The 40,885-nt window shown below is 33.7% G+C and carries 37 protein-coding genes, 2 pseudogenes and 1 riboswitch; of the genes and pseudogenes, 26 read left to right on the top strand and 13 right to left on the bottom strand.

Features of this window, described 5'->3' with window-relative positions; all coding sequences use genetic code 11:
- Positions 1 to 51 precede the first annotated feature (51 nt).
- The 4 genes from HMPREF2597_RS10785 to graF all read right to left on the bottom strand — a co-directional run bounded on the left by HMPREF2597_RS10785 (position 52) and on the right by graF (position 3,412).
- Positions 52 to 861: an energy-coupling factor transporter transmembrane component T family protein gene (locus HMPREF2597_RS10785; RefSeq protein WP_002459443.1), complete on the bottom strand. Its 810-nt coding sequence runs from the start codon at positions 859 to 861 to the stop codon at positions 52 to 54.
- Entirely contained in the window at positions 854 to 2,257 is a 1,404-nt protein-coding gene (locus tag HMPREF2597_RS10780; protein ID WP_002459442.1) for an ABC transporter ATP-binding protein, read from the bottom strand. Before HMPREF2597_RS10780 ends, HMPREF2597_RS10785 begins: the two co-directional genes overlap by 8 nt.
- Positions 2,258 to 2,269: 12 nt before the next feature.
- Positions 2,270 to 2,845, bottom strand: a complete 576-nt coding sequence (locus HMPREF2597_RS10775; RefSeq protein ID WP_002459441.1) for an ECF transporter S component — start codon at positions 2,843 to 2,845, stop codon at positions 2,270 to 2,272.
- A gap of 80 nt (positions 2,846 to 2,925) precedes the next feature.
- A riboswitch (TPP riboswitch) is annotated at positions 2,926 to 3,025 on the bottom strand.
- Positions 3,026 to 3,277: 252 nt separating this feature from the next.
- Positions 3,278 to 3,412, bottom strand: a complete 135-nt coding sequence (gene graF, locus HMPREF2597_RS12815) for a glycopeptide resistance-associated protein GraF (RefSeq protein ID WP_002459440.1) — start codon at positions 3,410 to 3,412, stop codon at positions 3,278 to 3,280.
- Positions 3,413 to 3,557: 145 nt separating this feature from the next.
- On the opposite strand from graF, the gene auxA reads away from it, so the two are divergent.
- From auxA to ptsP, 5 genes are all read left to right on the top strand, one after another.
- Positions 3,558 to 4,850, top strand: a complete 1,293-nt coding sequence (auxA, locus tag HMPREF2597_RS10770; RefSeq protein ID WP_002459439.1) for a lipoteichoic acid stability factor AuxA — start codon at positions 3,558 to 3,560, stop codon at positions 4,848 to 4,850.
- Positions 4,851 to 5,543: 693 nt separating this feature from the next.
- On the top strand, positions 5,544 to 6,716 hold the full coding sequence (locus HMPREF2597_RS10765) for a class I SAM-dependent rRNA methyltransferase (protein ID WP_002478374.1): 1,173 nt from the start codon (positions 5,544 to 5,546) through the stop codon (positions 6,714 to 6,716).
- A gap of 54 nt (positions 6,717 to 6,770) precedes the next feature.
- On the top strand, positions 6,771 to 7,313 hold the full coding sequence (locus HMPREF2597_RS10760; protein ID WP_002478373.1) for a hypothetical protein: 543 nt from the start codon (positions 6,771 to 6,773) through the stop codon (positions 7,311 to 7,313).
- A gap of 151 nt (positions 7,314 to 7,464) precedes the next feature.
- On the top strand, positions 7,465 to 7,731 hold the full coding sequence (locus tag HMPREF2597_RS10755) for a phosphocarrier protein HPr (protein WP_002459436.1): 267 nt from the start codon (positions 7,465 to 7,467) through the stop codon (positions 7,729 to 7,731).
- A gap of 2 nt (positions 7,732 to 7,733) precedes the next feature.
- Complete coding sequence (gene ptsP, locus HMPREF2597_RS10750) at positions 7,734 to 9,449, top strand: phosphoenolpyruvate--protein phosphotransferase (RefSeq protein ID WP_002478372.1); 1,716 nt, start codon at positions 7,734 to 7,736, stop codon at positions 9,447 to 9,449.
- A gap of 95 nt (positions 9,450 to 9,544) precedes the next feature.
- On the opposite strand, the gene HMPREF2597_RS10745 is transcribed toward ptsP, so the two are convergent.
- The gene (locus HMPREF2597_RS10745; RefSeq protein WP_002459433.1) at positions 9,545 to 9,778 is read right to left on the bottom strand and encodes a glutaredoxin family protein; all 234 of its coding nucleotides are present in this window, start codon (positions 9,776 to 9,778) and stop codon (positions 9,545 to 9,547) included.
- A gap of 310 nt (positions 9,779 to 10,088) precedes the next feature.
- On the opposite strand from HMPREF2597_RS10745, the gene HMPREF2597_RS10740 reads away from it, so the two are divergent.
- From HMPREF2597_RS10740 to HMPREF2597_RS10725, 3 genes and pseudogenes are all read left to right on the top strand, one after another.
- Positions 10,089 to 11,105 carry a cytochrome d ubiquinol oxidase subunit II gene (locus HMPREF2597_RS10740; protein WP_002478370.1) on the top strand — a complete coding sequence of 339 codons (1,017 nt, stop codon included), beginning with the start codon at positions 10,089 to 10,091 and terminating at the stop codon, positions 11,103 to 11,105.
- A 69-nt stretch (positions 11,106 to 11,174) separates the two neighbouring features.
- Positions 11,175 to 11,834 carry a potassium channel family protein gene (locus tag HMPREF2597_RS10735; RefSeq protein ID WP_002459431.1) on the top strand — a complete coding sequence of 220 codons (660 nt, stop codon included), beginning with the start codon at positions 11,175 to 11,177 and terminating at the stop codon, positions 11,832 to 11,834.
- Between the two features lie 296 nt (positions 11,835 to 12,130).
- Positions 12,131 to 12,319, top strand: a pseudogene (locus tag HMPREF2597_RS10725) (IS5/IS1182 family transposase); the annotation flags it as partial.
- A gap of 109 nt (positions 12,320 to 12,428) precedes the next feature.
- Here the strand turns inward: HMPREF2597_RS10725 and rnjA are convergent.
- The 3 genes from rnjA to def all read right to left on the bottom strand — a co-directional run bounded on the left by rnjA (position 12,429) and on the right by def (position 15,312).
- Positions 12,429 to 14,108, bottom strand: coding sequence for a ribonuclease J1 (gene rnjA / locus HMPREF2597_RS10720; protein ID WP_002478368.1), 1,680 nt, complete (start codon positions 14,106 to 14,108; stop codon positions 12,429 to 12,431).
- The gene (locus tag HMPREF2597_RS10715; protein WP_002459428.1) at positions 14,108 to 14,326 is read right to left on the bottom strand and encodes a DNA-dependent RNA polymerase subunit epsilon; all 219 of its coding nucleotides are present in this window, start codon (positions 14,324 to 14,326) and stop codon (positions 14,108 to 14,110) included. Before HMPREF2597_RS10715 ends, rnjA begins: the two co-directional genes overlap by 1 nt.
- Before the next feature lie 434 nt (positions 14,327 to 14,760).
- The gene (def, locus tag HMPREF2597_RS10710) at positions 14,761 to 15,312 is read right to left on the bottom strand and encodes a peptide deformylase (RefSeq protein ID WP_002478367.1); all 552 of its coding nucleotides are present in this window, start codon (positions 15,310 to 15,312) and stop codon (positions 14,761 to 14,763) included.
- Between the two features lie 137 nt (positions 15,313 to 15,449).
- Here def and HMPREF2597_RS10705 point away from each other — a divergent pair, with 137 nt between their 5' ends.
- The 13 genes from HMPREF2597_RS10705 (at position 15,450) to HMPREF2597_RS10645 (ending at position 28,175) form a co-directional block, all read left to right on the top strand.
- The gene (locus tag HMPREF2597_RS10705; protein ID WP_002459426.1) at positions 15,450 to 16,079 is read left to right on the top strand and encodes a YkyA family protein; all 630 of its coding nucleotides are present in this window, start codon (positions 15,450 to 15,452) and stop codon (positions 16,077 to 16,079) included.
- Positions 16,080 to 16,245: 166 nt separating this feature from the next.
- On the top strand, positions 16,246 to 17,358 hold the full coding sequence (pdhA, locus tag HMPREF2597_RS10700; protein ID WP_002459425.1) for a pyruvate dehydrogenase (acetyl-transferring) E1 component subunit alpha: 1,113 nt from the start codon (positions 16,246 to 16,248) through the stop codon (positions 17,356 to 17,358).
- Positions 17,359 to 17,361: 3 nt separating this feature from the next.
- Positions 17,362 to 18,339, top strand: coding sequence for an alpha-ketoacid dehydrogenase subunit beta (locus tag HMPREF2597_RS10695; protein WP_002459424.1), 978 nt, complete (start codon positions 17,362 to 17,364; stop codon positions 18,337 to 18,339).
- 212 nt (positions 18,340 to 18,551) lie between these two features.
- Complete coding sequence (locus HMPREF2597_RS10690; RefSeq protein ID WP_002459423.1) at positions 18,552 to 19,856, top strand: dihydrolipoamide acetyltransferase family protein; 1,305 nt, start codon at positions 18,552 to 18,554, stop codon at positions 19,854 to 19,856.
- Between the two features lie 3 nt (positions 19,857 to 19,859).
- Positions 19,860 to 21,266: a dihydrolipoyl dehydrogenase gene (gene lpdA / locus HMPREF2597_RS10685; protein ID WP_002459422.1), complete on the top strand. Its 1,407-nt coding sequence runs from the start codon at positions 19,860 to 19,862 to the stop codon at positions 21,264 to 21,266.
- A gap of 203 nt (positions 21,267 to 21,469) precedes the next feature.
- Positions 21,470 to 21,757, top strand: a complete 288-nt coding sequence (locus HMPREF2597_RS10680; RefSeq protein ID WP_002459421.1) for a UPF0223 family protein — start codon at positions 21,470 to 21,472, stop codon at positions 21,755 to 21,757.
- 385 nt (positions 21,758 to 22,142) lie between these two features.
- Positions 22,143 to 22,682 carry a helix-turn-helix domain-containing protein gene (locus HMPREF2597_RS10675; RefSeq protein WP_002478365.1) on the top strand — a complete coding sequence of 180 codons (540 nt, stop codon included), beginning with the start codon at positions 22,143 to 22,145 and terminating at the stop codon, positions 22,680 to 22,682.
- A 14-nt stretch (positions 22,683 to 22,696) separates the two neighbouring features.
- Entirely contained in the window at positions 22,697 to 23,791 is a 1,095-nt protein-coding gene (locus HMPREF2597_RS10670) for an ABC transporter ATP-binding protein (protein WP_002478364.1), read from the top strand.
- Positions 23,784 to 24,581 (top strand): ABC transporter permease, encoded by a 798-nt coding sequence (locus tag HMPREF2597_RS10665; RefSeq protein WP_002493062.1) that lies wholly within the window; start codon positions 23,784 to 23,786, stop codon positions 24,579 to 24,581. The genes HMPREF2597_RS10670 and HMPREF2597_RS10665 overlap by 8 nt, the downstream gene beginning before the upstream one ends.
- 5 nt (positions 24,582 to 24,586) lie before the next feature.
- The gene (locus tag HMPREF2597_RS10660) at positions 24,587 to 25,399 is read left to right on the top strand and encodes an ABC transporter permease (RefSeq protein WP_002459417.1); all 813 of its coding nucleotides are present in this window, start codon (positions 24,587 to 24,589) and stop codon (positions 25,397 to 25,399) included.
- Positions 25,396 to 26,469: an ABC transporter substrate-binding protein gene (locus tag HMPREF2597_RS10655; protein WP_002478363.1), complete on the top strand. Its 1,074-nt coding sequence runs from the start codon at positions 25,396 to 25,398 to the stop codon at positions 26,467 to 26,469. Before HMPREF2597_RS10660 ends, HMPREF2597_RS10655 begins: the two co-directional genes overlap by 4 nt.
- A gap of 72 nt (positions 26,470 to 26,541) precedes the next feature.
- Complete coding sequence (auxB, locus tag HMPREF2597_RS10650; protein ID WP_002478362.1) at positions 26,542 to 27,588, top strand: lipoteichoic acid stability factor AuxB; 1,047 nt, start codon at positions 26,542 to 26,544, stop codon at positions 27,586 to 27,588.
- Positions 27,589 to 27,719: 131 nt separating this feature from the next.
- Positions 27,720 to 28,175 (top strand): DUF4064 domain-containing protein, encoded by a 456-nt coding sequence (locus HMPREF2597_RS10645; protein ID WP_002478361.1) that lies wholly within the window; start codon positions 27,720 to 27,722, stop codon positions 28,173 to 28,175.
- A gap of 262 nt (positions 28,176 to 28,437) precedes the next feature.
- Here the strand turns inward: HMPREF2597_RS10645 and HMPREF2597_RS10640 are convergent, their stop codons facing one another.
- Together HMPREF2597_RS10640 and HMPREF2597_RS10635 are read right to left on the bottom strand one after the other, a co-directional pair.
- Positions 28,438 to 29,790 carry an Nramp family divalent metal transporter gene (locus HMPREF2597_RS10640; RefSeq protein ID WP_002459413.1) on the bottom strand — a complete coding sequence of 451 codons (1,353 nt, stop codon included), beginning with the start codon at positions 29,788 to 29,790 and terminating at the stop codon, positions 28,438 to 28,440.
- A 261-nt stretch (positions 29,791 to 30,051) separates the two neighbouring features.
- Positions 30,052 to 30,663, bottom strand: a complete 612-nt coding sequence (locus tag HMPREF2597_RS10635; RefSeq protein WP_002478360.1) for a YktB family protein — start codon at positions 30,661 to 30,663, stop codon at positions 30,052 to 30,054.
- A 182-nt stretch (positions 30,664 to 30,845) separates the two neighbouring features.
- Between HMPREF2597_RS10635 and HMPREF2597_RS10630 the strand changes: the two genes are divergently transcribed.
- Positions 30,846 to 31,661: an inositol monophosphatase family protein gene (locus HMPREF2597_RS10630; protein ID WP_002459411.1), complete on the top strand. Its 816-nt coding sequence runs from the start codon at positions 30,846 to 30,848 to the stop codon at positions 31,659 to 31,661.
- Between the two features lie 173 nt (positions 31,662 to 31,834).
- Here HMPREF2597_RS10630 and HMPREF2597_RS10625 read toward each other — a convergent pair whose 3' ends face one another.
- Entirely contained in the window at positions 31,835 to 32,032 is a 198-nt protein-coding gene (locus tag HMPREF2597_RS10625) for a DUF5325 family protein (protein ID WP_002478359.1), read from the bottom strand.
- Between the two features lie 98 nt (positions 32,033 to 32,130).
- Between HMPREF2597_RS10625 and typA the strand changes: the two genes are divergently transcribed.
- Positions 32,131 to 33,978 carry a translational GTPase TypA gene (gene typA, locus HMPREF2597_RS10620; protein ID WP_002459409.1) on the top strand — a complete coding sequence of 616 codons (1,848 nt, stop codon included), beginning with the start codon at positions 32,131 to 32,133 and terminating at the stop codon, positions 33,976 to 33,978.
- 156 nt (positions 33,979 to 34,134) lie between these two features.
- On the opposite strand, the pseudogene HMPREF2597_RS12970 reads toward typA, so the two are convergent.
- Both HMPREF2597_RS12970 and HMPREF2597_RS10610 read right to left on the bottom strand, forming a co-directional pair.
- Positions 34,135 to 34,278: pseudogene (locus tag HMPREF2597_RS12970) on the bottom strand (DUF2197 domain-containing protein); the annotation flags it as partial.
- A 1-nt stretch (position 34,279) separates the two neighbouring features.
- A complete protein-coding gene (locus tag HMPREF2597_RS10610) occupies positions 34,280 to 34,765 on the bottom strand; it encodes a hypothetical protein (RefSeq protein WP_002459407.1) in 486 nt (161 codons plus the stop codon).
- Positions 34,766 to 34,908: 143 nt separating this feature from the next.
- Here HMPREF2597_RS10610 and HMPREF2597_RS10605 point away from each other — a divergent pair, with 143 nt between their 5' ends.
- From HMPREF2597_RS10605 to HMPREF2597_RS10590, 3 genes are all read left to right on the top strand, one after another.
- Positions 34,909 to 35,187, top strand: a complete 279-nt coding sequence (locus HMPREF2597_RS10605) for an Fpa/YlaN family protein (RefSeq protein WP_002459406.1) — start codon at positions 34,909 to 34,911, stop codon at positions 35,185 to 35,187.
- Positions 35,188 to 35,487: 300 nt separating this feature from the next.
- Positions 35,488 to 36,726: a cell division peptidoglycan polymerase FtsW gene (gene ftsW / locus HMPREF2597_RS10600; RefSeq protein ID WP_002478357.1), complete on the top strand. Its 1,239-nt coding sequence runs from the start codon at positions 35,488 to 35,490 to the stop codon at positions 36,724 to 36,726.
- A gap of 665 nt (positions 36,727 to 37,391) precedes the next feature.
- A complete protein-coding gene (locus HMPREF2597_RS10590; protein ID WP_002478356.1) occupies positions 37,392 to 40,838 on the top strand; it encodes a pyruvate carboxylase in 3,447 nt (1,148 codons plus the stop codon).
- The last annotated feature ends 47 nt before the right edge of the window (positions 40,839 to 40,885 follow it).

The following is a 40,885-nucleotide window of genomic DNA, read 5'->3' as shown; positions in this document are numbered from 1 at the left end:
CCATCTTTGTGCTATTATTTTGGGATTTGTGTCCCAGCGCTCAAACAATATTTAGCTAAGCTTCCCGGATACGCGAGCATCTTGAATGCCTGTAATAGGGAAGTGTGCTGATAAATAAAATGATAATAGGATAATACCTACAAAACAAAGCACTAATAAGACATCCTTATAGGAAAATGGCGCATTGTAGTAATATGTTCTGGGACCATCTTTAAATCCTTTCGTTTCCATAGCTACTGAAAGTTGATGGGCACGACGGATGTTTTGACTGAGTATCGGAATTAATAAATGCTTAAAGCGTTTTAAACCTTTATAGTTCGACTTATCTATCATTTGATAACGCATCTTTAACGAACGGCGTAATTGAATAAGTGATGAGATAATCAGAGGTACCATACGAATAGCTGCCATAAACGCATAAGCGATTTTCGGTTTTATTTTTAAATGTTGCATTAAACTGTAAAAAATCATGACGATTTGAGAGGTTAGTGCAATAAGAATACCAAACATTGAAACTGTAATAGTACGCAATGAAATATGAAGTCCTCTGACAATACTTTCTGTACTTATTTGAATAATTCCTAGTTTAAAAATAAAATGTTCGCCATTGCCATATAAAATCATAAATAATGATGACGTGAGTGCAAATAAGATTGTAGCAAATAAGAAAGCAAGTGTAATTTTTAACTCAGTACCATTAAAAAGCATTAAAAAGATGAACATTAATGCTGAAATATAAAGCATGTAATCAAAATTGTGAATAAAAATAACAAAGAAAAACAGGGTAATACCTAAAAGTAATTTAGTGATAATATTCACATCATCCATGAAGGTATAGCGTTTTTTCCATCGTTCAAACATGTGTAACACCTGCCATTTCAAGAAGTTGTCCATTTTCCACATGTAAACGACGTGTAGGATAACGTTTGATGATTTCTGGGTCATGTGTAACCATAACGATCGTTTGCCCACGCTTCACGCGTTGCTGGAAGCGTTCAATAAGTTGGAAAGTATTATGACTATCCAATCCAAATGTCGGCTCATCTAGTAAAATGATATCCGCTTTAGAACTTAATGCAGTTGCTACACTTAAACGTCGTTTTTGGCCCATGGAAAGTTCGAAAGGGTGTTGCTGTTTGACGGCGTCTAAATGTAACAATGTAAGTAGTTCATTTGTTCTATCATCTGCAACTTGTGGATCTTGGTGATTATAATGAATATGTATCTCATCATAAACAGAATTGGTAATAAATTGTAATTCAGGATTTTGGTATACCAAATACATATGTTGGGCTGCTTGTTTAATCTTACTAATGACTGTGCCATTATAATACATTTGGCCTTTATACTTTATTAATTGAAGAATCGATTCTATTAATGAGGTTTTACCTGTGCCGTTTTTCCCAGTTATCGTTATCCATTCGCCTGTACCAATAGATATTTCAGGGATTTGAATTAATGTTTTCTTTCCTCGGATAATTTCTCCATTTTTGTAATTAAAGCGTGGCTCAGATTTTTCTGTTGATATCAGTTGTCGAGTTGGTGCATGTTCCCAGGCTTTTGGATGCCACACGCCAAATTCAGTTAATAAATCCTCACAATGTGTTAATACATAGTCCGGAGTGTTATCTGCAATAATATGTCCCTCATAATCCATAAGTATTACTCTATCGACATGATTCCAAATATGTTCAACTTTATGTTCGACAATAAGTACAGTTTGATCTGCCCATAGTTCAATAAGTTTATTCCATAGTTCTGCAGTTGCTTCGACATCGAGCATCGCAGTTGGTTCGTCTAAAAATAGTGTACTTGCATCTTGAAGGATTGTTTCTACGATCGCAAGCTTTTGTTTCATACCGCCACTTAAGTGATTGACAAATGTTTGATCTGTTACTTTCAAGTCTACAGAGTTCAAAGCAGCTTCAATTTGAGCATTCATCTCATGTTGCGGTACTTGCTTATTTTCTAAAACAAACGCGAGTTCTTCATAAACTTTAGGCATACAAAATTGTGTATCAGGGTCTTGAAAAATCACACCACTATGAGGGTCGATTTCAAGCTCATCATATTTCATTGGCAAATCAATCAAATTGGGTACGATACCACTTAATACATTAAGCAAGGTGCTTTTACCAGATCCAGATGGACCTAGTAAAAGCACTTTTTCTTTGTCTTTAATTTCAATATTAAGGTGATCAAAAATTTTGCGTTCTCCGTTTGGATATTTCAAACGTAAATTTGTAACTTTTAACACGTCAATGTCCCCTTATAGGTTGTCATAATCTTGTTTAGATGCTGGGCGGAATAATTTTGTAACACCGGTTTGATCCAGCGCTTTGACGACGATGTAAGATAATAAACCAGCAAGGATGATACCACTAATGGCGCGGAAAACGATAAATAGAAGTAAGTTCCAACCAGCAACTTCATTTAAATAGCCATAAAAGTAATCAACTGGGAATGAAATAAGTGCAGTAAGTAACCCGGCTAACATAGCTACTACAGCGCTACGAGATTGATATTTAAAGATAGCAAAAATAATTTCACATGCAACACCTTGCAGTATGGCATAAATAATAGTAGGAATATCAAATTTACCCATAACAATTGTTTCCCCAGCACCAGCTGCAAATTCAGCGATGATTGCAATTCCTGGTTTAGGTATGATTAAGTATGCCACGATTGCGGCCATAAACCATACACCATAAGTCAGTTGTTCAAGGTGTAAACCAGCAACTTTTGCAAATTCATATGGAAACCACCACAAGTTATAAATGATGGCAAAAATAACAGCGATTAACACTGTAACTAGTATTTCAGATAATTTTAAACCTTTTGACATAAAAATTGCCTCCTAAAAAAACGCACAACCTTCACGTAGAAAGATGTGCGTTAAAAAATAAATGCTTAAACGATAAGCATTGCAATTTATCGTCACTTTCCTACGCTAGTACAAGCTAGATCAGGTTCGAAGGGTTTGAAGCAAGGCTTCATCTCAGTTTAAACACCCCTAGTGCGTTTATGTAATTTAATTTAAATGTATGCTTTTTGGTACTTGATGTCAAGGCAATTTCAATAAATTATAATAAAAGTGGTTAAGAAATAAAAAAGCATCTTACATACACTTTCACATCTATCATTAATGATTAACAATGAAAATTTGGGAGCGAGACAGAAGTTATTATGAATTCTGTCCCGCTCCCATAGATTTAACTTAACATATTTAAATTTAATATAAGAAGCAGTGTGCACTGCGAAATAAATTATATTACGTTTAGTCTAATGTGTCTTGAACATCTTTTTTAGTTTGTTCTATGCTATCTTCTGTACTTTCTTTTTCCTTTTTAAGCTTTTCTTCAGCTTCTTTAGCTTTTTCTGCGGATTTTTTATTTAATTCTTCATTTGACATAAATAACACTCCTTAATAGTGATTATATTTGTTGTATACCCTGACCATTTATTGTTAAACTTTTGCTAAGTCTATAGTCGTATTTAATGAAATATTAAAGACAAGTCGGGCTTCTTCATATATAATAACTTTTGAGGTGAACAGTATGTCTTTTCTTAAGAAACACACCGAGATTATTTTCAGTTATATCATCGGTTTCGTTTCACTTTTCACAGGTCTCATTGTTTTGATTAACTTGCCTTTAATTAAAGAGCTTAATCAAAAGGAAAAAGTTGATTTAAAGATTTTTTCGGTATGGGACTTCCTGAATGCATTTTTTAGTGAAATTATTAGAGTGATGAGTAGGTTTATAGGCGCTTTTCCTATTATAAGTGCTATAATCATTATCCTTTTTGGTGTCTTAGTCATCTTTATTGGCTACACATTATTTAGAACAACGAAGTATGATTATGATATTTCAATTTTTTATTTAATATTCGGAATCGTTTTCTTTATCATTACGATTTTATTAATGACGCAAGTTTATGGTTTCTGGGCAATTATTTTTATTTTCCCATTTGTCATTCATATTGGTTATATTGTATATAAAGATGAATTAAATCCAAACAATAGAAAGAATCATTATTTGTGGATTATATTGTCATATGGTATTAGTTACCTTATTACACAAATTTCTTTATACGGCAAAGTAGATGCTAATGAAATTGCACCTATTGATATTTTAAGTGTAAATACTTTCTTCATTATTATGTGGTTGTTAGGGCAAATGTCTATTTGGAACTTTTTATTCTTAAGACGTGCGCTACCATTAACAAAAGAAGAGTTAGGTGAAGAATATGATTTATCTAGAACATCAAAAGGCAATGTTTCAAATCAAACGAAAGTTCACTTAAAGCAACTTCAAGATAAGACAACAGAATATGCACGTAAGACTAGAAGAAGTGTCGATTTAGATAAAATTAGAAAGAAAAGAGACAAATTCAAAAACAAAGTTAAAAATATCATTAATATTGAAGAAGATGATATTCCAAATTGGATGCGTAAGCCAAAATGGGTAAAGCCAGTATTTGTAGAAATCTTTTGTGGTATTATTATTTTCTTATTTACCTTTATTGAATTTAACAATAGAAATTCGCTTTTTGTTTCTGGTGAGTGGAAAATATCTCAAACACAGTATGTCATTGAATGGGTTACATTGCTTATACTAATATTTATTATTATTGTGTATATTGCAACGACGTTGACACACTATTTACGCGGTAAATTTTATTATTTGCAATTGTTTATGATTAGTATTCTGTTCTTTAAATTACTTACAGAATTTATCAACATCATGATTCATGGATTACTATTATCCGTATTTATTACGCCAACATTAATCATTATGTTGATAGCAGTTATTGTAGCATTTAGTTTACAAGTTAGAGATGAGCCATAAATGATATATGATCGACCAACGAATGTCGTTATGATAGTGGCTGGAATATGAATGCTAAAATAATAAAGGTCAGTATTTAAATACAAAGGCATAGCTCTAAGATGATTTCAAAATTGAAGAATTGTCTTAGAGCTTAGTTTATGTTAAATATCATATTTCTCCATTTTTCTAAGGTACAGCTTGAGTCTACACAAGCTGGTAGTGCTTGAAATTTTTTGATAGGATCCTAGTTTTTAACTTGGCTTATTCTTTCAAGAACCTTGTCATCAATGAGTCTAGGATATCATTGATGTTATAGGTTATGAACGCTATATTGGCAGTAGTTGACCAGATTGAAAATACGCTTATACCAGGCTTTTTCAATCCTACACAATCTTGCCGGGGTGGAACTAAAATTTCATTATGAATGCTGTCTTGCTCCAGAATAGTTTTAAAACATAACACACTCACGTATAATTTAATAAATGATTGCTAAATATAATTAAGAATAAACGCTTTACAAACTAAAATATAATGTATCAATTATAAAAATGGTAGTTTTGCCACGATTTGGATGGAAATTGCCATTTTTCTTTGATTAGAAACGATTTACAGGCCAATCTCTTTTTTATGATGATATCTATAAATTTGTTAATATAAAAGAAACAGTGATAAAGCCTAACATATTTTAATAAAGGAAGGCAGAGAACGTTTATGAAGACAGCTATTATAAATAAAGGGAAAGAACAAAAATATTTAAATCATTATCCTTTAGTAGATGAAGAAGATATTTATCGCCAGGATCATTTAAAAGAGGGCGATTTATTTCAGTTAACAACTGATCAAGGTCGTTATATTGCCACAGCATATGTAGGACGGCAACATAAAGGATTAGGATGGGTGTTAAGTTATAATCCAAGTGAAGAGATTACTACTTCATTTTTCACACAATTATTCACAGATGCTTTAGCTGAACGTGACTACTATTTTCATATTGATGGTACAAATGCATTTCGCTTGTTTAATGCTGAAGGAGATGGAATTGGCGGTTTAACGATTGATAATTATAACGGTCATTTACTTGTTCAATGGTATTCAAAAGGTATCTACAAATTTAAATTTGAAATTTTGCAAGCGATAGAAACAGTTATTCCTTACAAATCTATTTACGAAAAAATGAGATTTAAAGATGCTGATTATTCAGGTGGTTTCGTCAAAGGAGAAGCACCACAATTTCCGATAGTTATTGAAGAGAATTTTACATTTTACAATGTTGATTTAAATGATGGATTAATGACAGGAATATTTTTAGACCAAAAAGAAGTGCGTAAAAAGCTACGTGATCAATATGCTGAACAAAAAAATGTCCTTAATTTATTCAGCTATACAGGAGCTTTTTCAGTTATTGCAGCTAATCATGCACAATCAACGACAAGTGTTGATTTGGCTAATCGTTCTAGAGCTTTAACGGAAGAAAATTTTGGTCTTAACGGCATAGATCCTAAGACACAATTCATTTATGTAATGGATACATTTGATTTTTATAAATATGCACATAGACACAATCGCTTTTATGATACGATTGTGATTGATCCGCCAAGTTTTGCACGTAATAAAAAGAAAACTTTTTCCGTACAAAAAAATTATGATGAGCTCATAAATGGTGCATTAAGCGTTCTAGCGCCAAATGGTGTATTGTTATTATGCACAAACTCAAGTATCTTCTCATTAAAAGCATTTAAATCTGTCATTAAATCGACTTTAGAACAGGCGAATGTAGATTATGAAATTAAAGAAGTCATGGGTTTGCCGAAGGACTTTAAAACGCATCCGCATTATAAACCGTCTAAATATTTGAAAGCAGTTTTTATTCAAATCAAGAATTAAATTTAGTGAAGTGGGTATAATACCGTCATGACACAAAATGAAAGGTGATATTTCATGGGGATTAGACAAAATTTAAGTAATCGAATAACGACTAAAGTAGGTCAAAAAGTATTTAAAATAGAGGATATTAAAGAAAAAAATGCCATGCCAACGACACAGGATGAGTTAGCTAGATGTCGTGAAAGGGCAGAGGCAATCGTTAAAAGAAAATCTTTGATGTCTTCAACGGCTTCTGTTGTACCTATTCCTGGATTGGACTTTGGTGTAGATATTAAATTGATGCGCGATATTATTGAAGATGTAAACAAACTATATGGATTAGATCATAAACAAGTAAACACACTTGGAGATGATTTAAGAGAACGTATTTTTGCTGCGGCTGCTATTCAAGGTAGTCAATTCATCGGCAAAAAAGTATCAAGTGCTGTGCTTAAAATTGTTATTAAGGACATGGCTAAGCGAGCAGCTGCCAAACAAACGCGATGGTTTCCATTAGTAGGTCAAGCAATTTCAGCATCTATTAGTTATTATTTTATGAACAAATTGGGACAAGATCATATTGAAAAATGTGAAAAAGTAATCAAGGATATTATTTAAATGTAACTTTATGTAGTATAATCAACATATACAACAATATCTCACTATATACGAATTGAATTTATTAATATAATTTGGTAGTGTTATTGTATAAAAATACGTTAGATGACTGAAAAATGAATTTTCTAACTGTAAGAAGGAGACTTTTACTATGGAACAAAAATCATATGTAATTATTGATGAAACAGGAATTCATGCACGTCCAGCTACAATGTTAGTTCAGACTGCTTCTAAATTTGATTCAGATATTCAATTAGAATATAACGGTAAAAAAGTTAACTTAAAATCAATCATGGGTGTAATGAGCTTAGGTGTAGGTAAAGACGCAGAAATCACTATTTATGCAGATGGTAGCGATGAAGCGGATGCAATTCAATCAATCAGTGATGTCTTATCTAAAGAAGGTTTAACTGAATAATTATGTCTAACTTAATCAACGGCATTGCAGCTTCAGATGGGGTTGCTATTGCAAAAGCATATTTACTTGTTGAACCAGATTTATCATTCACCAATGAAAAAATCACTGATATAGATGCTGAAATCAATAAATTTAAAAATGCTGTAGAAGCATCTAAAATTGAATTGACTAAAATTAGAAATAATGCAGAAAAACAATTAGGTGCTGACAAAGCAGCTATTTTTGATGCGCATTTATTAGTCCTAGATGATCCTGAATTAATTCAACCAATTGAAGATAAAATCTCTAATGAGAAAGTGAATGCACCTCAAGCATTAAATGAAGTGACATCACAATTCATTACGATTTTTGAATCAATGGATAATGAATATATGAAAGAGCGTGCTGCAGATATTAGAGACGTATCTAAACGTTTACTTGCACATATTCTAGGCGTGGAATTACCTAACCCAAGTATTATTGATGAAAGTGTCGTTATTGTGGGGAATGACTTAACACCTTCAGATACTGCACAATTAAATAAAGACTTTGTTCAAGGATTTGTGACAAACATTGGCGGTAGAACAAGTCATTCAGCAATTATGAGTCGTTCACTTGAAATCCCTGCTGTCGTTGGTACAAAATCAATCACACACCAAGTTAAACAAGGAGATATGATTATTGTTGATGGTATAACTGGTGATGTTATTATTGATCCAACTGAAGATGAACTGATCGCATATCAACATAAACGTGAACGTTTCTTTGAAGATAAAAAAGAACTTCAAAAACTACGTGATGCTGAAACGGTTTCTTTAGATGGTATTCATGCTGAACTTGCAGCGAATATCGGTACGCCAGATGACTTGTATGGCGTTATTGAAAACGGTGCTGAAGGCATTGGCTTATATAGAACAGAATTTTTATATATGGGCAGAGATCAAATGCCAACTGAAGATGAGCAATTTGAAGCATATAAAAAAGTGCTTGAAACGATGAAAGATAAACGCGTCGTAGTTCGTACATTAGATATTGGTGGAGATAAAGAACTACCTTATCTTAATTTGCCTAAAGAAATGAACCCATTCTTAGGTTACCGTGCGATTCGATTGTGCTTAGATCAACCAGATATTTTCAGACCACAGTTGCGCGCTCTTTTACGTGCTTCAGCATATGGAAAATTAAATATTATGTTCCCAATGGTTGCTACTATTAATGAGTTTAGAGATGCCAAAGCGCTTCTTTTAGAAGAAAAAGAAAATCTAAAAAATGAAGGACATGACGTGTCAGATGATATCGAGCTCGGAATAATGGTAGAAATCCCATCAACAGCTGCATTAGCTGATATCTTTGCTAAAGAAGTTGATTTCTTCAGTATCGGTACTAATGATTTGATTCAATACACAATGGCTGCTGACCGCATGTCAGAACGTGTATCATACCTTTATCAACCATATAATCCAGCTATTTTACGTCTAGTGAAACAAGTGATTGAAGCTTCTCATAAAGAAGGTAAATGGACTGGTATGTGTGGCGAGATGGCTGGCGATGAAACAGCAATTCCATTATTACTTGGTTTAGGTTTAGATGAATTCTCTATGAGTGCAACATCTATCTTAAAAGCAAGACGTCAAATTAATGGATTAAGTAAAAATGAAATGACGGAATTAGCTAATAGAGCGATTAATTGTTCAACACAAGAACAAGTAAAAGAATTAGTTCACAATATAGCTCGATAAAATTTAATTTCACAATAAAGAAGAACCTTATTGGCAATTATTGTCAGTAAGGTTCTTCTTTTTATAAATAAAAACAATAGTCAGTGTCTAACTGATTATACTGTTATGTTGAATGCGTGATTAATTTTATCAATATCTACAGTATACATTGGTTCGTCATTAAGCAATATAAACGGTGTTGCAAACGCATCATACTCTAACATTTCCACACGATAAGCTTGATGCTTTATATGTTTTTCTTCAAAAGGAATTTGATGTTCATGTAAATAATTCTTAATAAAGGAACAAGGTGGACAATCGTCTTGTGTATAAAGTGTAATGTGTGCCATAAAGTTATCCTTTCATTTTTATACTGGATTTACTATATAAAAATAACGCTCAAAAATCAACTTATGAACAATATGTGAAAATAGGACAAAATGATTTTTTTATAGTGCATATATTTATATACTATATATCTAATTGTTTATACTATGAAATCAACGTGAGGGTGATATTAAGCATGAATTTAGTTAAAAAGAGATATGTATTATTAGCACCATATAACAATGAATTAAACACTATAGTGGCATGTAAGTGTCCTTGTAGTTTTACATATGATGTATTTAATTCTGTTCTAATGGAAAGAGGTGAGCAGTAATGGCATACACTGGGATAAGTATGCTGGTGCTTTGGATTTGTTTATTTTTTTATGTCATTGCTGCGGGTATTTATTTTGGAACAGGGTGCTTTGCTTTTTATATGCACATGTCTGGTGAAGAGAAGAAGGTAAAAGTACTTTATAAATATATGATAAATCCCATTTGGGGCTTAATTAATATATGTTGCGTGTTTTGTTATGTAGGTATGATTGCTTTATTTCCATCAGCAATTCACTATTTGAATACAATGATTTTAATTCCTGGTTCAATAGCACTTATCTGTATAATCATCAGAGGTTGCAGTTATATTTTTATCAATAAAAGAGCTGACATAAGTCTACCATGGCTGTTGATATATTGTTTGTCTGGATTAGGAATTCCGGCTGCATTAGCATCTGTTCTCACTATATCAGAAGGCGGTTATATTATAGAAGATGGCGCACACCTTGATTTGAATTGGGTGCAACTGGCCATTAGCCCGTTTGCTTGGTCAGTAGTCTTTTTAGCCGTGATAACAGTGTTGTATATTTCAGCAGGTTTTTTAACATATTCTGCAGCAAAATTAAAAGATACACACGTATATTTAACTGTAAGAAAGTGGCTGTTGCTTTGGAGTATGCCAATGATTATGGTCTCATTATTTGTTTTTCTATCATTACGAATTCAAAATGCGAATCATTTTACCAATGCGATATATAATTATTGGTGGATGTTTACTTTAAGTTTACTATGTTTTATCATTGCGATGTCTCTAGCTTTGTTAAAAAAATACCATGGAATCGCAATGCTTATGATGATATTACAACTGTTTTTTGCTTTTTTCGGTTACGGGTTGAGTAAGTTACCTTATATTGTATATCCATTTGTTAAAATAACAGATACTACAGTTAGTGTTGCTACAGGATTAACACTTATGATTGTTATTATTTTAGGTTTACTTTTACTTATTCCATCGTTAATATTATTATTGAGATTAGCAACAGACAATAAAGGGATTGTCAAAAATCAGAAATAAAGATTGAGTGAGGATTGGGTTCTTTATTATACCTATCCTCATTTCTATCATGATAGGAGTATACTTACTATGGATAAAGAGTACGTTGTGATTGGATTAGGACGTTTTGGGGGAAGTATTGTTAGAGAACTAAACGCACTTGATATGGATGTTATGGCGATTGACCACGATGAAGCTAGAGTTAATGAATATAGTGATATTGCAACACATGCGGTCATTGCTGACACTACGGATGAAGCAGTAATGAAAAGTTTAGGTATTCGAAACTTTGATCATGTCATCGTAGCCATAGGGGAAAATATTCAATCTAGTACTTTAACAACGTTGATATTAAAGGAACTAGGTGTTAAGAAAGTAACGGCTAAAGCCCAAAATGATTATCATGCTAAAATATTAAATAAAATTGGGGCAGATACGGTAGTACATCCAGAACGGGATATGGGACGACGTATTGCACATAATGTAGCAAGTGCCAGTGTGCTTGATTATTTAGAGTTATCTGATGAACATTCACTAGTTGAACTTAAGGCGAGTGAAAAGATGGCTGGACAGTCCATTGTCAATTTAGATATTCGAGCTCAATATGGAATCAATATCATTGCAATAAAGCGGGGTAAAGAAATTATTGTATCACCAGACCCAAATATCAATATTGAAATTGGCGATATTTTAATCATGATTGGACATGATAATGATTTAAATCGCTTTGAAAAGAAAATTGTTCGCTAAGAAATAATCTATTTTAAACATAAAAAGAGGCTGGGATATAAATCTCAGAAAAATAGCGCTCAGATGAATTGAATTCAACTCATCTGAGCGCTTCTTTTTATTCAATACTTCGTATTGTTGGCTCGCTTTCTTAGGGGACAGCTTCAGCCTGTAGTCTTCAGCTCGTCCTGTTTCCTCAAGAGTCTCGCCAAAATACGTCGCATTTATATGTAATTTTACATCAACATACTTTAAAAAAATAAGGCACTTTCGTATCATTTAATAAACTTCACTAAACTAAATTAACGAGGTGCCTTATGTATAAAGATTATAACGTGACGCAACTTACACTACCAATAGAAACTTCAATTCTTATTCCTACAAATGATATCTCTCGATATGTAAATGAAATTGTTGAAACAATCCCAGATAATGAATTCGATGAATTCAAACACCATCGTGGGGCTACATCTTATCCCCCTAAAATGATAACGAGCTGTATATTATCTAATACATAAGGGAAAAGCCAATTTCTATCAAATAATTTTAATAGAAATTGGCTTTTTTACATTGTTTAAGAACTTAATGTCTGAGACCCTTAGTATGGTCTAAACATCATTCTTCATTGACTTTCATAATCACAGGTAAAATCATTGGTTTGCGCGCTGTTTTTTCGTATAAATAAGGCTGCAATGTTTCAATGATAGATGATTTAATTTGATGCCATTGAATGTCTTTATTACTATTTAATTTGGAAATAACATCAGTTTTGATGCGACGTTGTGCATCGTATATCAATTGTCCAGATTCACGCATGTAGACGAAGCCACGTGAGATAATATCTGGTCCAGATAATAATTTGTTTGTTTTGAAATCAATGCTAACAACAACAATCACGAGACCTTCTTCAGAAAGAAGTTTACGGTCACGAATAACTACATTGCCAATATCACCAATACCACTACCATCAACCAAGACGTTACCGGATGGAATGCGACCAGCTTTACGTGCTGAATCATGCGTTAAAGCAAGTACATCACCAATGTCAAAAATAAAGACATTTTCTTCTGGTACACCGCAATCCACACCAGTTTGACCATGTGCTGTTAACATGCGGTACTCACCATGAATAGGTAAGAAGAACTTGGGTTGTATTAAGCGTAACATTAATTGTTGGTCACCTTGAGAACCATGTCCAGATGTATGGATATTAGATATTTTACTATGAATAACCTCTGCACCAGCTTTATATAATGCATTGATGGTTCTATTAATACTTTTAGTATTACCTGGTATAGGTGAGGAGCTAAATACAACTGTATCTTCTGGGATGATTTTAATTTGTTTGTGTGTACCATTAGCTATTCTTGATAATGCAGCCATTGGTTCACCTTGAGAACCTGTACATAAAATCAATAATTCATGTTTTGGAATATGATGAATTTTATTAGGTTCAACGAATGTTTCAGGTGGAGCTTTAATATAGCCTAACTCCATACCAATTTTAATATTATTTTCCATTGAACGACCAAATGTCACAATTTTACGGTTGTACTTAATTGCTGCTTCTACCGCTTGTTGGACACGATAAATATTTGAAGCGAATGTTGCAAAGATAATACGGCCTTTGCAATTTCTAAAAATCTTATCCACATTTTGGCCAACTTCACGTTCACTTAATGTGAAGTCCGGGACGAGCGCATTCGTAGAGTCTGATAACAGACACAATACGCCTTCTTTACCAAGTTGCGCCATCTTAGCGATATTTGCAGGCGCTCCTACAGGTGTAAAGTCAAATTTGAAGTCTCCCGTGTGAACAATTTTACCTTCAGGTGTGTCAACAATAACACCATATGCTTCGGGAATACTGTGTGTTGTTAGATAGAATGATACTTCAAAATGTTTAGATTTAATTACACTATCTTCTGTAATTTCAATCAATTCCGCATTTCTTAATAAATTGTGTTCATCTAATTTATTTCTAATTAAGCCTAGAGCTAATGGGCCACCATATATAGGCACATTAATTTGCTTCAATAGGTAGGGCACACCACCTATATGGTCTTCGTGACCATGTGTTATAAACAGACCGACAATTTTGTCTTGATTCTGTTCTAAATAAGTGTAATCGGGAATAACGTAATCAATACCCAATAAATTGTCATCTGGAAATTTTATTCCAGCATCGATAATGACAATTTCATCTTTGTACTCAACGGCGTAAGTATTTTTACCTACCTCTCCAAGACCGCCAAGTGCATATACACCTACTTCATTTTGATGTAATTGTTTCATTATTCAGCGTTCTCCACATTAAAATGTTCAGAATGTTCTTTTTCATATTCTAAATGTGCGCCCTCTAATTTTGTAATAAATTCGATGTTATAATTACGATCTTTTAAATAGCGTCTAACTTGTTCTTCTGTTTCGCCTTCAACATAAATAGTTTGAGTGTTTTCTCGTACGATAACCTCGTTTTTATTATGCTGATAAAATACTTTAAATATTGCCATGTTATCTATTTCCTCCTAATACGTTAACTTTTAAATGAATTTAAATAAGAACCTAGTACATACACAGGGTAGCTAAACTAAGTACCAATGTCCTGCTCGTTTTTTAATTAATGAAATAAAATGTCACAACATACAAGCCTTTTAATTGAAATTAAAATCTTACTGCCCGTTATGTTTTCTAGGGTATATTTCGTCGTTCATGTATTGAAATTAGTAAGTACTTTACTAAAATTCCAGTTATTCATTATTTTACATGAAGTAACGGAATAAATAAAGCAGTTTATAATATACTGATAATTATTATAAAAAAACTAAGCTTTATGGCAAAAATGAACAGCTAGTATCTCGTTTTAAAGATACTAGCTGTGATGATGTCACCATGATATATTGATAACTATATAATATTGTAAATATACTGCTTAGCAGTTCCCAAATTATACTTCTATTGAATCAGGTAGTGGCGTTAAAGGGTGTTCGGCATCAATATGATCATAGAACATGATACCGTTTAAATGATCAATTTCATGTTGAACGACAATAGCAGGATATCCTTTTAATCTAAGTTTAACATCTTTACCATCAATGTCTTTAGCTTTCACTGTTACTCGGTAGTGTCTATGAACGAGACCAGGTATGTTTTTATCAACGCTTAGGCAACCTTCGCCAGTAGGTAAATACGCGTACTGAACACTATAGCTTACCACTTTAGGATTGACTAACATTAAATCGTAAGAACGACCATTTCCATCATCAGGTAAATAGACAGCAATCATTTTCTTTGAAATATCTATTTGAGGTGCTGCTAAGCCAACACCTGATCGTAAGCCATATCGATTAGCAATTTCATCGTCTTGACTATTAATTAAAAATTCACGCATAGATTTTAAAGTTTGTTTATCTTCATCAGACAGTGGAAAATCAACATCTTGAGCTTCGGCACGTAATGTTGGATGACCGTCTTTAATTATATCTTTCATAGTTAACATGAATATACACCTTCCTTTATTAATTATAATCTATTATATTGAATAGCATTTATTATACGCTATTTGATTTGATTTATAAAAATACTTTCTATATCATTACAATCATTACAGTGAGTATATCTCGGGAGGGACTATAAATGAAATTATATCGAGCTTTGGGTGTCTTACTTGCATCCACTCTTTTGCTGGCCGGATGTACAACGGATAGAAAAGAAGTGAGAGCTTATGAAGATACGATACAACAAGCCTCTAGCAATGAACAAGTTATAAACTCAACTGGTCAAAAATTAAATGATTTAGAAAAGCAAAAGCAACAGTATTATAAAAAAATTGTAACTAATAATCCAGACACACGTGTTAAAGTTGCTGATAAGATGATTAGTAATATCAATGAAAGAAGCAAAGAATTTAATAAAGAAGTCAAAGCTATGAATGCTTCAAATAAAGAATTCAAAAAAGCAAGCAAACATATTAATCAAATTAAAGATGATTCCAAAAGAAAAGAACTCAAGGAACTTGATGATGCACTCAAAGATAAATACAAAAAGCACGATGATTATGCCGCAGCATATCGTAATATTTTAGATAAAGAACGATCATACTTTAAATTGTTGAAACAAAAAACGGTTATGCAACAACAAGAAAAAGAAAAGGGAGAAGCAATTAACAAGGCTCAAAAAACATTTAAGCAAAAATTTGAAGCATACATAAAAGCGTTGAATAAGGTCAATAAAGAAAAAGGAGATATTGACAAAATAAGCGAATGATTTAACTAATACAGATTGTCTAAATGGACTAATACAGATGGACAATCTGTATTCTTTTTTAGTAACACAGAACTTTTCCAAATTGATTAACAGGTCTATTTATTTATGATACAATACAAATGGATAAAATGAATTTCTATTATATGGGAAAGGTATGGTGAATTGAATGGCTCCTAAGTTACAAGCCCAATTCGATGCAGTAAAAGTTTTAAATGAGACGCAATCGAAATTTGAAATGGTTCAAATTTTGGATGTAGATGGTAATGTCGTAAATGAAGACTTAGTACCTGATTTAACAGATGAACAACTTGTAGAATTGATGGAAAGAATGGTATGGACTCGAATTCTTGACCAACGTTCTATTTCATTAAATAGACAAGGACGTCTAGGTTTCTATGCGCCTACAGCAGGACAAGAAGCTTCACAATTAGCTTCACAATATGCTTTAGAAAAAGAAGACTTTATTTTACCTGGTTACCGTGATGTACCACAAATTATTTGGCACGGTTTACCATTAACTGAAGCATTCTTATTCTCAAGAGGTCACTTCAAAGGAAATCAATTCCCTGAAGGTGTAAATGCCTTTAGTCCACAAATTATTATCGGTGCGCAATACATTCAAACTGCTGGTGTCGCATTTGGTATTAAAAAACGTGGTAAAAAAGCAGTAGCGATTACTTACACAGGTGACGGTGGATCTTCACAAGGTGACTTCTATGAAGGTATAAACTTTGCTTCTGCTTATAAAGCGCCTGCAATTTTTGTAATTCAAAATAATAACTACGCGATTTCTACACCACGTAGTAAGCAAACAGCTGCCACTACATTGGCTCAAAAAGCAATTTCTGTAGGTATTCCTGGTATTCAAGTTGATGGAATGGATCCATTAGCAGTTTATCAAGCAACTAAAGAAGCACGTGATCGTGCAGTTGCAGGTGAAGGTCCTACTTTAATTGAAACAATGACATATCGTTATGGACCACATACAATGGCTGGTGACGACCCAACTCGTTACAGAACTTCAGATGAAGATGCAGAATGGGAGAAAAAAGATCCATTAGTACGTTTCAGAAAATTCCTTGAAAATAAAGGTTTATGGAATGAAGATAAAGAAAACGAAGTAATCGAACGTGCTAAAGATGATATTAAAAAAGCAATCAAAGAGGCAGACAAAGTTGAAAAACAAAAAGTTACTGACTTAATGGACATCATGTATGAAGAAATGCCTCAAAACTTAGCTGAACAATATGAAATTTACAAAGAGAAGGAGTCGAAATAAGCCATGGCACAAATGACAATGGTTCAAGCGATTAACAATGCGCTTAAAACTGAATTGCAAAATGACGAAAATGTTTTAATTTTCGGTGAAGACGTTGGTGTTAACGGCGGTGTATTCCGTGTTACTGAAGGTTTACAAAAAGAATTCGGTGAAGACCGTGTATTCGATACTCCATTAGCTGAATCAGGTATTGGTGGTTTGGCTCTTGGTTTAACTACTCAAGGATATCGTCCAGTTATGGAAATTCAATTCCTTGGCTTCGTTTTTGAAGTGTTTGACGAAGTTGCTGGACAAATCGCGCGTACTCGTTTCCGTTCAGGTGGTACAAAAACAGCTCCTGTAACTATTCGTACACCATTTGGTGGTGGGGTACATACGCCTGAGTTACACGCTGATAACTTAGAAGGTATTTTAGCTCAATCACCTGGTATTAAAGTGGTTATTCCTTCAGGCCCTTACGATGCAAAAGGTTTATTAATTTCATCTATTAGATCTAATGACCCAGTTGTTTATTTAGAACATATGAAATTATACCGTTCATTTCGTGAAGAGGTACCTGAAGAAGAATATACAATTGAAATTGGCAAAGCTAAAGTTGTTAAAGAAGGTACAGATATCACTTTAATCGCTTATGGTGCAATGGTTCAAGAATCCGTTAAAGCTGCTGAAGAACTTGAAAAAGATGGTCATTCAGTAGAAGTGATTGACTTACGTACTGTTCAGCCATTAGATATGGATACGCTAGTTGCTTCTGTTGAAAAAACAGGACGCGTTGTTGTTGTTCAAGAAGCACAACGTCAATCAGGTGTTGGCGCAAATGTTGCTGCTGAATTACAAGAAAGAGCAATTTTATCATTAGAAGCACCAATTGCACGTGTTGCTGCTGCTGATACAGTTTATCCATTCACTCAAGCTGAAAATGTTTGGTTACCAAACAAAAATGATATTGTTGAACAAGCAAAAGCAACATTAGAGTTCTAATAATTTGTTGTAAAAAATTGCAAGACTTACTTTTGAATAAATGATTTAGATGTGTAAAAATGAACTATGAGGTCGGGACAACTGAGGGTTTTGTATCATCTGGTAAAACGCATTAAAAAAGCTTTTCTAGTTGCATATTAAGCTGATGTCTCAACCTCATGTTATAAATTTAATGAAATAATTGAAAATGACATTATTAGGAGGACAAGAACGTGGCATTTGAATTTAGATTACCCGACATTGGTGAAGGTATCCACGAAGGTGAAATTGTAAAGTGGTTTGTTAAAGCCGGAGACACTATTGAAGAAGATGATGTGTTAGCTGAAGTTCAAAACGATAAATCCGTAGTTGAAATCCCTTCTCCAGTAAGCGGTACAATTGAAGAAGTGGTAGTAGACGAAGGAACTGTTGCAGTAGTAGGAGACGTCATCGTTAAAATTGATGCACCTGATGCTGAAGAAATGCAATTTAAAGGTCATGATGACGATTCATCAGCTAAAGAAGAGCCAGCTAAAGAAGAAGCTAAAGCTGAAACTGAAGAAGCGCCAGCAGCATCAGCTTCACAAGATGAAGAAGTAGACGAAAATAGAAAAATTAAAGCAATGCCTTCAGTTCGTAAATATGCACGTGAAAAAGGTGTTAATATTAAAGCGGTTGCTGGTTCAGGTAAAAATGGCCGTATCACAAAAGAAGACATTGACAACCACTTAAATGGTGGCGGTGCTCAAGCTGCATCTGCTTCTAATGAAAGTGCATCTGCTTCAACTTCTGAAGAGACTTCTGCACCTCAAACTCAATCGGTTCCAGAAGGCGACTTCCCTGAAACAACTGAAAAAATCCCTGCAATGCGTAGAGCAATTGCTAAAGCAATGGTTAACTCTAAACACACTGCACCTCACGTAACATTAATGGATGAAATTGATGTTCAAGACTTATGGGATCACCGTAAAAAATTCAAAGAAATTGCAGCTGAACAAGGTATTAAATTAACATTCTTACCATATGTAGTTAAAGCACTTGTTTCTGCACTTAAAAAATATCCAGCACTTAATACTTCATTCAATGAAGAAGCTGGCGAAATTGTTCACAAACATTATTGGAATATTGGTATCGCAGCTGACACTGACAGAGGTTTATTAGTGCCAGTAGTTAAAAATGCAGATCGTAAATCTATCTTCCAAATTTCAGATGAAATTAACGAATTAGCTGTTAAAGCTCGCGACGGTAAATTAACTTCTGAAGAAATGAAAGGTGCTACATGTACTATCAGTAATATCGGTTCTGCTGGTGGACAATGGTTCACTCCAGTTATCAATCACCCAGAAGTAGCTATCTTAGGTATTGGCCGTATTGCACAAAAACCAATCGTTAAAGACGGCGAAATCGTTGCAGCTCCTGTATTAGCATTATCATTAAGCTTTGACCACAGACAAATTGATGGTGCAACTGGACAAAATGCAATGAACCATATTAAACGATTATTAAATAATCCAGAATTATTATTAATGGAGGGGTAAAACATGGTAGTTGGAGATTTCCCAATTGAAACAGATACTATTGTTATTGGAGCAGGCCCAGGTGGCTATGTTGCAGCAATTCGCGCAGCACAATTAGGACAAAAAGTTACAATCGTAGAAAAAGGTAACTTAGGTGGCGTATGCTTGAACGTTGGTTGTATTCCTTCAAAAGCATTATTACACGCTTCTCATCGCTTTGTTGAAGCACAACACTCTGAAAACTTAGGTGTAATCGCTGAAAGCGTATCACTTAAATTTGACAAAGTTCAAGAATTCAAACAATCAGTTGTAAACAAATTAACTGGTGGTGTTGAAGGCTTATTAAAAGGTAATAAAGTGGAAATTGTTAAAGGCGAAGCTTACTTCGTAGATAACAATAGCTTACGTGTTATGGATGAAAAAAGTGCTCAAACTTATAACTTCAAAAACGCTATTATCGCAACTGGTTCTAGACCAATAGAAATTCCTAACTTTGAATTTGGTAAACGTGTTATCGACTCAACTGGTGCGTTGAACTTACAAGAAGTTCCAGGTAAATTAGTTGTTGTTGGTGGCGGTTATATTGGTTCTGAACTTGGTACTGCATTTGCTAACTTCGGTTCTGAAGTTACAATCCTTGAAGGTGCGAAAGACATCTTAGGTGGATTTGAAAAACAAATGACACAACCTGTTAAAAAAGGCATGAAAGACAAAGGTATTGAGATCATTACTGAAGCAATGGCTAAAAATGCTGAAGAAACTGAAAATGGCGTTAAAGTTACTTATGAAGCTAAAGGTGAAGAACAAACAATCGAAGCTGATTACGTATTAGTAACTGTTGGCCGTCGTCCAAATACAGACGAATTAGGCTTAGAAGAATTAGGTCTTAAATTTGCTGATCGTGGATTATTAGAAGTAGACAAACAAAGCCGTACTTCTATCGACAATATTTATGCAATTGGTGATATCGTTCCTGGTTTACCACTTGCTCATAAAGCAAGCTATGAAGCTAAAGTAGCTGCTGAAGCTATCTCTGGACAAGCTTCAGAAGTTGATTATATTGGTATGCCTGCTGTATGCTTCACTGAACCAGAATTAGCTCAAGTTGGTTACACTGAAGCTCAAGCTAAAGAGGAAGGTTTAGAATACAAAGCTTCTAAATTCCCTTATGCAGCAAATGGCCGTGCGTTATCATTAGATGATACTACTGGTTTCGTTAAATTGATCACATTAAAAGAAGATGACACACTTATCGGTGCACAAGTTGCTGGTAATGGTGCTTCTGATATCATTTCTGAATTAGGTTTAGCTATTGAAGCAGGAATGAACGCTGAAGATATCGCATTAACAGTACATGCTCACCCAACATTAGGTGAAATGTCTATGGAAGCAGCTGAAAAAGCTATTGGATTACCAATCCACACTATGTAATAGTGATTTATAAATCGTTTAGAGCCTAAGACATCATTATGTTTTAGGCTCTAAGCTATATATTGGCGGCAGTTGACTGAATTGAAAACACGCTTATACTAAGTTTTTTCAATTTAAATCAACCTTGCCAGGGCGGGAATACGAATTCAAAATGAACTCTGTCCCGCTCTCTTTTTTGCTATATTACTTAAGGAGGTAAATTAATGGAATATCAATATCCTTTAGATATGGACTGGACACATGATGAAATGTTAAAGGTGATTGCCTTTTTTAATCAAATAGAGCGCTATTATGAGTCATCTGTGTTATCCGATCAAGTTATAGCGCACTATCGAAATTTTAAACAAATTGTACCTGGAAAAGCAGAAGAAAAACAAATATTTAAAGAATTCGAGCAAAACAGCGGTTACAACAGCTACCAAGTCATTAAAGAAGCAACAACACAAAATAAACCAACACACATACAACAAAAAAACAACACAAGAACATAGGGGCCCCAACACAGAGGCTTTCAAAACGAAAGCCAACGAACAACGCAAGTTGGGGTGGGGCCCCAACACAGAGGCTTTCAAAACGAAAGCCAACAAACAACGCGAGTTGGGGTGGGGCCCCAACAAAAAGAAATGCAACAAGTATTTCCACGGACAAAGCAAGTTGGGGTGGCCCCAACTTGGAGAAGTTCGGTCAGAAATCCAACAAGCAAAACAAGCTGAGATAATACTAAGAATCTTATTATGCATTATTTTTTTCCATTCATAATTAAATAATTATAAAAAGTATTGCAACATGAGCTGTATTTTGTTATTTTTATTAAGCATTAAACAAAATGTTTAATATTACTAAACATGATACAGCTATTTTTAGGTGGTTACATAGATGGATATTGGAATGAAATTGAAAAATTTAAGGATGCTCAAAAATTTAACGCAGGAAGAATTAGCTGAACGTACTGACTTAACGAAGGGATATATTTCTCAAATTGAGAGTCAACATGCGTCTCCAAGTATGGAGACATTTCTAAATATATTAGAAGTTTTAGGTACGCGGCCAAGTGATTTTTTTCAGGAGAAAACTAAAGAAAAGGTGCTTTATACAGCTGAAGATCAAACAATTTATGATGAATATGACAAGGGCTATATTTTAAAATGGTTAGTCACAAATTCAAATGAGTATGACATGGAACCACTCATGCTTACGTTAAAGCCTGGTGCATCATATAAACATTTTCAGCCTTCTAATTCAGATACCTTTATTTATTGTTTAGAAGGGCAAATTACTTTGTCACTCGGGAACCAACTTTATCGTGCAAATGCAGAAGACGCACTTTATTTCAGGGCAAATGATGTCCATCAATTATGCAATAACAGCAAGCAGAACGTTACGATATTGATTGTAGCAACTGCATCATATTTATAAGGAGTTATGACGTTATGCAACCATTATTATCATTTAAATCAGTGAGTAAAGGCTATGATGATTTAAATATTCTTGACCATATGGACTTAGATATTGAATCAGGCTATTTCTATACTTTATTGGGTCCATCAGGATGTGGTAAGACGACTATTTTAAAGCTTATTGCGGGGTTCGAGACACCAGACAGTGGAGAGATTATTTATCAAAATCGTTCTATCGAAAATTTACCGGCTAATAAACGTAAGGTCAATACCGTTTTTCAAGATTATGCGTTATTCCCGCATCTCAATGTTTATGATAATATTGCTTTTGGTTTAAAGCTTAAGAAATTATCTAAAAAAGATATTGATCAAAAAGTGACAGATGCCTTGAAGTTAGTAAAGTTATCAGGTTACGAACAGCGCAGTATTAATGATATGAGTGGTGGTCAAAAACAACGTGTAGCTATAGCTCGAGCGATTGTTAATGAGCCAGAAATATTATTGTTAGATGAATCATTATCAGCCTTAGACTTAAAACTACGTACTGAAATGCAATATGAGCTCAGAGAATTACAATCACGATTGGGTATTACATTTATTTTTGTTACGCATGATCAAGAAGAAGCCTTAGCATTAAGTGACTACATTTTTGTGATGAAAGACGGAAAAATACAACAATTTGGTACACCAACAGATATTTATGATGAACCTGTGAATCGTTTTGTAGCTGATTTTATTGGCGAATCAAATATTGTAAATGGCACCATGGTCAAAGATTATGTAGTTAATATTTATGGGCAGGATTTTGATTGTGTTGATATGGGGATTCCTTCTGGTAAAAAGGTTGAAGTTGTGATTCGTCCAGAAGATATCTCTTTAATAGAAGCCGAAGCTGGTTTGTTTAAAGCTACAGTGGATTCTTTGCTCTTTAGAGGTGTGCATTATGAAATTTGTTGTGTAGATCGAAAGGGCTATGAATGGGTTATACAAACTACTAAAAAGGCGGATGTGGGTAGTGAAGTTGGTTTATATTTTGAACCAGAATCTATTCATATCATGGTTCCAGGAGAAACTGAAGAGGAATTTGATAAACGTATTGAAAGCTATGAGGATACTGATGATGAGTAATATTAAAAAGATACTATTAGTGCCTTATATATTATGGATGATTATCTTCATAATTTTGCCTGTATTATTGTTAATATATTTTTCATTTACCGATATAAATGGACATTTTAGTTTCACTAATTATCAACAAATATTTCAGTATAAGTATTTTGAAATGTTTTGGGACTCAATTCTTTATGCCGCATTAATTACTATGATCACGTTGTTCATCAGTTACCCAACTGCATATTTTATTAGAAACGCTAAAAATCCTAATTTCTGGTTATTAATACTTATTATTCCAACTTGGATTAATCTGTTATTAAAAACATATGCTTTTATTGGTTTGCTTAGTCACGATGGGCTGATTAATAAAGTACTTGGAATATTAAATGTTCCAAAAGTAGACATGCTATTTACATCAGCTGCCTTTTTAGTTGTAGCTAGTTATATTTATATTCCTTTTATGATATTGCCGATTTTCAACAGTATGAAATCAATACCTGTAAATCTAATTCAAGCATCTAGTGATTTAGGTGCAAACCCATTTACAACATTTAGAAAAGTGATATTGCCACTAACAAAAGAAGGTGTTTTGACAGGGGTACAAGTTACTTTTATTCCCTCATTATCGTTATTTATGATAACGCGATTAATTGCAGGTAACAAAGTAATCAACATAGGTACTTCTATTGAAGAACAGTTTTTAGTGATTCAAAATTATGGTATGGGAGCTACGATTGCAATCGTCTTAATTGTATTTATGGCACTCATCCTTATCATTACGAAATCTAACGATGAAAGAAGGTGACCAATGTGAAATGGTATGGCAAATTATATATAAGTATCTTATTGGTCATCTTATATGTCCCAATATTTTTTCTAATGTTTTATTCATTTAATTCTGGTGGAAATATGATACATTTTGAGCATTTTACGTTCGAACATTATCAAAGCTTATTTAAAAATGACAAACTCATGGCAATTATTTTTAATACAATAGCAGTAGCACTATTGGCTGCATCAATTTCAACTGTTATAGGAACATTTGGAGCGATAGCACTCTTCTATTTAAGACAGAAGAAACTTAAAGTAACATTATTGACATTAAACAATGTACTTATGGTGTCATCTGATGTAGTTATCGGTGCTTCATTTTTAATTATGTTTACTGCGCTTGGACATTTTACGGGAATCGGATTAGGTTTCGGTACTGTTTTAGCATCGCATATTGCGTTTTGTATTCCAATTGTAGTTATTGTTGTTTTACCACAACTTTATGAAATGAATCACAATATATTAAATGCTGCACGAGATTTAGGAGCAACAGAATCACAAATTTTAAGTCGCGTACTTATTCCAAATTTAATGCCTGCGATTATAGGTGGTTTTTTTATGGCTTTAACATATTCATTAGACGATTTTACGGTTAGCTTTTTTGTGACTGGGAATGGTTTTAGTGTCCTATCAGTTGAAGTCTATGCCATGGCTAGAAAAGGAATAAGTATGGAAGTAAATGCGATCTCAACACTGTTATTTGTTGTTATCGTCATTGGTATAGTTGGTTATTATGGTATCCAGCGTTCCTTAAAGCGTAAACCTAGATTGAAAAGAGGTATGCTACGATGAAACAGTTTCTTCAATTAGTTTGCGGCGCGCTGGTTATTGGATTACTTTGTCTAGGGATAAGTCATCTTTTTAGTGGACATGAAAAAGCAAAATCTGGCAAAAAAATATATGTTTATAATTGGGGAGAATACATTGATCCTGAATTGATTAAACAATTTGAAAATCAAACGGGGATAGAAGTTATATATGAAACGTTTGATTCTAACGAGGCGATGGAAGCCAAAATAAAAAATGGTGGTACTCACTATGACGTTGCTTTTCCAAGTGAATATACGGTACAAAAATTAAAGCGTGCAAACTTACTTGTGCCATTGAATCATCATAAATTACCTAATATGCGAAATTTAGACCCAGATTATTTAGACAAGTCTTATGATAAGGGAAATCAATATTCTATTCCATATTTTTTTGGTACAGTGGGTATATTATACAATAAACAAGCATATCCAGACGCGTCATTTAATCATTGGTCTGATTTATATCAAGAACGATATCGTAATGATGTATTACTTGTCGATGGGGCGCGAGAAATTATAGGATTAAGTTTAAATAAATTAGGTTATAGTTTAAATGACACCAATTCACAACATTTACGACAAGCTGAACAAGATTTGAAAAAGCTAGGACCACAAGTTCGAGGCGTTGTTGGTGATGAAGTAACAATGATGTTGCAGCAAAATGAAGGTAACATCGCAGTAGTGTGGAGTGGTGTTGCTGCACCACTTGTGCAAGGAAGCGATAAGTATAATTACGTTGTTCCTAAAGAAGGCTCCAATCTATGGTTCGACAATATGGTGATACCAAGGACAGCTCAAAATAAAGAGGGCGCATATCAATTTATAAACTTCCTTTTAGATGCGGAAAATAGCAAGAAAAATACGGAATGGGTAGGCTATGCGACACCAAATAAAGCAGCACGTCAGTTACTACCTAATGAAATTAGAAACGATCATCGTTTCTATCCAACACAACAAGAACAAGCCCGCTTAGAAGTATATAAAGATCTTGGTCAGCGAACACTTGGGAATTATAATGAAAGCTTTTTGAATTTTAAAATGTCGTTAAAGTAGCATAAAATTGTAGTTATTTAAGTTAAAATTCGATATAATTATTTGATAAGGATGGTAAGGGAGTTGTAATAAATGTCAGGAGAACAGTATACTCAAATCAAACGGCCTGTAAGTCGTTTAACTGAAAAAATACTTGGTTGGTTTAGCTGGATTTTCTTGTTGCTAATGACAATTATTACTATGTTTATTGCATTAGTTTCATTCAGTAATGATACGTCAATACAGAATTTAGAAGCCACATTAAATAACAATGATTTAATTCAACAAATATTAGGTAATAATGGTTTTAATACAACTCAGTTTGTAATTTGGTTACAAAACGGTATTTGGGCAGTGATAGTATATTTTATTATTTGTTTGCTCATCTCATTTTTAGCACTGATTTCAATGAATATTAGAATATTATCAGGAATATTATTTTTAGTTGCATCTGTTGTTACGCTACCACTCGTACTTTTATTTGTGACATTAATCATTCCTATTTTCTTCTTTATCATTGCTATTATGATGTTTGCAAGAAAGAATAAGGTAGAAATAGTACCTGCATATGGCTATCCTGGTTATGATGATAACTTTGATTATCGCTATAATGAGCCGGATTATCAACAACAGCCACCGATATATGATGATTATGAACGTCATCAGCCTAACGACGACATGGCATATCACATGCCACAAGAAACGAGCAATTCATCATTTAACGAAGATGATAAATACGATCAATATCCTAAACGTGCGATTATGAGTGACTATCAATCAACAGACGATGAAGATGAAGCACCACAAGTACTCTCAAGACAGGCAAAATATCATAAGAATAAATATCAAGATGAATTTAGCGATGAAGGAGCTGCCCCATTTAATGAAGCAGTTGTCCAACAAGAACCGGTATTAGATAAAAAAGAGTTAAAAGCGCAACGCAAACAAGAAAAAGCTGAAATTAAAGCAAGAAAACGTGAAAAACGAAAAGCTTATAATCAGCGTATGAAAGAAAAACGTAAAAATCAGCCAAGCGCAGTAAATCAGCGACGTATGAACTATGAAGAGCGTAAACAAATATTTAATCATGAAAATAGTGCAAAAGATCAGCAAGAAAGTCATCTTGATGATTCAAAATAAACTATGAAGTAAAGCGCGGAGCATCAAGTCAATAAAGACTGATGTTCCGCTTTTTATTATTATAATGTATTCGCTTTTAACATATATTTTTAGTATGATAGATATTGAGTACAATAAGGGAGAGTTGCTATTTGAAGACAAAGAAAGAGCTGGTCATTGCATGGATAGCAAATGGTCTAAGTCTAATTTTTTTGCTTTTTAATATCTTATCCATGCTTTTAACAGATGAAAAGAATAATGTGAAAGAATATGAACAAATGGCGAAACAATTTGCTGGTAAAAACGTTACAGTGACCCCAGAGCTAATTCATTTTATTATGGTGTTTTTCATAGGCATTTTAGCATTTTCAACTATATTGGGAATCGCTGCGACAACATTGATAAAAAATCGTTCACTTATTGCAATATTTCTATTTATTTCTGCAGTTTTAATAGGACTATTTAGTATGAACATCATTGCAATGATTTTATGGTTAATCGTTATTGTGTTGTTGATTGTTAAAAGAAACCAATATAAAAATGATTCCGATTGGCATGCAGAACAATATAAACATGCAGAAAAGAAAGAAAATCCATATATCTATTAAATGAAAAGTTGAAGCATTACGTGTATATTAATAGTGTTTAAGACATAATTTATAAAATAAAAGCTCGTAAATGATTTTTCACAATCATCTACGAGCTTTTTTATCTTGATACTTCATATTGAATAGCTTGGTTCTCCTAGAAGAACGTTCATAACCAATCCCAAATGAAAGGGTTTGTAAATTTTCGCTTTGAAAAATTTTTACCGAGTCTCGGTCTTTAGCATGTCCTATAGATCGAGTTTTATTTTAAATTAGGAGCCATTTATATAAATTCTTTAAATGTTTCGATAATCAAATAAACATTTAATACACTTAAAACAATGATAAGTATCCATGAGCAATAATTAACCCATGATTTATTTACGAAAGGTCCCATTAGCTGTTTGTTACTTGTAGATAGCTGCAATGGTATAAGTGAAAACGGCAAAGCAATACTTAAAAATACTTGTGAAAATACTAGTAATTGTTCAATTTTCTCTTCATTACCTTTAAAAATGATGAGGCAAATAATAACTGGAATAACAGCAATTGCTCGAGTAACAAGACGTCTTAACCAGTTAGGTAATGAAATATTTAAAAAACCTTCCATAACAATTTGACCTGCTAATGTTCCTGTAATGGTCGAATTTTGACCTGAAGCTAACAAGGCAACAGCAAAAAGTGTACTCATGATAGCACCTAATGCAGCTCCAAGAATAGGTTGTGTCCGTAATGCATGGTATAAATCATAAAAGCCACCTAGTTGATCTTGGTTAACGCCATAAAATAGTGATGCACCTAATACTAATAATAAACAATTAACTACAAAGGCAACGGATAATTGTAGATTAGAATCAATTGTTGCATACTTAATTGCCTGTGCTTTTTCTTTTATAGAGTGTCTATCATATTGGCGTGATTGGACAATAGATGAATGTAGATACAAATTATGTGGCATAATTGTAGCTCCAACAATACCCAACGCGATATATAAAATTCCATGATTTGTAATGATTTCTTTATGAGGAACAAATCCTTCTAAAATAGCTGTTGTACTTGGAGAAGAGATAAATACCTCAAAGACAAAAATGGCTAACACAGTAAAAATTAATGTTCCAACAATGGCTTCGATTTTTCTAAAACCAAATTTCATTATAAATAGTAATAAAAATACATCACAGACTGTAATAATCGCGCCAACAATCAATGGGATGCCTAACAACAAATTTAGTGCGATGGCACTACCTATAACTTCTGCAATATCTGTTGCTATAATGGCAAGTTCTGCAATAATCCAGAAAATAATTGCCACTGGTTTTGAAAGATAATGTTTTGTCATTTGAGCTAAATCATGACTGGTCGCAATCCCTAGACGCAGTGTCATGCTTTGCAGTAGCATAGCAGATAAACTGGATATTAAGATAATAAATAATAAGGTATATCCAAATTGTGCTCCACCTTGCATTGAAGTAATCCAATTTCCGGGGTCCATATAACCAACAGCAACTAATAGGCCAGGGCCCAAAAATGCTAGAAATTTTTGGCTTGATGTACCATTTGAATCAAATTTAATCGTATTATTAATTTCATCTAAGCTTAGATGTTTAGGTTGATGTGTAGTGTCTCTCTTATTCATTCATAAAACTCCTTAATAGTAGATGTATAAATATTAACCTAAAATAAAAATTAGGTCAACCTAAACTTTTTTTATTATTAGAAAAAAATTATGCTTATTTAAGAAAATATATAATTTTTTGGTCAGTACGATAACACTTAGTTATAGTATCAACTATATCGGTTGAATGCATAAACAATAAAACGCAATTAAAAAAACTGCCACTGACATTTGAAATGATTCATTGTCAGTGGCAAGGTTAGAATAATTATATGGCTAAAATTATGCGTAGAATTTAATAAATTCGTTAAATGTTTCTTCAACAAAATTTAGGAAAGCTCGATCGCTTTTTAAGCGTTTATCGTTTGGTGCAAGTGTACGTGCAACAAAGAATTCGCCTTTTTTCACATTTTTGACTCTATCAATTGCTTCATGTAATTCGTCGACGGATAAGTCTTTGATAAGTGGTTTATCAGGTTTCATGTGATCAAGGCAAATGCGATAATCTTCAGGTAAATGTGTTAACGTATCGAAGTGTTTATCAAATGTCTTAACACGTTGGGCTTTATCTTTAGTTTCGTGCATAACGCCATACATGATAAACAGATGGTCTTTAAATAGCCCAATTTGAAAATGAGGCAACATTTTATAACCACGTTTATTCGTTGCAAATGCTACCCATGTGTCTTTAGGTGGATTAACACTGCGACGTGCATGCTTTGCTACATGTGAATAAAATGTTTCACCTGTTTGAGATGTAAAATAATCAGCAAAATAATCTCCTAAAGCACGTAATTGAGGTCTAACATGCGCTTCTAGAGCTTCCATGCGTGGATCTAAACCGTCGACATCAAATGCTTTAAAATCTTTTTGTTTAAACGTATACTTAGTCATTGTTTAACTCCTTTATAATGGAATAAGGTTGTTACTATTGTAGCATAAGTCCACACTATTCGACTTCGAAGTTGATTATAGAAATAACGTTTAAAGATCTATTGAAAAGGAAAACAAAATTGTATTGTATATAACAATGTAGGTGGAATCATGTATAATGATAGATAATAGGAGATGGTACCGTGGCACTATATGATTTTGCGAAAAGTTTAATACTAGAAGCAGGCAATAATGTTAGATTAATGATGAAAGAAAAGTTAAGTATTGAAACGAAATCAAATCCGAATGATTTAGTAACTAATGTTGATAAAGCAACAGAAACATATATTTATGAGGCAATTCACTCCAACTATCCTGAACATAAGGTGATTGGAGAAGAAGGACATGGACATAACATCAGAAATATTGATGGAGTAGTATGGGTTGTCGATCCTATTGATGGCACGCTTAATTTTGTGCATCAACGTGAAAATTTTGCGATTTCTATTGGTATTTATTACAACGGAGAAGCCTATGCAGGGTTTGTTTATGATGTTATGAAAGATGCTTTATATCATGCAAAAGTACATGAGGGAGCCTTTGAAAATAATCATCGTCTTGAAGCAATTGGTACATCAGAATTAAAATCAAGTTTAATTGGTATAAATCCTAACTGGGTAACAAAGCCTATCATTGGGCCGATTTTTCAGCCAGTTGTAAATCGTGCTAGAAGTTCCCGTGCATACGGGAGTGCTGCACTTGAAATTATTGCTGTAGCTAAAGGACAACTAGCAGCATACATTACACCAAGATTGCAACCTTGGGACTTTGCTGGCGGGTTAATTATACTAAATGAAGTTGGTGGCAAGGGAAGTAATTTGTTAGGAGAAACTTTAGAGATTACACATCCTGATTCTGTTTTAATGGCTAATCAAACAGTTCACGAAGAACTTCTTCAACAGTTCTTTTTACCACATCAACAAACTTTAACAGAATTACATGCTAAATATTACAAATAAAAGAGAGCGGAACAGAATGCATTATAAATTCGAAGTCCCGCCCCAGCATGGTTGACTAGGATTGAAAAAACTTGGTATAAGCGTATCTTTTCTCCAGTCAACTACTGCCAATATAGAGTTCAGAGCCCAGAACAAGAATGATGTTCCAGGCTCTTCTAATATTCATCTGAAGTTTATAGCCAATGATTATTACGATATTTTTTCTTAAGTGTAAAGCCTATGCCAAATATTGCAATGAGTAATATAAGTGTTAAAATCATCATTGGAACACTTCCAGCACCAACACTGAAGCTAAATAACACTAAAAATATAACAGCTAAGATTGATAATATCCAAAATATAGATTTTGATTTTTGTTTTTGATTTTGCATACCCCACCCCACCTTTTGCTTATCATTTCTTAATAGTATGATATAATAAAAAAGTTGTAATTAAAAGTGGGAGTTTACCTAAGAAAGGAAATAATAATATGACTAATAGAAGAGAAGATGTACGTAATATCGCAATTATTGCTCACGTCGATCATGGTAAAACGACATTAGTAGATGAATTACTTAAACAGTCGGGTATTTTTAGAGAGAATGAACATGTTGACGAGAGAGCGATGGACTCTAATGATTTAGAGAGAGAACGTGGTATTACAATTCTTGCCAAAAATACTGCAGTCGACTATAAAGGAACAAGAATTAACATCTTAGATACACCTGGACACGCTGATTTTGGCGGTGAAGTAGAGCGTATCATGAAAATGGTTGATGGTGTCGTTTTAGTAGTAGATGCGTATGAAGGTACGATGCCACAGACACGTTTTGTATTGAAAAAAGCATTAGAACAAAATTTAAAACCAGTTGTGGTTGTTAATAAAATTGACAAACCATCTGCTAGACCTGAAGGTGTAGTAGATGAAGTTCTAGATTTGTTTATCGAATTAGAAGCTAACGATGAGCAATTAGATTTCCCAGTAGTTTATGCTTCAGCTGTAAATGGTACAGCGAGTCTTGATGCTGAGAAACAAGATGAAAATATGCAATCACTATATGAAACAATTATTGATTATGTGCCAGCACCAATTGATAACAGTGATGAACCATTACAATTCCAAGTAGCATTATTGGATTATAATGATTACGTTGGCCGTATTGGTATTGGGCGAGTTTTCAGAGGGAAAATGCATGTAGGTGATAATGTTTCATTAATTAAATTAGATGGCAGTGTAAAAAATTTCCGTGTGACTAAAATATTTGGTTATTTCGGCTTAAAACGTGAGGAAATTGAAGAAGCGCAAGCCGGTGATTTAATTGCTGTTTCTGGTATGGAGGACATTAACGTAGGTGAAACGGTTACGCCAACGGATAATCAAGAAGCATTACCGGTGTTACGTATTGATGAGCCTACATTAGAAATGACATTTAAGGTGAATAATTCACCATTTGCTGGGCGTGAAGGAGATTTTGTGACAGCACGTCAAATTCAAGAACGTCTAGAACAACAGCTTGAAACAGATGTTTCCTTAAAAGTATCACCAACTGACTCTCCTGATACATGGATTGTTGCTGGTCGTGGAGAATTACATTTATCTATTTTAATTGAGAATATGAGACGTGAAGGGTTCGAGCTTCAAGTATCTAAACCACAAGTTATTTTAAGAGAAATTGATGGTGTATTAAGTGAACCATTTGAACGTGTTCAATGTGAAGTACCTTCTGAAAATGCAGGTGCTGTGATTGAATCATTAGGTGCACGTAAAGGCGAAATGGTTGATATGACAACAACGGATAATGGTTTAACGCGCTTAATCTTTATGGTTCCAGCACGTGGTATGATTGGTTACACAACTGAATTCATGTCTATGACACGTGGATACGGTATTATCAATCATACATTTGAAGAGTTTAGACCGCGAGTGAAAGCACAAATTGGTGGTCGTCGTAATGGTGCATTGATTTCAATGGATCAAGGTCAAGCAACAGCATATGCCATTATAGGTTTAGAAGATCGTGGTGTTAACTTCATGGAACCAGGTACTGAAGTATATGAAGGTATGATTGTTGGAGAACACAATCGTGAAAATGATTTAACTGTAAATATAACAAAAGCAAAACACCAAACAAACGTGCGATCTGCAACAAAAGATCAAACACAAACAATGAATCGTCCTAGAATTTTAACGTTGGAAGAAGCGTTAGAGTATATTAATGATGATGAATTAGTAGAGGTAACACCGCAAAGTATTCGTTTGAGAAAGAAAATTTTAAACAAAGCAGCACGCGAAAAAGAAGCAAAACGTGTAAAACAAATGATGCAAGATAACGAATAAAATAGATTAGTAAGTGATATAAAAAAGCTGATTGAAGTATTGACTTCAATCAGTTTTTTTAGTCTTTGCAGTTTTTTTATTCTTCTTGAGCGACTTTTTCGGCTGTTTGTGACAGCGTTTATCTGTTGCATTTCTTTGAGTCTCTTGTGTATAAGGTCGTTGTTTAGGTTTATCCAGTCGACTCTTACAATCATCGCACATAAACGTGCGTATAGGATTATTTTGTAATCGCTTAGCTTCAACGGTTGCTTCATCAATAAATACTTTGCGATCACAAATGATACATTGCACTTCACGCAAATTAAATCACCTCGATATGAGTTATATGCTTAAACTGGTAATCATATCCTTTATTTTGTATATAAACAAAACTATCAACAGCATTGTCTTCATAGAGACGTTTACCATCTTTAGCGAATTGGAAAAATAAATAGGGGAGTAAATCTAATGGAACATCGATAGCATCTTGGTTTTTATCAATTAAGCGAATCATTGTTGCATTATTATGCGGTTCAGCATTTTTGAAAAACGGAGTCATATTAATGACGAAAGAGTCCTCTAAGACGGCACGTTTTTTATATTTAATCTCAGAATTAAGTGTTGGTGGGTTTGTTTGACCTTCAAGTATGGCACGATTCCATTCTCTATTATCATCAAATTCAATGGGTTTAGATCCGTCAAAAACGCCTTGTTCAAGGTCAGAAATACTGACTTTACGATCATCAAAAATCCAAGTTGTACTATCCAATGTAATCGGATATTTAACTTCACCTGTTATCTGTATCATTATATGTTCCACTCCCTAAATTTAAACTACGATTTCATTTTAGCATAAATTTAAAATTTCCTTTACTGAAATTCACTTGCTTTTTGATATGTAGTAAGATAAACTTTTTACATGAAGATATTTAAGGATAGGGGGAGTATGTGATGGCGAACCAAACTAATTTAAAAAGTGTGGCATATGAACAATTAAACAAAGATGCAGATAGAATATTACAACTTATCAAAGTTCAAATAGATAATTTAACGTTACCATCTTGCCCATTATATGAAGAAGTTCTCGATACTCAAATGTTTGGCCTACAAAAAGAAGTTGATTTTGCTGTTCAACTTGGGCTTGTTGATAAAGAAGATGGCAAAGATTTAATGTTAAGACTTGAGAAAGAACTTTCAAAATTACATGAAGCATTTACAGATGTTAAATAATAAATGGGTGTTTTTAATAACTTATGTATAATTAAGTGTTGCGTACTAACAAGATACATACATGCGGGTTGATGACAAGTGACTGGAGTATTAATTGAACTTAATATTCTCAGTCACTTTTATGTTAAGTATGATGAATGTTGTGTTTGATTTTGTTTATGAGCTATAGTCAGTTAATATTTGAGAAATAGCTCGCTTGAAGTATATAATAGTTTAGAAAGATTTCTTTACATAATTTTAAAATATAAATTTTTCAGATGAAATAACTAGTTTAAAATTTAGAATTGGATGATCAACTTTATGAATAATTTTAAAAATTTAATGAGAAAGATTGGTAAAACATCTAAATTTATCGATTATCCATTATTAATAGCTTATGTGATATTGTGCCTGATTGGATTAGTTATGGTATATAGTGCAAGTATGGTTGCTGCTACTAAAGGAACGTTAACTGGTGGCGTTGAGGTAGCTGGTACGTATTTTTACGATCGACAATTACTCTATGTTATTTTGAGTTTTGCGATTGTATTTGTCATTGCATTTTTGCTAAACGGCAAAATCTTGAAAAACCCTCAAGTGCAGGTAGGTATTATGGGAACAATCATACTATTACTACTTTTAACGCTCATTATTGGGAAGAACATTAATGGTTCAAAAAGTTGGATTAACCTCGGATTTATGAACTTACAAGCGTCAGAATTACTTAAAATTGCCATTATTATGTATATCCCTTTTATTATTGATAGGAAAATGCCTAGAGTAAAAAAAGATTTTACTTTAATATTTGCACCTGTGGGATTAGTTTTATTCTGTTTAGCGCTTGTCTTTTTACAGCGCGATGTTGGGCAAACATTATTGATTATTATTATATTTGGTTCGATATTGTTATATTCAGGTTTAGGCTTTGAAAAGTTTTTCAAAGGAAAGTTCTTTATCATCTTAACGGCTATTGCTGCAGCTTTTTTCATAGTATTACTTATAGTGGCATTATCAGGACATTTGCCTGGCTATTTACAAGCGCGTTTTAGTACATTAGTTGATCCGTTCGCATCATCGGCTGGAACGGGTTATCACATTTCTAACTCACTTATAGCTATAGGTAATGGAGGTCTATTTGGTCGAGGACTAGGCAACAGTGTGATGAAGTTAGGTTATTTACCTGAACCACATACCGATTTCATCTTTGCTATAATTTGTGAAGAATTAGGATTAGTCGGTGGTTTATTCGTTATAGGCTTATTATTTTTTATTGTCTATAGAGCTTTTATACTTGCAAATAAAACGACATCATATTTCAATAAACTTGTATGTGTTGGTGTAGCAAGCTATATTGGCAGTCAAACATTTGTTAATTTAGGAGGCATTTCTGCAACCATTCCATTGACTGGTGTACCATTGCCATTTATTAGTTTTGGTGGTTCATCAATGATTAGTTTAAGCATTGCACTTGGCTTATTGCTTATGATCGGTAAACAAATTAAGAAAGAAGATAAATTACGCAAACAACGTCAAAAAAGTATGCCAAAACGCATAATGTAGTAATATCTATCTTTATAGCTATTTGAATCATTTATCATCCAAGATGTTGCGACATAGAAGCCTCTGACAAGTTGAAGAAGTCAATTTCTACTGAAACTCAATAGAAATTGACTTCTTCATTATTTCTATCATTAAAGTACCATTAAGACAAAATACGAAGCCCTTCACCAAAACACTTAAAAGTGGGGCCCCAACAAAGAGGCTTTCGAAATGAAAGCCAACAGACAACGCAAGTTGGGGTGGGGCCCCAACAAAGAGAAATGCAAGAAGCATTTCTACGGACAACGCAAGTTGGGGTAAAGGCCCCAACAAAGAGAAATGCAAAGCGCATTTCACCAAGCACAGCAAGTTGGGGATGCTGAAGTCTGTCTTTATATGTCAAACTACCTTTAATGCTATTTTGGAGAGATGTATGTCCTAGCTGGTTTTAATCATTTATGATTATTTTACTAAGTTTTAGATACAGTATAGCAACAAATACTGAATGATGATAAAATTAAATTATGATATATAATAACTTTTACTTATTCGCTTATGGTCAGTTTTAGTTTGTGTATTGTTAGCATATTTTCACAAAATATTAATGGCTTTTTAGCGTAAATTAAGATAAAATTTTATTATCTAATTAGTTAGAATTTTCAAATAATAAGAGGGGTGTCACTGCTTTGAAACACATTAAAAAGTTACTGGTTGCCAACCGCGGTGAAATAGCAATAAGAATTTTTAGAGCAGCAACTGAATTAAATATTAAAACGGTCGCAATTTATTCTAATGAGGATAAAAGTTCTTTACATAGATATAAAGCTGATGAGTCCTATTTAGTTGGTAAAGATTTGGGACCAGCCGAAAGTTATTTGAACATCGAACGCATTATAGCTGTAGCTAAAGAAGCTGGTGCAGATGCCATACATCCAGGGTATGGTTTTTTAAGTGAAAATGAACATTTTGCACATCGATGCCATGAAGAAGGCATTAAATTTATAGGACCTCATCTAGATCATTTAGATATGTTTGGGGATAAGGTTAAAGCAAGAACAACTGCAATAAATGCGGATTTACCTGTTATACCAGGGACAGATGGACCGATAGAAAACTTTGAAAGTGCTCGTGTATTTGCGGATGAGGCGGGCTATCCGTTAATGATTAAAGCCACAAGTGGTGGTGGCGGTAAAGGTATGCGTATCGTTAGGGAAGCGAACGAATTAGAAGATGCCTTTCATCGTGCTAAATCTGAAGCTGAAAAATCTTTTGGCAATAGTGAAGTATATATTGAAAGATACATTGATAATCCTAAACATATCGAAGTACAAGTTATTGGAGATGAATTTGGCAATATTGTGCATCTATATGAGCGTGATTGTTCAGTACAACGTCGCCATCAAAAAGTTGTTGAGGTAGCGCCATCTGTTGGTTTGTCAAAAGAATTGCGAGAGAAAATTTGTAATGCAGCTTTACAATTAATGACTAAAATCAAATATGTAAACGCCGGTACGGTGGAATTTTTAGTTTCAGGTGAAGACTTTTATTTTATTGAAGTCAATCCTCGTGTCCAAGTAGAACATACAATCACTGAAATGATTACAGGTATTGATATTGTTAAAACTCAAATATTAGTGGCTGATGGTGCAAGCTTATTTGGTGAGGAAATTGGTTTACCACAACAACAAGATATCCATACTTTAGGATATGCAATTCAATGCCGCATTACAACAGAAGATCCTACTAATGATTTTATGCCTGATTCAGGTACAATCATTGCTTATCGTTCAAGTGGTGGCTTTGGCGTTAGATTGGATGCTGGTGATGGATTCCAAGGTGCGGAAATTTCACCTTATTATGATTCATTGCTTGTCAAATTATCAACGCATGCCGTGACTTTTAAACAAGCAGAAGAAAAAATGGAACGATCATTACGTGAGATGCGTATCCGTGGTGTGAAAACGAATATTCCATTTTTGATTAATGTGATGAGAAATAAAAAATTTAGAAGCGGTGATTATACAACTAAATTTATTGAGGAAACACCTGAATTATTTGATATACAACCGACACTGGATAGGGGAACAAAAACACTTGAATACATTGGCAATGTTACAATCAATGGCTTCCCAAATGTTCAGCAAAGACCTAAACCAGATTATGAAACGACTTCTATACCACGTATTGCAAAGAAACAAATCAATAGTTTGTCTGGTACTAAACAATTGTTAGATCAGCATGGACCAAATCATGTTGCACAATGGGTGCGTCAACAAGATGATGTCTTAATTACTGATACCACTTTTAGAGATGCACATCAATCTCTCTTAGCTACGAGAGTACGTACAAAAGATTTAATGAATATTGCTTCAAAAACAGCTGAAGTCTTTAAAGATAGTTTTTCACTTGAAATGTGGGGTGGCGCAACCTTTGATGTTGCATATAATTTCCTTAAAGAAAACCCATGGGAGCGATTAGAACGTCTTCGTGAAGCAATTCCAAATGTATTATTCCAAATGTTGTTGCGTGCGTCGAATGCGGTGGGGTATAAGAATTACCCCGATAATGTTATCAAGAAATTTGTTGCTGAAAGCGCCAAAGCTGGGGTAGATGTCTTTAGAATTTTCGATTCATTAAATTGGGTTGATCAAATGAAGGTAGCCAATGCAGCGGTGCAAGAAGCAGGTAAGATTTCTGAAGGTACCATCTGTTATACAGGTGATATTTTAAATCCGGAGCGTTCTAATGTCTTTACGTTAGAATACTATGTAAATTTAGCTAAACAATTAGAACGTGAAGGTTTCCATATATTAGCGATTAAAGATATGGCAGGTTTGTTGAAACCTAAAGCAGCATATGAATTAATTGGCGAATTGCGCGCAGCTGTTGATATGCCTATTCATTTGCATACACATGATACAAGTGGCAACGGATTGTTGACATACAAAGAGGCAATTGATGCTGGGGTAGATATTATTGATACAGCAGTCGCATCAATGAGTGGTTTAACAAGTCAACCAAGCGCGAACTCTTTATACTATGCTTTAAATGGCTTTGATCGTAATATGCGTACTGATATCGCTGGACTTGAAACGTTGAGTCATTACTGGGGGCATGTGCGTGATTATTATAATGATTTTGAAAGTGATATTAAATCTCCAAATACTGAAATTTACCAACATGAAATGCCAGGTGGTCAATATTCAAATTTAAGTCAACAAGCTAAAAGTTTAGGTTTAGGAGAACGCTTTGACGAAGTTAAAGATATGTATCGCCGTGTTAACTTCTTATTTGGTGATATCGTTAAAGTTACGCCTTCATCAAAAGTTGTTGGGGATATGGCACTTTATATGGTTCAAAATGATTTGGACGAAGAAAGCGTGATTAGAGATGGTCATAAACTTGATTTTCCTGAATCAGTAGTTTCTTACTTTAAAGGGGAAATTGGGCAACCAGTTAATGGTTTTAATAAGCAATTGCAGGATGTTATTTTAAAAGGTCAGCAGCCGTTAACCGCACGACCAGGTGAATATCTGGATGATGTAAACTTTGATGCAGTGCGTAAAGAATTGGCTAATAAACAACAAGAAGAAGTGACTGATCAAGATTTAATTAGTTATGTATTGTACCCTAAAGTATACGAACAATATATAGCGACTAAAGAGCAATATGGTAATTTATCATTACTAGATACACCTACTTTCTTCTTTGGAATGCGTCATGGAGAAACAGTAGAAATTGAAATTGATACTGGTAAACGTTTGATTATTAAATTGGAAACGATTAGTGAGCCAGATGAAAATGGCAATCGTACAATCTATTTTGTGATGAATGGTCAAGCACGACGTATCTACATTAAAGATGAAAATGTTAAAACAAATGTGAATGTAAAACCTAAAGCAGACAAGACGAACCCAAGTCATATTGGTGCGCAAATGCCTGGATCTGTGACAGAAGTTAAAGTTGCTGTAGGAGATGAAGTTTCTGTAAATCAACCGTTATTAATAACTGAAGCTATGAAAATGGAAACAACAATACAAGCACCATTCAATGGTATAATTAAGCAAGTCACTGTGGCAAATGGTGATGCCATCGCTACTGGTGATCTGCTTATCGAAATTGAAAAAATATAACATAATAATAAAGGCACAAAAAGGGTCTGGGACATACATCTCAGAAA

This window comes from Staphylococcus sp. HMSC063A07 (genome assembly GCF_001836955.1).
Taxonomy (GTDB): Bacteria; Bacillota; Bacilli; order Staphylococcales; family Staphylococcaceae; genus Staphylococcus; species Staphylococcus lugdunensis.
This window is presented reverse-complemented; position numbering and strand designations above follow the sequence as displayed.

What these genes read in the sequence shown, in the direction of transcription:
- HMPREF2597_RS10605 (WP_002459406.1), top strand. Translation starts at nt 34,909, where the DNA reads ATGGCGAACCAAACTAATTTAAAAAGTGTGGCATATGAACAATTAAAC.
- HMPREF2597_RS10745 (WP_002459433.1), bottom strand. Translation starts at nt 9,778, where the DNA reads ATGGCACACATTACACTTTATACACAAGACGATTGTCCACCTTGTTCC.
- HMPREF2597_RS10715 (WP_002459428.1), bottom strand. Translation starts at nt 14,326, where the DNA reads ATGGCAATATTTAAAGTATTTTATCAGCATAATAAAAACGAGGTTATC.
- HMPREF2597_RS10655 (WP_002478363.1), top strand. Translation starts at nt 25,396, where the DNA reads ATGAAACAGTTTCTTCAATTAGTTTGCGGCGCGCTGGTTATTGGATTA.
- auxB (WP_002478362.1), top strand. Translation starts at nt 26,542, where the DNA reads ATGTCAGGAGAACAGTATACTCAAATCAAACGGCCTGTAAGTCGTTTA.
- ftsW (WP_002478357.1), top strand. Translation starts at nt 35,488, where the DNA reads ATGAATAATTTTAAAAATTTAATGAGAAAGATTGGTAAAACATCTAAA.
- HMPREF2597_RS10755 (WP_002459436.1), top strand. Translation starts at nt 7,465, where the DNA reads ATGGAACAAAAATCATATGTAATTATTGATGAAACAGGAATTCATGCA.
- HMPREF2597_RS10785 (WP_002459443.1), bottom strand. Translation starts at nt 861, where the DNA reads ATGTTTGAACGATGGAAAAAACGCTATACCTTCATGGATGATGTGAAT.
- HMPREF2597_RS10680 (WP_002459421.1), top strand. Translation starts at nt 21,470, where the DNA reads ATGGAATATCAATATCCTTTAGATATGGACTGGACACATGATGAAATG.
- HMPREF2597_RS10695 (WP_002459424.1), top strand. Translation starts at nt 17,362, where the DNA reads ATGGCACAAATGACAATGGTTCAAGCGATTAACAATGCGCTTAAAACT.
- HMPREF2597_RS10610 (WP_002459407.1), bottom strand. Translation starts at nt 34,765, where the DNA reads ATGATACAGATAACAGGTGAAGTTAAATATCCGATTACATTGGATAGT.
- HMPREF2597_RS10775 (WP_002459441.1), bottom strand. Translation starts at nt 2,845, where the DNA reads ATGTCAAAAGGTTTAAAATTATCTGAAATACTAGTTACAGTGTTAATC.
- HMPREF2597_RS10625 (WP_002478359.1), bottom strand. Translation starts at nt 32,032, where the DNA reads ATGCAAAATCAAAAACAAAAATCAAAATCTATATTTTGGATATTATCA.
- HMPREF2597_RS10670 (WP_002478364.1), top strand. Translation starts at nt 22,697, where the DNA reads ATGCAACCATTATTATCATTTAAATCAGTGAGTAAAGGCTATGATGAT.
- HMPREF2597_RS10705 (WP_002459426.1), top strand. Translation starts at nt 15,450, where the DNA reads ATGAAATTATATCGAGCTTTGGGTGTCTTACTTGCATCCACTCTTTTG.
- HMPREF2597_RS10760 (WP_002478373.1), top strand. Translation starts at nt 6,771, where the DNA reads ATGGGGATTAGACAAAATTTAAGTAATCGAATAACGACTAAAGTAGGT.
- HMPREF2597_RS10765 (WP_002478374.1), top strand. Translation starts at nt 5,544, where the DNA reads ATGAAGACAGCTATTATAAATAAAGGGAAAGAACAAAAATATTTAAAT.
- typA (WP_002459409.1), top strand. Translation starts at nt 32,131, where the DNA reads ATGACTAATAGAAGAGAAGATGTACGTAATATCGCAATTATTGCTCAC.
- HMPREF2597_RS10675 (WP_002478365.1), top strand. Translation starts at nt 22,143, where the DNA reads ATGGATATTGGAATGAAATTGAAAAATTTAAGGATGCTCAAAAATTTA.
- graF (WP_002459440.1), bottom strand. Translation starts at nt 3,412, where the DNA reads ATGTCAAATGAAGAATTAAATAAAAAATCCGCAGAAAAAGCTAAAGAA.
- rnjA (WP_002478368.1), bottom strand. Translation starts at nt 14,108, where the DNA reads ATGAAACAATTACATCAAAATGAAGTAGGTGTATATGCACTTGGCGGT.
- pdhA (WP_002459425.1), top strand. Translation starts at nt 16,246, where the DNA reads ATGGCTCCTAAGTTACAAGCCCAATTCGATGCAGTAAAAGTTTTAAAT.
- def (WP_002478367.1), bottom strand. Translation starts at nt 15,312, where the DNA reads ATGTTAACTATGAAAGATATAATTAAAGACGGTCATCCAACATTACGT.
- lpdA (WP_002459422.1), top strand. Translation starts at nt 19,860, where the DNA reads ATGGTAGTTGGAGATTTCCCAATTGAAACAGATACTATTGTTATTGGA.
- ptsP (WP_002478372.1), top strand. Translation starts at nt 7,734, where the DNA reads ATGTCTAACTTAATCAACGGCATTGCAGCTTCAGATGGGGTTGCTATT.
- HMPREF2597_RS10640 (WP_002459413.1), bottom strand. Translation starts at nt 29,790, where the DNA reads ATGAATAAGAGAGACACTACACATCAACCTAAACATCTAAGCTTAGAT.
- HMPREF2597_RS10635 (WP_002478360.1), bottom strand. Translation starts at nt 30,663, where the DNA reads ATGACTAAGTATACGTTTAAACAAAAAGATTTTAAAGCATTTGATGTC.
- HMPREF2597_RS10740 (WP_002478370.1), top strand. Translation starts at nt 10,089, where the DNA reads ATGGCATACACTGGGATAAGTATGCTGGTGCTTTGGATTTGTTTATTT.
- HMPREF2597_RS10665 (WP_002493062.1), top strand. Translation starts at nt 23,784, where the DNA reads ATGAGTAATATTAAAAAGATACTATTAGTGCCTTATATATTATGGATG.
- HMPREF2597_RS10735 (WP_002459431.1), top strand. Translation starts at nt 11,175, where the DNA reads ATGGATAAAGAGTACGTTGTGATTGGATTAGGACGTTTTGGGGGAAGT.
- auxA (WP_002459439.1), top strand. Translation starts at nt 3,558, where the DNA reads ATGTCTTTTCTTAAGAAACACACCGAGATTATTTTCAGTTATATCATC.